Annotated in this window: 59 protein-coding genes, 4 tRNA genes and 2 pseudogenes (2 of these 65 running past the window's edge); 34 read left to right on the top strand and 31 right to left on the bottom strand. The window is 59.2% G+C overall.

The window, feature by feature from the left end; genetic code table 11:
- The 9 genes from ASE98_RS11995 to ASE98_RS11955 form a co-directional block, all read right to left on the bottom strand.
- Nucleotides 1-552: the 5' portion of an alpha-E domain-containing protein gene (locus ASE98_RS11995; RefSeq protein WP_060541570.1), read on the bottom strand. It extends 399 nt beyond the left edge of the window; 552 of the gene's 951 nt are visible here — the first part of the coding sequence; its start codon is at nt 550-552; its stop codon lies off the left edge, out of view.
- A 12-nt stretch (nt 553-564) separates the two neighbouring features.
- On the bottom strand, nt 565-1,974 hold the full coding sequence (locus tag ASE98_RS11990) for a circularly permuted type 2 ATP-grasp protein (RefSeq protein WP_060541569.1): 1,410 nt from the start codon (nt 1,972-1,974) through the stop codon (nt 565-567).
- 288 nt (nt 1,975-2,262) lie between these two features.
- Nucleotides 2,263-2,604, bottom strand: a complete 342-nt coding sequence (locus ASE98_RS11985) for a ribonuclease E inhibitor RraB (RefSeq protein WP_060541568.1) — start codon at nt 2,602-2,604, stop codon at nt 2,263-2,265.
- A 210-nt stretch (nt 2,605-2,814) separates the two neighbouring features.
- Nucleotides 2,815-3,048 (bottom strand): hypothetical protein, encoded by a 234-nt coding sequence (locus ASE98_RS11980; protein ID WP_060541567.1) that lies wholly within the window; start codon nt 3,046-3,048, stop codon nt 2,815-2,817.
- A gap of 208 nt (nt 3,049-3,256) precedes the next feature.
- Complete coding sequence (gene speE, locus ASE98_RS11975; RefSeq protein WP_060541566.1) at nt 3,257-4,132, bottom strand: polyamine aminopropyltransferase; 876 nt, start codon at nt 4,130-4,132, stop codon at nt 3,257-3,259.
- A 253-nt stretch (nt 4,133-4,385) separates the two neighbouring features.
- Nucleotides 4,386-4,577 (bottom strand): PLDc N-terminal domain-containing protein, encoded by a 192-nt coding sequence (locus ASE98_RS11970; protein WP_060541565.1) that lies wholly within the window; start codon nt 4,575-4,577, stop codon nt 4,386-4,388.
- Between the two features lie 81 nt (nt 4,578-4,658).
- Nucleotides 4,659-5,189 carry a hypothetical protein gene (locus tag ASE98_RS11965; protein WP_060541564.1) on the bottom strand — a complete coding sequence of 177 codons (531 nt, stop codon included), beginning with the start codon at nt 5,187-5,189 and terminating at the stop codon, nt 4,659-4,661.
- Nucleotides 5,190-5,321: 132 nt separating this feature from the next.
- A complete protein-coding gene (locus tag ASE98_RS11960; protein ID WP_060541563.1) occupies nt 5,322-5,840 on the bottom strand; it encodes an ankyrin repeat domain-containing protein in 519 nt (172 codons plus the stop codon).
- 96 nt (nt 5,841-5,936) lie between these two features.
- Nucleotides 5,937-7,775, bottom strand: a complete 1,839-nt coding sequence (locus ASE98_RS11955; RefSeq protein WP_060541562.1) for a long-chain-acyl-CoA synthetase — start codon at nt 7,773-7,775, stop codon at nt 5,937-5,939.
- 342 nt (nt 7,776-8,117) lie between these two features.
- Between ASE98_RS11955 and ASE98_RS11950 the strand changes: the two genes are divergently transcribed.
- On the top strand, nt 8,118-8,393 hold the full coding sequence (locus ASE98_RS11950) for a DUF3509 domain-containing protein (RefSeq protein ID WP_060541561.1): 276 nt from the start codon (nt 8,118-8,120) through the stop codon (nt 8,391-8,393).
- Nucleotides 8,394-8,566: 173 nt separating this feature from the next.
- Here ASE98_RS11950 and mtnC read toward each other — a convergent pair whose 3' ends face one another.
- Genes mtnC through aroC form a run of 5 tightly spaced genes read right to left on the bottom strand, consistent with a single transcriptional unit; the run spans nt 8,567 to nt 12,701 of the window.
- A complete protein-coding gene (gene mtnC, locus ASE98_RS11945) occupies nt 8,567-9,250 on the bottom strand; it encodes an acireductone synthase (protein WP_060541560.1) in 684 nt (227 codons plus the stop codon).
- Nucleotides 9,251-9,254: 4 nt separating this feature from the next.
- Nucleotides 9,255-9,800 carry a 1,2-dihydroxy-3-keto-5-methylthiopentene dioxygenase gene (locus ASE98_RS11940; RefSeq protein ID WP_060541559.1) on the bottom strand — a complete coding sequence of 182 codons (546 nt, stop codon included), beginning with the start codon at nt 9,798-9,800 and terminating at the stop codon, nt 9,255-9,257.
- A gap of 12 nt (nt 9,801-9,812) precedes the next feature.
- A complete protein-coding gene (locus ASE98_RS11935; protein WP_060541558.1) occupies nt 9,813-10,433 on the bottom strand; it encodes a methylthioribulose 1-phosphate dehydratase in 621 nt (206 codons plus the stop codon).
- A complete protein-coding gene (locus ASE98_RS11930; RefSeq protein WP_060541557.1) occupies nt 10,430-11,581 on the bottom strand; it encodes an MFS transporter in 1,152 nt (383 codons plus the stop codon). The genes ASE98_RS11935 and ASE98_RS11930 overlap by 4 nt, the downstream gene beginning before the upstream one ends.
- 28 nt (nt 11,582-11,609) lie before the next feature.
- On the bottom strand, nt 11,610-12,701 hold the full coding sequence (gene aroC, locus ASE98_RS11925; RefSeq protein ID WP_060541556.1) for a chorismate synthase: 1,092 nt from the start codon (nt 12,699-12,701) through the stop codon (nt 11,610-11,612).
- A gap of 83 nt (nt 12,702-12,784) precedes the next feature.
- Between aroC and ASE98_RS11920 the strand changes: the two are divergent.
- A pseudogene (locus ASE98_RS11920) lies at nt 12,785-13,784 on the top strand (alpha/beta hydrolase).
- 98 nt (nt 13,785-13,882) lie between these two features.
- Complete coding sequence (locus ASE98_RS11915) at nt 13,883-14,671, top strand: hypothetical protein (RefSeq protein ID WP_060541554.1); 789 nt, start codon at nt 13,883-13,885, stop codon at nt 14,669-14,671.
- A 112-nt stretch (nt 14,672-14,783) separates the two neighbouring features.
- Here ASE98_RS11915 and prmB read toward each other — a convergent pair whose 3' ends face one another.
- Nucleotides 14,784-15,692, bottom strand: a complete 909-nt coding sequence (gene prmB, locus ASE98_RS11910; RefSeq protein WP_060541553.1) for a 50S ribosomal protein L3 N(5)-glutamine methyltransferase — start codon at nt 15,690-15,692, stop codon at nt 14,784-14,786.
- A 239-nt stretch (nt 15,693-15,931) separates the two neighbouring features.
- Between prmB and ASE98_RS11905 the strand changes: the two genes are divergently transcribed.
- The 7 genes from ASE98_RS11905 (at nt 15,932) to ASE98_RS11875 (ending at nt 21,134) form a co-directional block, all read left to right on the top strand.
- On the top strand, nt 15,932-16,522 hold the full coding sequence (locus ASE98_RS11905; protein ID WP_060541552.1) for a cysteine hydrolase family protein: 591 nt from the start codon (nt 15,932-15,934) through the stop codon (nt 16,520-16,522).
- Between the two features lie 132 nt (nt 16,523-16,654).
- Nucleotides 16,655-16,975: a hypothetical protein gene (locus tag ASE98_RS11900; protein WP_060541551.1), complete on the top strand. Its 321-nt coding sequence runs from the start codon at nt 16,655-16,657 to the stop codon at nt 16,973-16,975.
- A gap of 98 nt (nt 16,976-17,073) precedes the next feature.
- Nucleotides 17,074-17,631, top strand: a complete 558-nt coding sequence (locus ASE98_RS11895; RefSeq protein WP_060541550.1) for a Smr/MutS family protein — start codon at nt 17,074-17,076, stop codon at nt 17,629-17,631.
- A 78-nt stretch (nt 17,632-17,709) separates the two neighbouring features.
- Nucleotides 17,710-18,255 carry a GTP cyclohydrolase I FolE gene (gene folE / locus ASE98_RS11890; protein WP_060541549.1) on the top strand — a complete coding sequence of 182 codons (546 nt, stop codon included), beginning with the start codon at nt 17,710-17,712 and terminating at the stop codon, nt 18,253-18,255.
- Between the two features lie 104 nt (nt 18,256-18,359).
- On the top strand, nt 18,360-18,731 hold the full coding sequence (locus tag ASE98_RS11885; protein WP_060541548.1) for a glutathione S-transferase N-terminal domain-containing protein: 372 nt from the start codon (nt 18,360-18,362) through the stop codon (nt 18,729-18,731).
- A gap of 361 nt (nt 18,732-19,092) precedes the next feature.
- A complete protein-coding gene (locus tag ASE98_RS11880) occupies nt 19,093-20,442 on the top strand; it encodes an NCS2 family permease (RefSeq protein ID WP_060541547.1) in 1,350 nt (449 codons plus the stop codon).
- 65 nt (nt 20,443-20,507) lie between these two features.
- Entirely contained in the window at nt 20,508-21,134 is a 627-nt protein-coding gene (locus ASE98_RS11875; RefSeq protein WP_060541546.1) for a LysE family translocator, read from the top strand.
- 229 nt (nt 21,135-21,363) lie between these two features.
- Here the strand turns inward: ASE98_RS11875 and uraH are convergent, their stop codons facing one another.
- Complete coding sequence (gene uraH, locus ASE98_RS11870) at nt 21,364-21,717, bottom strand: hydroxyisourate hydrolase (RefSeq protein ID WP_008031462.1); 354 nt, start codon at nt 21,715-21,717, stop codon at nt 21,364-21,366.
- Between the two features lie 431 nt (nt 21,718-22,148).
- On the opposite strand from uraH, the gene puuE reads away from it, so the two are divergent.
- From puuE to ASE98_RS11830, 9 genes are all read left to right on the top strand, one after another.
- Nucleotides 22,149-23,075: an allantoinase PuuE gene (gene puuE, locus ASE98_RS11865; RefSeq protein ID WP_060541545.1), complete on the top strand. Its 927-nt coding sequence runs from the start codon at nt 22,149-22,151 to the stop codon at nt 23,073-23,075.
- Nucleotides 23,072-23,587, top strand: coding sequence for a 2-oxo-4-hydroxy-4-carboxy-5-ureidoimidazoline decarboxylase (gene uraD / locus ASE98_RS11860; RefSeq protein WP_060541544.1), 516 nt, complete (start codon nt 23,072-23,074; stop codon nt 23,585-23,587). The genes puuE and uraD overlap by 4 nt, the downstream gene beginning before the upstream one ends.
- Before the next feature lie 89 nt (nt 23,588-23,676).
- Nucleotides 23,677-24,672 carry an allantoicase gene (gene alc, locus ASE98_RS11855; RefSeq protein WP_060541543.1) on the top strand — a complete coding sequence of 332 codons (996 nt, stop codon included), beginning with the start codon at nt 23,677-23,679 and terminating at the stop codon, nt 24,670-24,672.
- A 121-nt stretch (nt 24,673-24,793) separates the two neighbouring features.
- Nucleotides 24,794-25,297, top strand: coding sequence for an ureidoglycolate lyase (locus ASE98_RS11850; RefSeq protein WP_060541542.1), 504 nt, complete (start codon nt 24,794-24,796; stop codon nt 25,295-25,297).
- A 50-nt stretch (nt 25,298-25,347) separates the two neighbouring features.
- Entirely contained in the window at nt 25,348-26,652 is a 1,305-nt protein-coding gene (locus tag ASE98_RS11845) for a urate hydroxylase PuuD (RefSeq protein WP_060541541.1), read from the top strand.
- Nucleotides 26,653-26,866: 214 nt separating this feature from the next.
- Entirely contained in the window at nt 26,867-28,219 is a 1,353-nt protein-coding gene (locus ASE98_RS11840) for a nucleobase:cation symporter-2 family protein (RefSeq protein WP_060541540.1), read from the top strand.
- A 156-nt stretch (nt 28,220-28,375) separates the two neighbouring features.
- Nucleotides 28,376-29,161: an outer membrane protein OmpK gene (locus tag ASE98_RS11835; RefSeq protein ID WP_060541539.1), complete on the top strand. Its 786-nt coding sequence runs from the start codon at nt 28,376-28,378 to the stop codon at nt 29,159-29,161.
- On the top strand, nt 29,161-29,508 hold the full coding sequence (locus ASE98_RS26540) for a hypothetical protein (RefSeq protein ID WP_156465491.1): 348 nt from the start codon (nt 29,161-29,163) through the stop codon (nt 29,506-29,508). Before ASE98_RS11835 ends, ASE98_RS26540 begins: the two co-directional genes overlap by 1 nt.
- 32 nt (nt 29,509-29,540) lie before the next feature.
- On the top strand, nt 29,541-30,326 hold the full coding sequence (locus ASE98_RS11830; protein ID WP_060541538.1) for an outer membrane protein OmpK: 786 nt from the start codon (nt 29,541-29,543) through the stop codon (nt 30,324-30,326).
- Nucleotides 30,327-30,472: 146 nt separating this feature from the next.
- On the opposite strand, the gene ASE98_RS11825 is transcribed toward ASE98_RS11830, so the two are convergent.
- The 3 genes and pseudogenes from ASE98_RS11825 to ASE98_RS11820 form a co-directional block, all read right to left on the bottom strand.
- Nucleotides 30,473-31,645 (bottom strand): patatin-like phospholipase family protein, encoded by a 1,173-nt coding sequence (locus ASE98_RS11825; protein ID WP_060541537.1) that lies wholly within the window; start codon nt 31,643-31,645, stop codon nt 30,473-30,475.
- Between the two features lie 53 nt (nt 31,646-31,698).
- Nucleotides 31,699-31,785 (bottom strand): annotated as a pseudogene (locus ASE98_RS27550) (outer membrane lipoprotein carrier protein LolA); the annotation flags it as partial.
- A 25-nt stretch (nt 31,786-31,810) separates the two neighbouring features.
- A complete protein-coding gene (locus tag ASE98_RS11820; RefSeq protein ID WP_060541536.1) occupies nt 31,811-32,743 on the bottom strand; it encodes a lipid A biosynthesis lauroyl acyltransferase in 933 nt (310 codons plus the stop codon).
- 118 nt (nt 32,744-32,861) lie between these two features.
- On the opposite strand from ASE98_RS11820, the gene minC reads away from it, so the two are divergent.
- The 7 genes from minC (at nt 32,862) to ASE98_RS11790 (ending at nt 39,739) form a co-directional block, all read left to right on the top strand.
- Complete coding sequence (minC, locus tag ASE98_RS11815; protein ID WP_060541596.1) at nt 32,862-33,599, top strand: septum site-determining protein MinC; 738 nt, start codon at nt 32,862-32,864, stop codon at nt 33,597-33,599.
- Nucleotides 33,600-33,800: 201 nt separating this feature from the next.
- A complete protein-coding gene (minD, locus tag ASE98_RS11810; RefSeq protein ID WP_060541535.1) occupies nt 33,801-34,613 on the top strand; it encodes a septum site-determining protein MinD in 813 nt (270 codons plus the stop codon).
- 3 nt (nt 34,614-34,616) lie between these two features.
- The gene (gene minE / locus ASE98_RS11805) at nt 34,617-34,871 is read left to right on the top strand and encodes a cell division topological specificity factor MinE (RefSeq protein WP_007974947.1); all 255 of its coding nucleotides are present in this window, start codon (nt 34,617-34,619) and stop codon (nt 34,869-34,871) included.
- A 190-nt stretch (nt 34,872-35,061) separates the two neighbouring features.
- Nucleotides 35,062-35,697 carry an RluA family pseudouridine synthase gene (locus ASE98_RS11800; protein ID WP_060541534.1) on the top strand — a complete coding sequence of 212 codons (636 nt, stop codon included), beginning with the start codon at nt 35,062-35,064 and terminating at the stop codon, nt 35,695-35,697.
- 221 nt (nt 35,698-35,918) lie between these two features.
- A complete protein-coding gene (locus ASE98_RS11795; RefSeq protein WP_060541533.1) occupies nt 35,919-37,208 on the top strand; it encodes a M18 family aminopeptidase in 1,290 nt (429 codons plus the stop codon).
- A 123-nt stretch (nt 37,209-37,331) separates the two neighbouring features.
- A complete protein-coding gene (locus tag ASE98_RS26930; RefSeq protein WP_177336965.1) occupies nt 37,332-37,508 on the top strand; it encodes a hypothetical protein in 177 nt (58 codons plus the stop codon).
- A gap of 77 nt (nt 37,509-37,585) precedes the next feature.
- The gene (locus ASE98_RS11790; protein ID WP_060541532.1) at nt 37,586-39,739 is read left to right on the top strand and encodes a mechanosensitive ion channel family protein; all 2,154 of its coding nucleotides are present in this window, start codon (nt 37,586-37,588) and stop codon (nt 39,737-39,739) included.
- Between the two features lie 92 nt (nt 39,740-39,831).
- Here ASE98_RS11790 and ASE98_RS11785 read toward each other — a convergent pair whose 3' ends face one another.
- Entirely contained in the window at nt 39,832-40,371 is a 540-nt protein-coding gene (locus ASE98_RS11785) for a hypothetical protein (RefSeq protein WP_060541531.1), read from the bottom strand.
- 152 nt (nt 40,372-40,523) lie between these two features.
- Nucleotides 40,524-41,237, bottom strand: a complete 714-nt coding sequence (gene phnR, locus ASE98_RS11780) for a phosphonate utilization transcriptional regulator PhnR (protein WP_060541530.1) — start codon at nt 41,235-41,237, stop codon at nt 40,524-40,526.
- Between the two features lie 351 nt (nt 41,238-41,588).
- Between phnR and ASE98_RS11775 the strand changes: the two genes are divergently transcribed.
- From ASE98_RS11775 to ASE98_RS11750, 6 genes are all read left to right on the top strand, one after another.
- Nucleotides 41,589-42,653 (top strand): ABC transporter substrate-binding protein, encoded by a 1,065-nt coding sequence (locus tag ASE98_RS11775; RefSeq protein WP_060541529.1) that lies wholly within the window; start codon nt 41,589-41,591, stop codon nt 42,651-42,653.
- A 176-nt stretch (nt 42,654-42,829) separates the two neighbouring features.
- Nucleotides 42,830-43,636, top strand: coding sequence for an alkaline phosphatase family protein (locus ASE98_RS11770; RefSeq protein ID WP_060541528.1), 807 nt, complete (start codon nt 42,830-42,832; stop codon nt 43,634-43,636).
- A gap of 5 nt (nt 43,637-43,641) precedes the next feature.
- On the top strand, nt 43,642-44,478 hold the full coding sequence (locus tag ASE98_RS11765) for an ABC transporter permease (protein WP_162237395.1): 837 nt from the start codon (nt 43,642-43,644) through the stop codon (nt 44,476-44,478).
- The gene (locus ASE98_RS11760) at nt 44,465-45,265 is read left to right on the top strand and encodes an ABC transporter permease (protein ID WP_060541526.1); all 801 of its coding nucleotides are present in this window, start codon (nt 44,465-44,467) and stop codon (nt 45,263-45,265) included. Before ASE98_RS11765 ends, ASE98_RS11760 begins: the two co-directional genes overlap by 14 nt.
- Nucleotides 45,262-46,251, top strand: a complete 990-nt coding sequence (locus tag ASE98_RS11755) for an ABC transporter ATP-binding protein (protein WP_060541525.1) — start codon at nt 45,262-45,264, stop codon at nt 46,249-46,251. The genes ASE98_RS11760 and ASE98_RS11755 overlap by 4 nt, the downstream gene beginning before the upstream one ends.
- Nucleotides 46,252-46,285: 34 nt before the next feature.
- Complete coding sequence (locus ASE98_RS11750) at nt 46,286-46,939, top strand: HAD family hydrolase (RefSeq protein WP_060541524.1); 654 nt, start codon at nt 46,286-46,288, stop codon at nt 46,937-46,939.
- 574 nt (nt 46,940-47,513) lie between these two features.
- On the opposite strand, the gene ASE98_RS11745 is transcribed toward ASE98_RS11750, so the two are convergent.
- Nucleotides 47,514-48,476, bottom strand: a complete 963-nt coding sequence (locus tag ASE98_RS11745; protein WP_060541523.1) for a zinc-binding dehydrogenase — start codon at nt 48,474-48,476, stop codon at nt 47,514-47,516.
- Nucleotides 48,477-48,614: 138 nt separating this feature from the next.
- On the opposite strand from ASE98_RS11745, the gene ASE98_RS11740 reads away from it, so the two are divergent.
- Nucleotides 48,615-50,696 carry a carboxy terminal-processing peptidase gene (locus ASE98_RS11740; RefSeq protein ID WP_162237391.1) on the top strand — a complete coding sequence of 694 codons (2,082 nt, stop codon included), beginning with the start codon at nt 48,615-48,617 and terminating at the stop codon, nt 50,694-50,696.
- Between the two features lie 228 nt (nt 50,697-50,924).
- Here the strand turns inward: ASE98_RS11740 and ASE98_RS11735 are convergent, their stop codons facing one another.
- The 9 genes from ASE98_RS11735 to ASE98_RS11695 form a co-directional block, all read right to left on the bottom strand.
- Nucleotides 50,925-51,329: a sel1 repeat family protein gene (locus ASE98_RS11735; RefSeq protein ID WP_060541521.1), complete on the bottom strand. Its 405-nt coding sequence runs from the start codon at nt 51,327-51,329 to the stop codon at nt 50,925-50,927.
- A complete protein-coding gene (locus ASE98_RS11730; RefSeq protein ID WP_003223109.1) occupies nt 51,330-51,701 on the bottom strand; it encodes a hypothetical protein in 372 nt (123 codons plus the stop codon).
- Nucleotides 51,698-52,039: a helix-turn-helix domain-containing protein gene (locus ASE98_RS11725; RefSeq protein WP_060541595.1), complete on the bottom strand. Its 342-nt coding sequence runs from the start codon at nt 52,037-52,039 to the stop codon at nt 51,698-51,700. The genes ASE98_RS11730 and ASE98_RS11725 overlap by 4 nt, the downstream gene beginning before the upstream one ends.
- 115 nt (nt 52,040-52,154) lie before the next feature.
- Nucleotides 52,155-52,610 (bottom strand): YkvA family protein, encoded by a 456-nt coding sequence (locus tag ASE98_RS11720; RefSeq protein WP_060541520.1) that lies wholly within the window; start codon nt 52,608-52,610, stop codon nt 52,155-52,157.
- Between the two features lie 294 nt (nt 52,611-52,904).
- Nucleotides 52,905-53,621, bottom strand: a complete 717-nt coding sequence (locus ASE98_RS11715; RefSeq protein WP_060541519.1) for an FKBP-type peptidyl-prolyl cis-trans isomerase — start codon at nt 53,619-53,621, stop codon at nt 52,905-52,907.
- Between the two features lie 361 nt (nt 53,622-53,982).
- Nucleotides 53,983-54,059, bottom strand: a tRNA-Asp gene (locus tag ASE98_RS11710).
- A gap of 19 nt (nt 54,060-54,078) precedes the next feature.
- Nucleotides 54,079-54,154: transfer RNA gene (locus ASE98_RS11705), tRNA-Val, on the bottom strand.
- A gap of 197 nt (nt 54,155-54,351) precedes the next feature.
- Nucleotides 54,352-54,428: transfer RNA gene (locus ASE98_RS11700), tRNA-Asp, on the bottom strand.
- Between the two features lie 19 nt (nt 54,429-54,447).
- Nucleotides 54,448-54,523 (bottom strand) — tRNA-Val (locus ASE98_RS11695).
- A gap of 159 nt (nt 54,524-54,682) precedes the next feature.
- On the opposite strand from ASE98_RS11695, the gene rdgC reads away from it, so the two are divergent.
- Nucleotides 54,683-55,299, top strand: the 5' portion of a protein-coding gene (gene rdgC, locus ASE98_RS11690) for a recombination-associated protein RdgC (protein ID WP_007969735.1). The gene runs 304 nt beyond the window's last position; 617 of the gene's 921 nt are visible here — the first part of the coding sequence; it begins with the start codon at nt 54,683-54,685; its stop codon lies off the right edge, out of view.

The following is a 55,299-nucleotide window of genomic DNA, read 5'->3' as shown; positions in this document are numbered from 1 at the left end:
TTCGTAGCGGGCATCGAGCAGGCGCAAGGTGTTGTCGGCCCGTTCGATAAACGTACCCAGACGAATGAAGCGGAATGCGTCATTACGCATGATGGTGCCGTAGGACGCGCCCCGAAACAGGTGGGAACGTTCCTTGATCCACTCGCAGAAACGGCTCATGCCGTAGCGACTCAAGCCTTGCTCGGCAATCCCGCGAATCTCCAGCCAGGTGGCGTTGATGTTCTCCCACATGTCGGCGGTGATGCGCCCGCGCACCGCATGGGCACTGGCCCGCGCTGCGCCGAGGCAGCTGTAAATGCTCGCCGGGTTGGCCGCATCAAGGGCGAAGAAATGCAGCAGCCGCTCGGCGTGCAAATCACCGTGCCGCTCGATGTAATCGTCCAGGGTGCCGGTAATCAACAGCGGCATGGCCAGCTCGTGCAGCCCGTCGCCACGGCCATCCTGTGGCATCAGCGACAGCGAATAACTGATGTCGAGCATCCGTGCGAGGTTTTCCGCCCGCTCCAGGTAACGTGACATCCAATACAGATCCGAGGCAGTTCTACTTAACATGACAGGCTTCCTTCAATCCTCGACCACCCAGGTGTCCTTGGTTCCGCCACCCTGGGAGGAGTTCACCACCAGGGAACCTTCGCGCAGGGCGACACGGGTCAGGCCGCCGGGTACGACCCGGGTTTCGCGGCCGGACAAAACGAACGGACGCAGGTCGATGTGGCGCGGCGCAATGCCGCTTTCGACAAAGGTCGGACAGGTCGACAGCGACAGCGTCGGTTGCGCGATATAGGCATGGGGCTTGGCGATGATGCGCGCGCGGAAGGCTTCGATTTCCGCCGCCGTCGCCGCCGGCCCCACCAGCATTCCGTAACCACCGGAGCCCTGGGTTTCCTTGACCACCAGTTCCGGCAGATTGGCCAGCACATGGGACAGTTCAGAAGGATTGCGACACTGCCAGGTCGGCACGTTCTTCAGGATCGGTTCTTCATCCAGGTAAAAACGGATCATGTCGGTAACGAACGGATACACCGACTTGTCGTCCGCCACACCGGTGCCGATGGCATTCGCCAATACGACATTGCCGGATCGGTAAGACGACAGCAGCCCCGGCACACCGAGCATCGAGTCCGGATTGAACGCCAGCGGATCAAGGAACGCATCGTCGAGGCGGCGGTAAATCACGTCGACGGCTTTCGGCCCGTCGGTGGTGCGCATGAACACTTTGTCGTCACGCACGAACAGATCCGCGCCCTCCACCAGCTCCACGCCCATTTCCCGGGCCAGGAACGCATGCTCGAAGAACGCACTGTTAAAGCGCCCGGGAGTCAGCACCACCACGCTCGGGTTGTCGATCGGGCTGGAACTTTTCAGGGTGTCGAGCAACAGGTTCGGATAGTGGTCGATGGGCGCGATGCGTTGCGCGGCGAACAACTCGGGGAACAGGCGCATCATCATCTTGCGGTCTTCGAGCATGTAGCTGACGCCACTCGGTGTACGCAGATTGTCTTCGAGCACGTAATACGTGCCGTCGCCATCGCGCACCAGATCGACGCCGGAGATGTGCGAATAGATATCGCGGTGCAGATCCAGGCCTTGCATTGCCAACTGGTATTGCTCGTTGGCCAGCACCTGCTCGGCCGGAATGATGCCGGCCTTGATGATGCGCTGCTCGTGGTAGAGGTCGGCGAGGAACATGTTCAGCGCCTTGACCCGCTGGATGCAGCCGCGCTCGACGATACGCCATTCGCTGGCAGGGATGCTGCGGGGGATGGTATCGAAGGGTATGAGGCGCTCTGTGCCCTGCTCATCCCCGTAGAGCGTGAAGGTTATCCCGGCGCGATGAAACAGCAGATCGGCCTCGCGTCGCCGTTGGGCCAGTAGCTCGTCAGGCGTCTCGGCAAGCCAACGGGCAAACTCCCGATAGTGCGGGCGGACCTGGCCGCCGGCATCGTACATTTCATCAAAATAAGTGCGGTTCATGCCGTACTCCTTGTCACCCGGACATCCAGACCTTCGCAAGGCCCGTGCCATCGGCAGAATCGCTTTGATTTCAATCGGTTGGATAATCAACGCGAAAGCACCGCACCATTGCTGTGCGGCAAACGCCCCAACCCCATTGGCTGCGCTCCAATGCAAGGCACTGTAGTCGCCTGTTTCCAGCATAGTCAGAGTTGATCGCCCTGCCCAAGGCTGCGATCTTTTGCTCATAAACGAAAACGGCCAACCCAAAAGGTCAGCCGTTACTGATGCCTGCTACTGTTCATAAGCTTATGCGAGTCGCCCTCGTACCTCCTGTTTCACTCCCCAGCCTTCGATGATGCCGCCCAGTGGCTCGACCACAGCTTCGAACCCCTGCTCGAAATCGCCGATGTCGTCGTAGGTGGCATACATGACTTTGCTCAACTCCAGCGCCCAGGCGCCGTCATCACGCACACTGATCTGTGCATTCAGCGATTCACCACGGTAATGCCCTGCCGCCCTGCGTGCCCGCTCCTCGTCCGGGAAAATGGCGTAGAACTCGATGGGATGGAACCGGGAAAAGTCAAAACCGCCTTCTTTCATGCGGCGCAGCACGCTGCTGCTGATGTCTTCTTGATAGGCTGTGCTCATGAAACGTCCTCCTCAAATGATGGATAGACTTTCCGTACTCCCTGCGCCCGCAACCGAACGGTGCGAGCGACGGCAACCGATGTGCCGGCGGGAAACAAGCATGGAGCTACAAGACCAGACCTTAGCGATTCATTCGCTGATCTCGCTTGCAGAGTAGCCTCAAGTTAGAGCGTCTGCCAAGGTCTGGGCGTGAATGTCGCAAGAGTTGAATCAGACGGGAGTGATTCCGAGGATTTGAATGCTGTTCTGGGACTTGAGACTTTTGACGCTGGCGTCAGCGGTTCGCCCTTCCAGATCGTTCAGATCCAGTTCGGCGGCAACAGGAAGGAGCCGGGCCTTGATGAGTTTGGCAGCGAGCTCATTATCCGGGCACTCGTCGCACTCAAAGACTTCGTCGACAGTTTCACCGTGATCATCCACGAAAGTGATTTTCCACTTTTGCATCGCAGCCTCCTAGATAAAACCCATGGGTGGGCTTACATGAATCTCGACCTTGATAGGTGGCTAAACGTTCCGCTGGATCAATTGAACTGAGGATAAAATCAATGTGGGAGCGGGCTTGCTCGCGAAGGCGGTGTGTCAATCGACCTATCTATCGACTGACACACCGCCTTCGCGAGCAAGCCCGCTCCCACAAGGGTCACGCATGACTTCAGTCGTTACTTGGCTTGTTCACGGCCTGCAATACGTATTGCGGCAAGGCGAAGGCGCCGATGTGGATCTCCGGATTGTAGTAGCGGGTGACGATACCGCTGCCGATGAAGCGCTGCTGCAGGGTTTCACGGGACAGCTTGCGATAAGCGGTATCGGTCGCACCCCAGGCAAAGGTCATCGAGCCGCCAATGTAGGTCGGCACGGCAGCCTGGTAGAAGTGCCAGTCCGGGAACAGGCTGTGCAGGCGACCGGCGGTGGTTTTTACTTCCTCGATCTGCATGAACGGCGTGCCGTTCTGGGTCACCAGGATGCCGCCTTCGTTCAGGCAGCGATGGCAGGCCTGGTAAAAGTTTTCCGAGAACAGTACTTCGCCCGGGCCGATCGGGTCGGTGGAGTCGGAAATGATTACGTCGAATTTTTCAGTGGTGGTGGCGACGAAGCGCATGCCGTCGTCGATCACCAGGTTCAGGCGTGGATCATCGAACGCGCCATTGGAGTGGTTCGGCAAGAACTCCTTGCACATATCGACCACGGTGCCGTCGATCTCGACCATGGTGATGTGCTCGACGCCGCCGTGCTTGGCCACTTCACGCAACATGCCGCCGTCACCGCCACCGATGATCAGCACGCGCCTGGCTGCGCCATGGGCGAGGATTGGAACGTGGGTCAGCATCTCGTGGTAGATGAACTCATCGGCCTCGGTGGTCTGGATAACGCCGTCCAGCGCCATCACCCGGCCCATGCGCGGGTTTTCGAAAATCACCAGGTGCTGGTGTTCGGTGCGCACTTCGTGCAGCAGTTTTTCCATGCGAAAACGCTGGCCGTAGCCTTCGTAGAGGGTTTCCAGGTAGTCGCTGGCAGGGATGTTGCTCATGGGAAGTGCTCCGATGAATGCGGGAGGCAACGGACGGTTACCCGCCCATGATGGCCAGTCGATCGGATCGATTGGCCGGGAAAGGCGCGCATTCTACGTCGCCGGACATGACAGGTCGAACCTCAGTTGTCCGGCTTGCCACAATCCCCTGTAGGAGCGTGGCTTGCCCGCGATACAGGCGCCATGGTCTGTCAGGTACACCTGTGATCCCATCGCGGGCTTGCCACGCTCCCACAGGTTCAGTGTCGCTTGTCTAGACCCGCACATTCCCGCGCGGCCCGGCAATGGCCCAGATGATCAGCCCCAGCACCGGCAGCAGCGCGATCAACAGTACCCAGAGGACTTTGGCCCCGGTCCCGGCACTACTTTTGAACACGTTGATGATCGCCCAGATATCCAGGACGAAAATGATCAATGCAACCAGACTGTTGAACGTGGAACCCATGGTGTCGCCCCTAAGAGTGGAAATCCCTCTTAGGATAGACGGTCATCGCCAGGGTTCCGTTTTATTGCCAGCATTTTGCTTTCAGACGTGGATCGCCACTTTCAGGGCTTCCAGGGAGGGTGCTGCCGCGATACCGACCTGGGCACAGAGTTCCAGCACCCGTGGCACGTCGTTGCCGAAGACCAGCACCACCTGCAACTCGTCATCGAGCAGATGACTGAAGTTCATCAGCGTGTAACCGCCGTTTTCCTTGTTCAGGCTGCTCATCTGCACCTGAATGCGATTGAGAGCAGTCAGGGCTTCAGTCTTGGCCAGTTGCTTGGGCTTGAGATTGAAATCGACGCCCGGGCCGAACGAGGCAACGATCTGTGCGAACAGGTCCGTGTAGGTATCGGCCTGAAACAGCACGGTCTCCGGCAGGCTGCCGACCACGACCCATTCACCCAGCGGGATCGGGAAGCTGTCGTCGTAGTTGATGTCCGGGTTGGCGGCCAGAAATGCGTCGGCGTCGGCGTACGCCTGGGCGGCTTCGTCGGCGACCTTGAGAATTTCGTCATCGCCCATGCACCCGGAGCTGATTTTGCTGATGAGTTCGACGAGTGCGGCTTTCATGGGGCGAATCCTGTGGAGAGGTCATTTTGAGGGCGCGAAGGATAGCGCATTCGTGGGCTGTGTGCTGAGGCTGGCATGACCTGTGGCAAGCCCCCTCACCACAGGCACACCCTCTCCCGACAGGACTCTGCTTCAGCCAGCCAACTTCTCAAGCTGCGCCACGGTATCGACAGCGCCCATGGTCCTGGCCGCATCCAGGGCGGTAATGCCATTGGCATCCTTGGCCTGGGCATCGGCACCTTTGCTGATCAGGTAGTCGACCACTTCGACGCGGTTGAACATCGCCGCCATCATCAGCGCCGTGCGGCCGTCGAAAGACGAACCTTCTACCTGCGCCCCACCTTCGACCAAGGCCTTGATCACTGCCAGGTCGCCCTTGAAAGCGGCGCCGGCGATCGGGCTCTGGCCATTGTCGTTACGGATTTCCGGGTCGGCCTTGTGCTCGAGCAGGACTTTCACCGTTTCCACATGACCGTGATACGCGGCCAGCATCAGCAAAGTGTCGCCCTTGTGGTTGCGCAGGTTCGGCGGCAGCCCCTTGGTCAGCAGCGCTGCCATCATGGCCGCATCGCCCTCGCGCGCCTTGTTGAATACCTGTTCGGCAAATTCGGCAGCTTCCTCGGGGGTCATCTGGCGGCTTTTATCTGACATTGGACACTCCACGTTCTGTCATTCGCAAAGCCGACAGTTTCCCGAGTGGCCCGGGCACTGTCACTTGTTTTTTCTCATGGGCGGTCATAGCCATGTTCAATATCGGTATTTGCCGCTGTGAATGTCCGCCAGCAACTGCCCGGTCACCTGAACGTAAGTATGAGTGCCCGGCAACCAGGCGTAGATCGGGTCATCGCCGGTCCTGTCCGGATCGAACGCCTCGTCCTTGAGCCGGGTTTTCTGGTACTTGAAGGTCCCGGTGGTGTCCATCTTCACTTTCACCCGCAGGAACAACGGCACGGCATAGGCCGGCATCTGTTGCCGGGCGAAGGCCAGCAGCTCGCTGAAATCCAGGGTCGCCAGGGACTCGGCGGGCGTGATGGCGGCCATCCCGGCGCGGCCATTGGTGTTGCGAATTTCCACGCCATAGGCCACGGCCTCGCAAATATGCGGGTGCTGCAAGAGGATGTTCTCAACCTCCGTGGTCGAAACGTTCTCCCCCTTCCAGCGATAAGTGTCACCCAGGCGATCGACGAATTGCGCATGACCGAAGCCGATGTTGCGTAGCAGGTCGCCGGTATTGAAATAGCGGTCGCCCTTTTCGAACACATCGTGAAGCACGACCCTGGCGGTTTTCTCAGGGTCGGTGTAACCGTCCAGGGGGGCCTTTTCGTAGATTTTCGCCAGCAACAAGCCTTGCTCGCCCTTGGCAACCTTGCGCAGCAAACCCTTGGCGTCGCGAAGCGGCTCACCACTGTCATGGTCATACGCGACCAGTTCCCATGACATCAGGGAAAAGCCGATGGTGTTGTCGAAATTCAGAATGTTGGTAAAACCGATGTTGCCGTCACTGGCGGCGTACAACTCGCAGATATGGTTCACCGCAAAACGGGTCTTGAACTCGTTCCAGGCGCCGGGACGCAGACCGTTGCCGACCATTTTCTTCACACCATGACGGCTGTCTTCGGCGCTGGGCGGTTGATCCACCAAATAACGACATAACTCGCCAACGTAACCGATGGTAGTTGCCCGATATTTGCGCACGTCGCCCCAGAACCGGCTGGCGCTGAACTTGCGACGGATGGCGAACCCGGCCGCACCGCTGACGGCCGCCCCCCAGCAGACGCACAGGCCGGTGGCGTGATACAGCGGCAAGGGGCAATAGACGACATCGTCGGCGCGCATATCCAGGGCGATCATGCCAAAGCTTGCCGAGCTGCGCATCCAGCGGCCGTGCTTGAACACGCCGGCCTTGGGCAATCCGGTGGTACCGGAGGTGTAGATATAGAAGCAGGGGTCGTCGAAGAAGATCTGCTGGCTGCTGAGCGGATTGTCGCTGGATTGGTCAATGCTGGCGGACATCAGATTGACGAAGCCGTCCGGAGCAATGCCTGGCTGGCGGGAGGTGTCCTGATCGGCGACAAACCAGGTGCGCGACGACTCGATCGATACGCGCTCGCGCACCGCGAGAAACGCCGGGGCCAACTCCTCTCCGACGACGATCGCCACCGGCGCCACCAGGTTGAGGCTGTGTACCAGGGTGTCACGGGTTTGCGAGGTATTGAGCAACGCACTGATCGCGCCGACCTTGGCCACAGCCAGGATAGTCACCAACAGCTCCGGGCGGTTTTCGATGAATACCGCCACCACGTCGCCCTTGGCGATGCCTTGGCTGATCAAGTGATGGGCGATGCGATTGGCCCATTGATTGACCTCGCCATAGCTGAGTATCACATCGTCCTGCAACAGCGCCGGCCCCTCGGGGTTACGCAAAACGGCCTGCTCGAAACTCCAGCCCAACCCACAGGGTTGGGCGGGATCCTTGACGTTGGCGACCTTCATGCCCCTCACCACTCGGGGAATGGCTTTGGCGATGGCTGGCAGCTTGCGCAGCATCATGCCCCAGGTGATGGTGTCGTGCGACGTGCGACTCATGTTGCTCCCGTTGGTCTTCTTATTGTCGGGCGGCGATGACTTGCCTCGAAAATACGTCAACGGTTCTTGAGCTGTACACGCGGTTTTTGAAATGTTTTGTATCCGCAGCAGCTACCTGTCGATTGGTAAACCCTGCCTGGCGAAAGGTTCCATCAAAACGCCGAACGACCCCGCAAAATGCAGGATGCACGATGGCCATTCATGCAGATTGCACGAAATCAAAAAACGTATCTATTTGTAAGTATCTGATTTTATTAGCATTTTTATAGGAGTCGATACTGGCACAATCACTGCAACCCTCTGTGCATGCTTGCCATTCAAGTACTCACGGAGCTGATAGACATGAGCCTGATTCAAGAAAAATTTTCGTCCTTGTTCTCCAACTTCAAAGTCACCACCCAGGCTCGACCTGACGGCGGGATTCTGCTGACGCTCAGTGCCGAAGGCAGGACCTTCAAACGCTCGATTTCCTACCAGCAATTGCACAATGGTGACCAACTGACGTGGGTTATCAGCGCAATTCGCCGCGACCTTGCCGAACAGGCCAGCGAGTTGCCGCAAATCTCCATGCTGCAAAGCCAGCAACGGTTTGCCCTGCCGACTTATCACTCGCTGTAAACCCGGAATCTGTCGCATGCCCTCTGTGGGAGCGAACCTTTGTGGCGAGGGGGCCTTTGTGGCGAGGGGGCTTGCCCCCGTTGGACTGCGCAGCAGTCCCATTTTCTGGGGCCGCTTCGCGACCCAACGGGGGCAAGCCCCCTCGCCACAAAGGTTCGCTCCTACGGGGGGGATTAGATCGCCGCAGGATCGATCCGGGCAAAGCTGTCCACGGTTACATGCCCCGCCAGCTCACCGCCCTCGCGGGCCAGGCCGCAGGTGGCCATGCCTGCCAAACGCGCCGCATCCAGCTCCTCGACGATATCCGACAGGAACAGAATCTGCCCCGCTTCGACCTTGATCGCCTGGATAATGTTGGCGTAGGACTGTGCCTCGCGCTTGGGCCCGGAAGTGGTGTCGAAATAACCGCTGAACAGCGGCGTCAGATCGCCCGCCTCCGAGCAACCGAAAATCAGGCGCTGGGCCTGGATCGAGCCCGAGGAATACACGAACAGTTGATAGCCGTCCTGGTGCCAGCGCTTGAGCGCATCCACTGCATCCGGGTACACATGCCCTTTCAACTGCCCGGCCTGATAACCCTGCTCCCAGACCATACCTTGCAACGCCTTGAGTGGCGTGGCCTTACGGTCTTGGGCAATCCAGCCCAGCAGGATCGCGATCACCCGCTCGACGTCGGCGTCCGGTTCATTGCTATCGCGGCGCACGGCCGCCAATTGCTCGGCCACGTCCGCACGCTCGGCGTTCTGGCGGATGAAATCCGGCAGGTGGCTGGCGGCATAGGGGAACAACACGTCGAAGACAAAACTCACCGCGCTGGTGGTGCCCTCAATGTCGGTGAGAATCGCTTTGATCGGCATCGGTTCAGTCCTCAAGACGCGGGAAACGCCCGGCGATGTCTTCGCCGGTGAAGTTGGCGACCCAGCCGTCCGGGTTGTTGAACAGCCGGATCGCGATGAAATGCGGGTGCTCGCCCATGTCGAACCAGTGTTTGGTCCCGGCCGGGACCGAGATCAGATCATTCTTCTCGCAGAGAACCGCGTAAACGTAATCTTCGATGTGCAGGGTGAACAAGCCACGGCCGGCGACGAAAAACCGGACTTCATCTTCACCGTGGCGGTGCTCTTCAAGGAACTTCGCGCGCAATTCGGCTTTTTGCGGGTGATCGCTGTTAAGGCTGATCACATCGACCGTGATGTAGCCGCGCTCGGTCATCAGCTTGTCGATCTGCTCTTGATAAGCTGCGATCACTTCTTCCTGAGTGGCCCCCGGCTGAAGTTTCGTCGCCGCTTGCCAGCGGTCGAAGCGCACGCCCTGCTCGGCCAGGGTCGAGGCGATGTCTTCGTAATGGGTCAGCACCTTGTTGGGTATTTCAGGGCTCGAAACGTGATAAACGGACAGGCTGCTCATCAGGGCAACTCCTTAACGGTTTGAGAGCGAGCGGGTTTTCAGCTCGCACTCGAACAAAAATTCAAAGGCCTCGATCTGCCGCAGCGCATCACTCATGCGCGCGCCCCAGGTGTACAGGCCGTGGCCGCGGATCAGATAGCCGACGCAATCGGGATGGGCTTCAAGCCAAGGCTGCACCTTGGCGGCGAGGCGCGCAATGTCCTGATCGTTGTCAAAAATCGGTACCCGCACCGTCGATTCGTGGGTCGACACGCCGCTAAACGCTTTTTGCAACTCGTAGTCTTCGAACTCGATGAAATCTTGCGGCGTCAGGCGCGACAGCACCGTGGCGTTGACCGAGTGGGTGTGCAGCACTGCGCCGATCTCCGGGCGCCAGCTGTACAACTGGGTGTGCAACAGGGTTTCGGCGGACGGTTTTTTGCCCGGCTCCAGGCTGTTGCCCGAAAGGTCGGTGGCCAGCACATCGTCCTTGCCGAGCTGGCCCTTGTGCTTGCCGGACACGGTCAGCAAGGCTTCGGTCGGCGACAAACGGGTGGAATAGTTGCTACTGGTGGCCGGCGACCAGCCGCGACCATACAGAAAACGCCCGGCGTCGATGATTTCCTGGGCGAGGTGTTCACGGGTAAGGCTCATGGCCTGTCCTCTTGCATACATGTGGCAATGATAACGGCAGCCGCGACAGCTGCGAGACTGGCAATACTAAAGGTCAATGCGGCCCCGAGGGCGTTCCAGCTGTAGCCGGAATATAACGCGCCCAACGCACCGCCTGTGCCGGCCAAGGCGGCATACAACGCCTGACCCTGGCCTTGCTGGCGCGCACCGAAGCTACGTTGCACGAAGGCAATGGCAGCGGCGTGAAAGCTGCCAAATGTCGCCGCGTGCAGGATCTGGGCACACAACAGCACCCAAAGAAATTCTGCGAGCGAACCCAGCAATAGCCAACGTACCGCCGCCAGCACAAAGCTGGCCATCAGCACCCGGCGCAGCGAGAAGCGCGCGAAGATCCGGCTCATGGCCAGGAACATCAGGACTTCGGCGACCACGCCGACCGCCCAGAGCATGCCGATCACGCCCCTGCTGTAACCCAGGCGCTCGAGGTGCAAGGTCAAAAACGTGTAATACGGCCCGTGACTCATCTGCATCAATGCCACGCAGCCGTAGAACGCCAGCACGCCGGGGTTGCGCAGCTGCTTGAGAAATCCTTCGCCGGCCACCCGGTTGCCCGGTGCGGGCTGGGCGTTCGGCACCCACAGGCTGCTCAGCACAATGCCGGCCATGATCAACACCAGCGCCGCCGGGTAAATGTCCAGGCTCAGCCATTCGAACAGGCGGCCCAGGGCAACCACGGTGATGATGAAGCCGATCGAACCCCACAGGCGAATCTGGCTGTAGCGCGAGGTCTGGCCTTGCAGATGTGCCAGGGTGATGACTTCGAATTGCGGCAACACGGCGTGCCAGAAGAACGCATGCAAAGCCATGACCATCGCCAGCCAGGCATAGCTCTTGCTGACGAAAATCAGCGAGAAGGTCAGCAAGGTGCACACTGCGCCAAAGCGCACGATGGCCAACCGCCGACCGGTGTAGTCGCCCAGCCAGCCCCAGATGTTCGGCGCCACGCAGCGCATCAGCATCGGGATCGCCACCAACTCGCCGATGCGCGCGGCGGAAAATCCCAGGTGATCGAAATACAACGCCAGAAACGGCGCCGTAGAACCGAGCAAGGCGAAATAGAACAAATAGAAACTGGAGAGCCGCCAGTACGGCAGCGCCGCCGCAGCCATCAGGCTGCAGCAGCTGAGAGGTCAGCCATTAAAGCTGACCCAGCACCGGCGTGCTCACGCGCACATCGGCGTTCTGCCCGCGGTGGCGCAGCAGGTGGTCCATCAGCACAATCGCCATCATCGCTTCGGCGATCGGCGTGGCGCGGATGCCGACGCATGGGTCGTGACGGCCCTTGGTGATCACTTCCACCGGGTTGCCGTGAATGTCGATGGAACGGCCCGGTGTGGTGATGCTCGACGTTGGTTTCAACGCCAGATGCGCCATGATCGGCTGACCGGAAGAAATGCCACCGAGGATGCCGCCGGCGTTGTTGCTGAGGAAACCTTCGGGCGTCATTTCATCGCGATGCTCGGTGCCGCGCTGGGCGACGCTGGCGAAACCGGCGCCGATTTCCACACCCTTGACTGCGTTGATGCTCATCAGGGCATGGGCCAGCTCGGCATCCAGACGATCGAAAATCGGCTCGCCAAGGCCAGGCATCACGCCTTCGGCGACCACAGTGATCTTCGCACCGACCGAATCCTGGTCACGGCGCAGCTGGTCCATATAGGCTTCCAGCTCTGGCACCTTGTCCGGATCGGGGCTGAAGAAGGCGTTCTCTTCGACCGAATCCCAGGTCTTGAACGGGATTTCAATCGGGCCGAGCTGGCTCATGTAGCCACGGATGACAATGCCCTGGCTGGCCAGATACTTCTTCGCAATTGCGCCAGCAGCCACACGCATGGCGGTTTCACGGGCCGAGCTGCGGCCACCGCCGCGATAATCGCGCTCGCCGTATTTATGGTGATAGGTGTAGTCGGCATGGGCCGGACGGAACAGATCCTTGATCGCCGAATAGTCCTTGGACTTCTGGTCGGTATTGCGGATCAACAGGCCGATGGCGCAGCCGGTGGTGCGACCTTCGAACACGCCGGAAAGGATTTCAACTTCGTCGGCTTCCTGGCGCTGGGTGGTGTGGCGGCTGGTGCCGGGCTTGCGCCGGTCGAGGTCGCGCTGCAGATCCTCCAGGGATATCTCCAGCCCCGGCGGGCAGCCATCGACAATGGCGACCAACGCCGGACCATGGCTTTCGCCAGCGGTGGTGACAGTGAATAGCTTGCCGTAGGTATTGCCGGACATGCAGGACGCTCCGTGAAATGAACCTGAATACGTAATGCGCGCCAGTATACGCAGGCTACCCAAGTAGTTCATCCTCGAACCTTATGGGTGCCCGTGAGTCCAACGGGCATCTTTGTGAATGATGGCCTGATGATGCTGCGAGTTTTAGCCTTGAGCCTTACCCTTATCAGCGGCTTCGCCCAGGCAACTGTCCTGCAGCGACCGATCACCCTCAACACCGGCACCGGCGAGCTTTTCGGCTCGTTGCTGCTGCCCAAATCCGACCAGCCTGTGCCCGTTGTCCTGATCATTTCCGGCTCCGGCCCGACCGATCGCGACGGCAACAACCCCGACGGCGGGCGCAACGACAGCCTCAAGCGCCTGGCCTGGGTGCTGGCCAAACACAACATCGCCAGCGTGCGCTATGACAAACGCGGCGTCGCGGCGAGCCTGGCAGCGACGCCGGACGAACGCAACCTGAGCGTGGAAGCCTATGTGGCCGACGCCCAGGCATGGGGCCACAAGCTCAAGGCTGATCCGCGATTCGACAAACTGATTGTGCTCGGCCACAGCGAGGGCGCCTTGATCGCCAGTCTCGCGGCACCCGATATCGATGCTGGTGCAGTGATTTCCATGTCTGGCAGTGCCCGGCCGGTCGCTGAGGTATTGCGCCAGCAACTGAGCAATCGCCTGCCACCGCCGCTGATGCTGCGCAGCAACGAATTGCTCGACAGCCTCAAGGCCGGCAAAACCGACGACAACGTGCCGCCGCAATTGCAGGTGATTTTCCGCCCGAGCGTACAGCCGTACCTGATTTCACTGTTTCGTCAGGATCCGGCCGCTGCGTTCGCCAACCTGAAAATGCCCGCCCTGATCATTCAGGGCAGCAATGACATTCAAGTCGGGGTCAATGACGCCCGCCTGCTCAAGGCCGCGAAACCGGACGCCGAACTGGCGCTGATCGAAGGCATGAACCATGTATTGCGAATTGTGCCCAATGACGTAAAGCGCCAGTTGGCCTCTTATAAAGATCCACAATTGCCCCTCGCAGCGGAACTGGGCGCGCGAATCATCGGGTTTATTGACGGACTTCGCACCAGTTAAGCCCGGCAACCCTCCAGTACTGAAAAAAACGGCCGATAAGCCTTTGTCGCCAGCGCACTGGCTGGCGACAAGCAGAGCTTGGACAGGATCTCGCCGTTATGACCGATACCCAGACTTCACCCGACACCAGCGCTGTACAAGACGCACCGACAGCGGTCGAGCTGCCCTGGGCGGACGTCCACGTCGAGCACCACAAGATGCTCCGCCTGGCACCGTTGCAGACCGACCGCAACACCGGTGGACGCCCCTTGCGTTTTGTCGAATTTGGCTATGCCGAACGCAATGACAAGCAGCACAGCCTGATGCGCATGAACATCACGCTGCCCGGCCAGCGCGTGCGCAAGGAACAGAATCATCTCGATGTGTGGGTCGATCACAGCGAAAAAACCGTGCATTTCGGTCCTGACAGCGGGCTGCAGGTCGAGCCACTGAACCGGGGTATCGGACGTTTTCTGACCGCCCAGGGCATCAACTGGGCGAAGAAGCGCTGGCCCGGCTATACCTTCGACGGTGCCGACCTGAACAACAAGGACGCACTGAACGAAGACACGCGCTTGCGCCGCGATCACTTTTTGCAAGCCCATGGTTTCGAAGTGGCCTACGCCGATGCCCAGCATTTGAAGGGCAGCGTCAAAGCCGTGCAGGTCGGTGACCTGACAGGTGACTGGAACACGGAGAAACTGCAGGTCGTGGAAATTCTCGAAGCGGCGCAGATGCTCCAGCAGGCCGAGCAGAATCTGGCCGAGCAGGAAGTCAAACTCAAGAAACACGAAGAGAAAGTCAGCAAGTACAAGCGTGAAGACGCCGGGCTGCGCTTTACCATCACTTGCCTGGTGGCGTTTGCGGTGTTTCAGGCGGGCTTGCTGATCTGGATTGCCACGCACTGATGATCTTTTGTAGGAGCGAGCCTGCTCGCGATGGACGTTAACGATTACGCGTGTTATCTGGATAAACGCGGTGGTCTTGCGTCCATCGCGAGCAGGCTCGCTCCTACAGGGGTCAGACGCGCGAAGCGAACAGCGCCTGATGATTTCGACACTGCTCGGCGGTCAGCATGAACACCCCATGCCCGCCTCGCTCGAAGTCCAGCCAGGCGAAGTCGACTTGCGGGTACAACGCCTCGACATGAACCTGGCTATTGCCCACTTCAACGATCAGCAAGCCCTTCTCGGTCAGGTGATCGGCAGCTTCGGCGAGCATGCGCCGCACCAGGTTCAAGCCGTCATCACCGCAGGCCAGGCCCAGCTCCGGTTCGTGCTGGTATTCGTCCGGCATGTCGGCGAAATCTTCCGCATCGACATAAGGCGGGTTCGACACGATCAGATCGAAACGCTGGCCGGGCAAGCCATCGAAACCATCGCCTTGTACCGTATACACCCGTTCATCGACGCCATGACGCTCGATGTTCTGGTTGGCGACCTCCAGCGCTTCGAAAGACAGGTCCGCCAATACCACCTCTGCGTTCTGGAACTCGTAGGCGCAGGCGATGCCGATGCAACCGGAGCCGGTGCAAAGGTCGAGAATCCGCGCCGGCTCGGCACCCAGCCAGGGTTCGAAACGTTTTTCGATCAGTTCGCCAATCGGCGATCGCGGGATCAGCACACGCTCGTCGACAATGAACGACATGCCACAGAACCAGGCTTCGCCCAGCAGGTAAGCTGTAGGTACCCGCTCTTCGATGCGGCGCTTGAGAAGAAGCTGCAGGTGTACCAGTTCATCTTCTTCAAGGGTACAGTCGAGATAACTGTCGGCGATTTCCCACGGCAAGTGCAACGCACCCAACACCAGTTGACGGGCTTCGTCCCAGGCATTGTCGGTGCCATGGCCAAAAAACAGATCCTCCCCATGAAAGCGGCTGACGGCCCAACGGATATGGTCGCGCAGGGTACGAAGGCGGGAAGTGATCACAACGGCAAGCTCCAGAAAAATCGACTGGCAATTCTACCAGTCAAACGCCGTCACGACGACGCAGGAAAAGCTTTGGGATGAATGTAGGAACTATCCGATTATTCTGCCGGCTATTGAACAATGCGTAACAATTGACAAGGCTACCTGGCAGAAACCGCATCATCTACGTTCGTAGCGATTCACAGAATCGTTCAGCCAGAGGACAATGCCTCAAAAGCCCCACTCCAAGGAGCCCCAGAATGTCCGTTCCAAAAACGATGTTTCAACTCAGCGGCCGCGGTTATGCAGCAGCCAACCTGAGCCAAGCGACGCTGGTCATCATCGATGCCCAGAAGGAATACCTCAGCGGGCCACTGGCCCTGACCGGCATGGACGCTGCCGTCGCGAACATCAAACAGTTACTCGCTGCTGCCCGCGCCGCCGGCCGGCCGATCGTGCACATCCGCCACCTTGGCACGCTGGGCGGGATGTTCAACCCACAGGGCGTAGGCGGTGAGTTCATTGCGGGTGTGGAGCCGCAGGGTGACGAAACCGTCATCGGCAAATTGCTGCCCAGCGCATTCCACGGCACCGAACTGGCAAAACTCCTGGAGGACCTGGGCGCACTGGACTTGATCGTCTGCGGCTTCATGAGCCACTCCAGCGTCAGCACCACAGTACGCGCGGCCAAGAACCTGGGCTTCCGTTGCACCCTGGTGGAGGACGCCTGCGCCACGCGCGATCTGCCTTACAAGGGCGGCGTCCTGAGTGCCGAACACGTTCACCAGACCGAAATGGCGATCATGGCAGACAACTTCGCCACCCTCGCCACGACCGGTGAATTGGTCTGATTTGCATCTTGATGAGCGGCCAATATCGCCGCTCATCCGCTAAAGCCTCTCGTTTGCTGTAATTGTCTTAGCCTCAGGAACATCCCGGTCAACTTCCGGTCGAAGGGCCGATACCCATTGAGGAAGGTCGGAATGAAGTTATCCGATGGTTTTGACGCTCGCCGCTTGCGGCCCAAAGGCCAAAGCAACTGGCGTTTTCGAATCGGCGCGGCATTCGCGGCGCTGCTGGCGACCTGTGGTGTGCTGCTCGCCATGGCCGGCGCCGCCAGCCTGTTCGGTCACGTCCCGGCGCTAGGTGAACTGAATACCAGCCGCGCAGGCGCTGGGGTCATTCTGGCGCTGGGCCTGTTCGTGCTGTACATCGGCGTATGGCTGTGGCGCCGCTGCCGCCGCCGCTCGCGCCAGTCGCGGGCACTGGCCATGTCTCCGCACCTGATGAAAAAACACGACTGAAGCAAACGACACAACCAATGGCGTGCAAACGCCACGCAGTTTGTTGCGCCCCAATTGTCTCGACTTGGGTAAACTGGCCGCCCTTCGCGGAGGCTGACATGCAAGACGACGATTTTTCCTTATTCAAAAGCGCGATCCAGGGCGTCAAGCCCATCAAGCACGATCGCGCCGAAACCGGCAAACCCAAGGCTGACCGCGCGCAGATCGCCAAGCTGCGCCAGGCCGCCACTGTGCGCACAGATGCCACCACCGTTGACGGCTTGTCCGATCAGTTCGTCATCGACGTCGGCCCCGAAGACGAATTGATGTGGGCACGCGATGGCGTTCAGGAAAGCCAGATGCGCAAGCTCAAGATCGGTCAGATTCCGTTCGAAGGCAGCCTCGACCTGCACGGTATGACGGTGGAGAAGGCCCGGGAAACCCTCTGGGCGTTCCTGGCTGAAGCAACCAAATTCGAAATCCGTTGCGTGCGCGTCACCCACGGCAAGGCGGTGCGCCTGGACGGTAAACGGCCGATGATCAAGAGCCACGTCAATACCTGGTTGCGCCAGCATCCGCAGGTACTTGGCTTCACTTCGTGCCAGGCCAGACATGGCGGCGCCGGAGCGGTTTATGTGATGCTCAAACGCACCATGATGGAAGGACGCGACGAGTAAAGCTGATGCGCCGCGCTTGCAGCGCCGTGTCCACCACCGTACCCTTGCCCTTTGCGAAAAAATCCCACAGGTAGTTTCATGTCCCTGGAACAGAATTACACCGCGATTCTCGGCCAACTGGGCGAGGACGTCTCCCGCGAGGGCCTGCTCGACACGCCAAAGCGTGCAGCCAAAGCCATGCAGTACCTCTGCCGCGGCTATGAACAGACATTGGAAGAAGTCACCAACGGTGCCTTGTTCAGCTCCGACAACAGCGAAATGGTGCTGGTCAAGGACATCGAGTTGTACTCGCTGTGCGAACACCACCTGCTGCCGTTCATCGGCAAGGCCCACGTCGCGTACATTCCAAGCGGCAAGGTGCTGGGCCTGTCCAAGGTTGCGCGCATCGTCGACATGTACGCCCGCCGCCTGCAGATCCAGGAAAACCTCAGCCGCCAGATCGCCGAAGCAGTCCAGCAGGTGACCGGTGCCCTGGGTGTTGCCGTGGTGATCGAGGCCAAGCACATGTGCATGATGATGCGCGGTGTGGAGAAGCAGAATTCGTCGATGATCACCTCGGTGATGCTCGGTGAGTTCCGTGAGAACGCCGCGACCCGCAGCGAATTCCTCAGCCTGATCAAGTAATTCGCGTCACGAAGAAAACCGGCATTCATCGCCGGTTTTTTTTCGCCCGCGAAAAATCAGGTAAGCTGCGCGCCCTTCTCAATCTGCACCGTGAGGCTTTCAACGTGTTCGTAAAAGCGCTTCGAGTCGGCCTTGGCCAACTGATCATCTTTATCGACTTCCTGACCCGTCCAGGCAAGAAGCAGCGCCCTGCGGCTGCCCAGGCCCAGGTCGAATCCGCCGCCAAGGATCTGACCCTGTATCAATTCCACGCCTGCCCGTTCTGCGTGAAGACCCGCCGCACCCTGCGCCGCCTGAATGTGCCGGTGGCACTGCGTGACGCGAAAAACAACGAACAGGATCGCCAGACCCTGCTGGAACAAGGCGGCAAAATCAAAGTGCCGTGCCTGCGTATCGAAGAAAATGGCCAGACGACCTGGATGTATGAGTCCAAGGTGATCATTGATTATCTGGATAAGCGGTTCGCGGCAGCCTGAGATTTTTCGGTGTAGCTGATGGCCTCTTCGCGGGCAAGCCCGCTCCCACAGTGATGTGCGGCGTTCGCAAAACCTGTGGGAGCGGGCTTGCCCGCGATGAGGCCGGTGCAGGCACCGCAAACTTCAGACAAAAAAAACCGGCCTTCGCGCCGGTTTTTTTGTCCCATATATCCCTATTTCCAAACTTTTCGTAAGCAGAATAGAAAACATTATTTGCTTTCTTTGTATACAAAAGCATAATCCACTTCGTGCGAGTTCCTGACCAACCGGTCAACAAATTCGCAAGTGCCTCAATGGGCCGCTGCCACCCTCATGGGTCCGGTCCTGGAAATAACAATAAAACTCTTGAGGAGTACTCGCTGTGGAAAGCCGCAAATCCGATGCATCGACGCTGGAACTCTCGCCGCCATTGCGCAATGGCTTGCTGGAACGCCTGTTCAAACTCACTTTGCATGGCACCACGGTGAAGACTGAGCTGATTGCCGGTCTGACAACCTTCATCACCATGGCCTACATCATTTTCGTCAACCCCAACATCATGGCCGACGCCGGCATCGATCACGGTGCGGCCTTCGTCGCCACCTGCATCGCCGCCGCGCTGGGTTGCCTGTTGATGGGCCTGTATGCGAACTGGCCAGTCGGCCTGGCTCCAGGCATGGGGCTCAATGCGTTCTTCACTTACACCGTGGTAGGCACCATGGGCTACAACTGGGAAACCGCTCTGGGTGCGGTGTTCGTTTCCGGTGTGCTGTTCATGATCCTGACGTTCTCGCGGATTCGTGAATGGCTGCTCAACAGCATTCCGGTCAGCCTGCGTTACGCCATGGGCGCCGGCGTTGGCCTGTTTCTCGGGCTGATCGGCCTGAAAACCGCAGGCATCGTCGTCGATAGCCCGGCGACCCTGATCAAGCTCGGTTCCCTGCGCGAACCCGGCCCGCTGCTGGCTGCCGTGTGCTTCCTGATGATCGCCATCCTCAGTTATCACCGGGTGTTCGGCGCAATCCTGATCAGCATTATCACCGTGACTCTCGCCGGCTGGGGCCTGGGCCTGGTGCACTATGAGGGCATCATGTCGGCACCGCCGAGCCTGGCTCCGACCTGGATGGCCATGAATGTCGCCGGCGTGTTCAATGTCAGCATGATCAGCGTGGTCCTGGCATTTCTCTTTGTACACATGTTCGACACCGCCGGCACCTTGATGGGCGTTGCCCAGCGTGCCAATCTGGTAGGCGCTGACGGCCGCATCGAAAACCTTTCGCGTGCCATGAAAGCCGACAGTGCATCCAGCGTATTCGGCGCCGTGGTCGGTGTTCCGCCGGTCACCAGCTATGTGGAAAGTGCTGCTGGTGTTGCTGCGGGTGGTCGCACCGGTCTTACCGCCGTCACTGTTGGCGTGCTGTTTATCGCAGCCATGTTTTTTGCTCCACTGGCAGGAATGATTCCGGCCTATGCAACCGCTGGCGCGCTGATCTACGTGGCGATGCTGATGATGGGCGGCATGGCCCACATCGAATGGGATGAAGCGACCGACAGCATTCCGGCAATCGTCACAGCGATCATGATGCCGCTGACCTTTTCGGTCGCCGACGGCATCGCACTGGGCTTCATCACCTACGTGGCGTTGAAGGCCGGCACTGGCAAATACAAGGAAATTTCCGTCAGTCTGTGGGTGCTCTGCGCGATCTTCATCGCCAAGTTCATCTTCTTGTAAGCCATCAAGGCTTGAAAACAGCCTCACCCCGTCGGGTGAGGCTTTTGTGCAAATGGAGGAAAGTGATGAGTCTGGAAACCTGGCTGCTGTTCAGCGGCGCTGCGCTGATAGTGATATTGATCCCGGGCCCCCTGTCTTTGCTGATGATCAGCAACAGCCTGAATTACGGCCTGCGCCGTTCCTACCCGGCCTTTCTGGGCGGAGTGTCGGCCTCGATCTGCCTGCTCAGCGCTTCGGCACTGGGCCTGGGTGCGTTGTTGCTGGCCTCGGAGCAGCTGTTCAGTGCCTTGAAAATCCTCGGCGCGCTGTACCTGTTCTATCTCGCGTGGCAAAGCTGGCAGCAGTCACGCCTGCCCGCCCATGGCGCGCAAGTACCACAGGCTGCGCCGGTGCCACGCTTTCGTGCGCTGTTCGGGCGCGCGTTCATGCTGGGCGCGAGCAATCCCAAAGACATTCTGTTCTTCGCCGCTTTCCTGCCGCAGTTCCTGAGTGCCGAGCAGCCGTTCCTGCCGCAGTTGCTGGTGATGATTGTGACCTGGACCGTGCTCGACCTGCTGTGCAAGCTGGCCTACGGCCTCGGCGCCAATGGTGCGGCGCGATATCTGCGCAGCGGCAAGGGACAGAGCTGGTTCAACCGGATCAGTGCCGGATTGTTCGGTGGCGCGGGGGCGGCGTCTCTACTTAGCCGCTAAAAGCCTGAAGCTAAGCGCTTCGCGAGCAAGCCCGCTCCCACAGTTGATTGTCAGCGAACATGGTATTTGCGTTCGAGGGTGATCCAGTGTGGGAGCGGGCTTGCTCGCGAAGACGGCTTCACAAACACCAGTTTTCTCCAGACGAAAAAAAGCCCGCAGTGTGAGCGGGCGAAAGACCAAAGAAGCTATATGCGCAGTCGCTTCCAGGCTGAGGCAGCTGCTTGGGGGATCAGCTGCCGCGATAGGTGGAATAGCTGTAAGGCGAAATCAGCAATGGCACGTGGTAGTGATCCTGCTCGGCGGATATGCCAAAGCGCAGCACCACCACATCCAGAAATGCCGGTTCCGGCAGTTGAACGCCCCGGGCGCGGTAATAATCGCCAGCGTGAAACTGAACCTGATAGACCCCGGTACGGTAGTCATCACCTTGCAGCAACGGCGCATCGACCCGACCATCGCTGTTGGTGATCGCGCTGGCGACCAATTCCAGCTGCGAGCCTTCAACGCGGTACAACTCGACCTTGATCGAGCTGCCCGGGCAACCGTGTGCTGCGTCCAAAACGTGTGTAGTCAAACGTCCCATTGATTCTGCGCGCCTGCCTGCATGGAGCAGTCAGACCTCGCGCCTCCCGAAGTCAGTTGAAAAGGAGACCGCACCGATTCGGAGCACGAAAAGCTGCGGCGAGCGACTGATTAAGACATTTTCCATAAAAATTGTACACAATAAAAACGACATTTTTCCCACCTCTCCGGCCATCGGTCCATTTATCACCCATCTGAAGCCAAATCTGACCGCTGTTACACCTCTTATTCAGTCGCTGACCGTTCAGGCAGATTTATTGCAGACCTATGCGCATAACAGCAAAAGATGACAGCTGGTTAAAAATGCGAAAATTCAGGCTTACAAAGTGAATATAAAGTTGTATACAATCACTCCATCGCTGTGACGCCAGCCTTTCAATTACTTCAGGCGCGCCACACAACCTGTCAACACGAACAAGAAGGAAGACTGCAGTGAGCGCTGACTACCCACGCGACCTGGTCGGTTACGGCAGTAACCCTCCGCACCCACACTGGCCTGGCAATGCCCGCATCGCACTGTCCTTCGTGCTCAATTACGAAGAAGGTGGCGAGCGCAATATCCTGCACGGCGACAAAGAGTCCGAGGCCTTCCTCTCGGAAATGGTTTCCGCCCAGCCGCTGCAAGGCGCACGTAACATGAGCATGGAATCGCTCTACGAGTATGGCAGCCGCACCGGCGTCTGGCGGATTCTGAAACTGTTCAAGGAATTCGACATTCCACTGACCGTCTTCGCCGTGGCCATGGCCGCCCAGCGCCACCCGGATGTGATCCGCGCCATGGTCGATGCCGGCCACGAGATCTGCAGCCACGGCTACCGCTGGATCGACTACCAGTACATGGACGAAGCCGAAGAGCGCGAGCACATGCTCGAAGCGATCCGCATCCTCACCGAAATCACCGGCGAGCGCCCGTTGGGCTGGTACACCGGCCGCACTGGCCCCAATACCCGACGCCTGGTGATGGAGGAAGGTGGCTTCCTCTACGACAGCGACACCTATGACGACGACCTGCCCTACTGGGAACCGAACAACCCGACCGGCAAGCCGCACCTGGTGATCCCGTACACCCTGGACACCAACGACATGCGCTTCACCCAGGTCCAGGGCTTCAACAAGGGCGACGATTTCTTCGAATACCTCAAGGATGCGTTCGATGTGCTCTACGCCGAGGGCGCCGAAGCACCGAAGATGCTGTCGATCGGCCTGCACTGCCGATTGATCGGCCGTCCGGCGCGACTGGCTTCGCTCAAGCGCTTTATCGAATACGCTAAAAGTCATGAACAGGTGTGGTTCAGCCGTCGCGTCGACATCGCACGCCACTGGCAACAAACCCACCCGTGCCAAGGGGCCGCCAAATGAGCACCTTTCAAAGCCTGAAACCCTCGACCCTGAGCCGCGACGCCTTCGTCGCAGCCTTCGCCGACATCTACGAACATTCGCCATGGGTGGCCGAAAAGGCTTTCGACCTGGGCCAGGATGCTTCGATCGACCAGATCGAAACCCTGCACCAGCGCATGAGCGACATCCTGTTGAGCGCTGATCACGAAAGCCAGCTGGCCCTGATCAACGCTCACCCGGACCTGGCCGGCAAAGCTGCCGTCCAGGGCGAGTTGACCGAAGCCAGCACCAATGAACAGGCTGGCGCCGGTATTCACCAATGCACGGCCGAAGAGTTCCAGCGCTTCACCGAGCTGAACGACGCCTACAAGGCCAAGTTCAAGTTTCCCTTCATCATGGCGGTAAAAGGCAGCAACCGGCATCAGATCCTCGCGGCGTTCGAAACGCGCATCCACAACCCGGTCGACACCGAGTTCAAATGCGCGCTGGCGGAGATCAACAAGATCGCCCTGTTCCGTTTACTGACCCTATAGCGAGCCTGGCCCTGCGAATTCATGAACGTCGAAATCGACCAGGGCCCTGCAAGCATCCCAAGCCAACTTATTAAAGGCAGACAAGAAGAATGAAAGCTTACGCCGTACCTTTCGAGAAGTTCGTCAACCTGGCCGACGCCCGCCTGGGCACCAAAATCATCTCGGTCACCGATGACTGGTTCGCAGACGCCAACCGTCTGTTCCAACCGACCCCGGCCGTGTGGAAGGAGGGCGTGTTCGATGACAACGGCAAGTGGATGGACGGCTGGGAGTCGCGCCGCAAGCGCTTCGAAGGCTACGACAGCGCGGTAATCCGCCTGGGCGTGCCTGGTTCGATCAAGGGCGTGGACATCGACACTTCATTCTTCACCGGTAACTTCCCGCCATCGGCGTCCCTGGAAGCCTGCTTCCTGGCGTCGGGCGAACCCGACGACAATACCCAGTGGACTGAAGTGCTGTCTGCCGTCGAGTTGCAGGGCAACAGCCACCACTATCACGAAATCAACAACGACCAGGCGTTCAGCCACCTGCGCTTCAACATCTACCCGGATGGTGGTGTAGCCCGCCTGCGCGTGTACGGCGTGCCACACCGCGACTGGTCCGCTGTGGGCGACAACGAGCAAGTCGACCTGGCCGCAGCCCTCAACGGTGGCCGCGCCCTCGCCTGCTCCGATGAACACTTCGGCCGCATGAGCAACATCCTCAACCCGGGCCGTGGTATCAACATGGGCGACGGTTGGGAAACCGCACGTCGTCGTACCCCGGGCAATGACTGGGTAATCGTCGCGCTGGGTCATGCTGGCGAAGTCGAGAAAGTCGTGGTCGACACCCTGCACTTCAAGGGTAACTACCCGGACAGCTGCTCGATCCAGGGCGCGTTCGTGAAGGGCGGTACCGACAGCCAGATCGAAACCCAGTCGCTGTTCTGGCGCGAACTGCTGCCAAGCCAGAAACTGGAAATGCACGCCGAACACACCTTCGCCGAGCAGATCAAGGCACTGGGCCCGATCACCCACATCCGCCTGAACGTGTTCCCGGATGGTGGTGTTAGCCGCCTGCGCGTCTTGGGCAAGGTCGCTAAATAAGCGGCGCGCCCTTCGCGAGCAAGCCCGCTCCCACAGGGGAATGCATTCCAAATGTGGGAGCGGGCTTGCTCGCGAAGGCGTCAGAACCAACAACACAGAACTCAACGAAAAGAAGAACAGCATGCGCACACTGACGATTGAACCGCTGACCAAAGAAGCCTTCGCCCCTTTCGGTGACGTGATCGAAACCGACGGCAGCGATCACTTCATGATCAACAACGGTTCGACCATGCGCTTCCATAAACTGGCGACGGTTGAAACCGCCACGCCAGAAGACAACGCGATCATCAGCATCTTCCGCGCCGACGCGCAGGACATGCCGCTGACCGTGAGCATGCTGGAGCGTCATCCGCTGGGCAGCCAGGCTTTCATTCCGCTGCTCGGCAACCCCTTTCTGATCGTGGTCGCGCCAGTTGGCGATGAACCTGTATCAGGCTTGGTCCGCGCCTTCGTCACCAACGGCAGGCAGGGCATCAATTACCATCGCGGCGTCTGGCACCACCCGGTGCTGACGATCGAAAAGCGGGATGACTTCCTGGTGGTTGATCGCAGTGGCACAGGCAATAACTGCGATGAGCATTTTTTCAAAGAGGAAGAGCGTTTGGTCCTCGCCCCCCACCAATAAGAGAAGGTCTGATCACTCGACAACAGAGTGACAGGCGAGAGGTAAAGACTGTGGAAGCACATTTGTTGGAATGGCTGAACCTGAGCGTACGCTGGGTTCATATGATTACTGGTGTGGCCTGGATCGGCGCATCGTTCTATTTCGTCTGGCTGGAAAACAACCTCAATCGGGTCAACCCGAAAAGTGGTCTGGCCGGTGATTTGTGGGCGATCCACGGCGGCGGTATCTACCACCTGGAAAAATACAAACTGGCTCCACCGACCATGCCGGACAACCTGCACTGGTTCAAATGGGAAGCCTACTTCACCTGGATGTCGGGTATCGCGCTGCTGTGCGTGGTGTTCTATTCCAACCCGACGCTCTACCTGCTGGCCCCAGGCAGCAGCCTGACCGGCCCTGAAGGCGTTCTGCTGGGCATCGGCTCACTGTTCGTCGGCTGGTTCGTCTACTCCTTCCTCTGCGACTCGGCCCTGGGCAAACGCCCTGCCCTGCTGGGTTTCATCCTGTTCGTATTGATCATCGGCGCGGCCTACGGCTTCAGCAAGGTGTTCAGCGGTCGTGGTGCGTACCTGCACGTCGGCGCGATCATCGGCACCATCATGGTCGGCAACGTGTTCCGCATCATCATGCCGGCGCAGCGCGCACTGGTGGCGGCGATTGCCGAAAACCGCACGCCCGATCCGGCGCTGCCGGCCAAAGGCCTGCTGCGTTCGCGTCACAACAACTACTTCACCCTGCCGGTGCTGTTCATCATGATCAGCAACCACTTCCCGAGCACCTATGGCAGCCAATACAACTGGCTGATCCTGGCCGGGATCGCGGTGTTTGCGGTGCTGGTGCGTCACTACTTCAACACCCGTCACGACAGCCACAAGTTTGCCTGGACCCTGCCAGTGGCAGCCGTCGGCATGATTTGCCTGGCTTATGTAACCGGTCCGAAGCCGATGTCCAACGCCCCTGAAGTGGCCAAGGCACCCGCTGCGATCGAGTACCAGCCGCTGCCGGAAACAGCAGTGGGCGGTGGCTTGAAACCGGCTGAAGCGAAACCTGCAGAGGCACCCGCAGCCGCACCGGCCCAAGCGTCCAACGCCGGCCCTGGTTTCGACAAGGTGCACAGTGTGATTCAGGAACGTTGCGCAGTGTGTCACTCGGCCAAACCTACCAGCCCGCTGTTCAGCGCAGCGCCTGCCGGCGTGATGCTCGACACCCCCGAGCAGATCCGCCAGAACGCTGCGCGCATCCAGGCTCAAGCCGTCACCAGCCAGATCATGCCACTGGGCAACATCACCCAGATGACCCAGCAGGAACGTGATCTGATCGGTGCCTGGATTGTGCAGGGAGCTCCGACCAACTAAGCAAAACAAAAGCCCGTGAAAACGGGCTTTTGTGGCGAGGGGGCTCGCCCCCGTTCGACTGCGAAGCAGTCGTAAAACCTGCGGATGCGATCTCTCAGACGCAACGCAATTGTCGGTTTTGGGGCTGCTTCGCAACCCAACGGGGGCAAACCCCCTCGCCACAGATCTCCCTGATGCACGAAATCACAAGAATAAAAAAGATCCGAGGTGTTGCATGTCCGAGCTAACCCAAGCACGCATCCCCGACGCACCCGCCATTCAGCGTTTGCCCCTTTTGCAACTGATCCTGGTCGGTCTGCAACATGTTCTGCTGATGTACGGTGGCGCCATTGCGGTGCCGCTGATCATCGGACAGGCTGCTGGCCTGAGTCGTGAAGAGATTGCCTTTCTGATCAACGCCGACCTGCTGGTCGCCGGCATCGCCACCATCGTCCAGTCGCTGGGCATCGGCCCCATGGGCATTCGCATGCCGGTGATGATGGGTGCCAGTTTCGCCGCGGTCGGCAGCATGGTCGCCATGGCCGGCATGCCGGGTATCGGTATGCAAGGGATCTTTGGCGCGACCATCGCCGCCGGTTTCTTCGGCATGCTCATCGCGCCGTTCATGTCCAAAGTCGTACGCTTCTTCCCGCCTCTGGTGACCGGCACGGTCATCACCTCGATCGGTTTGTCGCTGTTCCCCGTGGCCGTAAACTGGGCTGGCGGTGGAGCGGCCGCGACTCAATTCGGTTCACCGATTTACCTGACCATCGCCGCGCTGGTGCTGGGCACCATCCTGTTGGTGCATCGCTTCATGCGCGGTTTCTGGGTCAACATCTCCGTGCTGATCGGTATGTGCCTGGGCTATGTGCTGTGCGGTGTGTTGGGCATGGTCGACCTCAGTGGCATGGCCCAGGCGCCATGGCTGCAGTTCGTCACACCGCTGCATTTCGGTATGCCGAAATTCGAACTCGCACCAATCCTTTCGATGTGCCTGGTGGTGGTGATCATTTTCGTCGAATCCACCGGGATGTTCCTGGCACTGGGCAAGATCACCGGCCAGGAAGTCTGCCCGCGGATGCTGCGTCGCGGCTTGCTCTGCGACGCCGGTGCCTCGTTTTTCGCCGGGTTCTTCAATACCTTCACCCACTCCTCCTTCGCCCAGAACATTGGCCTGGTGCAGATGACTGGTGTGCGCTGCCGTTCGGTGACTATTGTTGCCGGCGGTTTGCTGATCGTTCTGAGCCTGCTGCCCAAAGCCGCGTTCCTGGTGGCTTCGATTCCGCCAGCGGTACTCGGCGGCGCAGCCATTGCGATGTTCGGCATGGTCGCGGCCACCGGGATCAAGATCCTGCAGGAGGCCGACATCGGTGACCGGCGCAACCAGTTGCTGGTGGCGGTGAGCATCGGCATGGGCCTGATCCCGGTGGTGCGTCCGGAGTTTTTCGCCCACCTGCCCGTGTGGATGAGCCCGATCACCCACAGCGGTATCGCCATGGCCACCCTCAGCGCCCTGACGCTGAACCTGCTGTTCAATATCCTTGGCGGTGCCGAACGCGCGGCCATCAACGACTGTCAGGCCCACTAACAACTAACGACACAGAACCCTGTGGGAGCGGGCTTGCTCGCGAAGAGGTCGGCACATCCAACATCAATGTTGACTGGCAAACCGCTTTCGCGAGCAAGCCCGCTCCCACAAGGGGGGTTCCTGCGCCTTGAAAACAAGAAAAATAGGGAGCAACAGATGATTCGGACACAAACCAGCATGCTGTTGGGCGGTGGGCTTCTGGCGGCCAGCCAGGCCATGGCCGGCGATCTACTGCTGTGGCAAACCAACAGCCTGAGCTATCTGTACGGCAAGGACTTCGCGGTCAACCCGTCGATCCAGCAGACGGTGACCTTCGAACATGCCGATCGCTGGAAGTACGGCGACAACTTCCTGTTCGTCGACAGCACCTATTACAACGGCGAGAAAGACCGCAACAAAGGCGTTCACGCCTATTACGGCGAGTTCAGTCCGCGCCTGTCCTTGGGCAAGATCCTCGACCGCCGTTTCGAATTCGGCCCGATCAAGGATGTGCTGCTGGCCATGACCTACGAGAACGGCGAAGACGACACCGAGGCCTACCTGATCGGCCCGGGTTTCGACCTGGCAGTACCGGGCTTCAACTTTTTTACCTTGAACTTCTATTATCGCCAGACCGAAGGGGCACGTCCCGGCGACGACGTCTGGCAAATCACCCCGGCCTGGTCCTACACCCTTCCATTGGGCAACTCGAACCTGTTGCTCGACGGTTACATCGACTGGGTGGTGGACAACGACCAGAACGCCCACGGCACCTATCACGCCAACCTGCACTTCAACCCACAGATCAAATACGACCTGGGCAAAGCCCTGGGCTGGCGTGAGAAGCAGGTCTACGTCGGCGCCGAATACAGCTACTGGAAAGATAAATACGGCATCGAGAACACGTCCCGATTCGATACCAACGAAAACACCACCAGCCTGCTGCTGAAGGTGCATTTCTGATGCTCACCCGCAACCGTGCCCCAAACATGTCGTCGGTGCGCCGTTGCGGGGCACTTGAGACCTGGCCGAGGAGTCAGTATTCTCCGCGGCCGCCTGAATCCGCTTTAAAAAAAAGCCCGGATTTAATTCCTGACCAAAAAGCCAACTTACCCCGGCTCTGGACGGTACCAAGGCACCCGGTAATCACTCTCAATCGGCTGTTTTTGCGCAGCCGAGCGGGAGTTTTTTTGTTTTCTGAAAGCCTTGGCGCAGCTCTTGCTAACAGCACTAAAGCTGACCGAACGGATGATTTTTTTGTAGCTGCAGATATAAGGCGCCACACCAGAGCGCCGACCTTAAAAAAATAACGTGGAACCACCTACATTTTGGGAGCAACCGAATGAAACGTACGTGCACTAGCCTGATGCTGGCAGGATCGATGTTGGCGGGGGGCCAGGCCATGGCCGGCGACTTGCTGCAATGGCAGACCAACAGCCTGACCTACCTCTACGGCAAGGACTTCCAGGTCAACCCGCGCATTCAGCAGACCGTGACCTTCGAGCACGCCGATGGCTGGAAATACGGCGACAACTTCTTCTTCATCGACAAGATTTTCTACAACGGCAAGGAAGACGCCTTCGCGGGTGAGAACACCCACTACGGCGAGCTCAGCCCGCGTTTGTCGTTCAACAAGATCTTCGATCAGAAGTTTGAGTTTGGCCCGATCAAAGACGTGCTGCTGGCCATGACGTACGAATTTGGCGAAGACGATACCGAGTCGTACCTGATCGGCCCTGGTTTCGACCTGGCAATCCCTGGTTTCGACTACTTCCAGTTGAACTTCTACAACCGCCATACCGAAGGCGACCGTCCGGGTGACGATGTCTGGCAGATCACTCCGGCCTGGTCCTACACCATTCCGGTGGGTGGCTCGGACGTGCTGATCGACGGTTTCATGGACTGGGTCGTCGACAACGACGTCAACAGTAAAGGCGAATACCACGCCAACCTGCACTTCAACCCACAGGTCAAATACGACCTGGGCAAGGCGCTGCATTTCGGCGAAAAGCAGCTGTACGTGGGTGTTGAGTATGACTACTGGAAGAACAAGTACGGTATCGAAGACAGTCAGGGCTTCAAGACTGATCAGAGCGTGACCAGCTTCCTGGTCAAGGTTCACTTCTGATTTTGTGGGAGCTTGCCTGCTAGCGATGGACCAGAGAGCGCCACGGGGGTGTCAGGCCCCCAGCGTCATCGTTAACGACCATCGCGAGCAGGCTCGCTCCTGCAATTGACCGCGTGTCCATGTGAGAGCACGCCGCACTAGCGATCTCAGGCCGAAACCACCGGCTGCGCCAACCCCAGAAACCGGCACAACTCAGCCTTCTTGGCCAACGCGTCACGCCGTCCCAGTTCGATCAACTCGCTGCAATACCCCGCCTCGAACAACAAATAACTCAGCACCCCTGCCCCGCTGGTCTTGGTCGCACCCGGCCCGCGCAAAAACAGGCGCAACGCCGCCGGCAATTCCTGACGATGGCGCGCAGCAATCTCGTCGATCGGCTGACTGGGCGAAATCACCAGCACCTCCACCGGCGCCACCCCCAGTGCTCGAGCCGGTGTGCCGCTAGGCAGCAGGTGACTGAACTGGTTCAGGCGTTGCAACAATTCAATGTCGCTTTCCAGGCTGTCGATGAATGTACTGTTGAGCATGTGCCCACCGATCTGCGCCAACGTTGGCTGCTGGCCGCTGTAGGCCCCTTGCCGGGGCTGTAGCGGGTCGACGCCGCGTGGATTGCCGCTGACGCCCACCACCAGCACCCGGTTGGCGCCCAGGTGGAGGGCCGGGCTGATCGGTGCCGATTGGCGCACCGCACCGTCGCCGAAATATTCTTCACCGATTTTCACCGGAGCGAACAGCAATGGAATGGCTGAACTGGCCAGCAAGTGTTCAACGGACAAGCGGACAGGCACGCCAATGCGCCGATGACGCAACCACGGGTTGATGGTGCCACCGCCCTGATAGAAGGTGACGGCCTGACCCGACTCATAGCCAAACGCCGTGACCGCCACGGCCTGCAACTGTTGTTGCGCGATGGCGTCGGCAATGCCGTTCAGGTGCAATTTGTCGTTGAGCAAATCCCGCAGCGGTGAGCTGTTGAGCAAGGCCACCGGGACTTTTGCACCCAGACCGAGCAGGCTGTGGCTGATAAAACGGCTGGCCTGGCCGATCACCCCTGGCCAGTCGCTGCGCAACACCTGATTGCTGCGAAAGCCCTGCCAGAAGGCGGTGAGGCGCTCGATGGCACCACGAAAATCCATCGCCCCACTGGCGAGGCTGACCGCGTTGATCGCCCCGGCCGAGGTGCCGACGATCACCGGAAACGGATTATTCGCGCCCTGCGGCAACAACTCGGCTATCGCCGCCAGAACTCCGACCTGGTAAGCCGCCCGAGCCCCGCCACCGGAAAGAATCAAACCTGTAACCGGTTCGCCTGGACTCATGCACAACGCTCCTTGGTGCTTGATGGGATTTCGTTGTTTCGACCTATTCCCCCTGTAGGAGCGAGCTTGCTCGCGATGAACCTGAGAGCGCCACGGGGTGTCAGGTTTGCCGCGTCATCGTTGACGACCATCGCGAGCATGCTCGCTCCTACAGGGGATCGTGATTCAACGGCGCTTTGCGTACAGCTTGGGCTCGCCCGGCGGACGACTCTTGAAACGGCGATGGGCCCACAGGTATTGCTCGGGACGCTCACGCAAAACGCCTTCGATCCATTGATTGATGCGGATGCAGTCGGCCTCTTCGGTTTCGCCCGGGAAGCCTTCGAGTGGCGCATGAATCACCAGACGGTAGCCACTGCCATCCGCCAGGCGTTCCTGGGTGAACGGCACCACCAGCGCCTTGCCCAACCGGGCAAACTTGCTGGTGGCGGTGACCGTCGCGGCCTGAATGCCGAAAAACGGCACGAAGAGACTTTGCTTGGCGCCGTAGTCCTGATCCGGTGCGTACCAGATCGCCCTGCCCGAACGCAGCAGCTTGAGCATGCCGCGCACGTCCTCACGCTCCACGGCCAGCGAGTCGAGGTTGTGCCGCTCGCGGCCCTGACGCTGGATGTAGTCGAACAGCGGGTTCTTGTGCTCACGGTACATGCCGTCAATGGTGTGCTGTTGGCCGAGCAATGCAGCACCGATCTCCAGTGTGGTGAAATGCAGCGCCATCAGAATTACACCCTTGCCCTCGCGCTGTGCCTGCTGCAGATGCTCCAGCCCTTCGATGTGGGCCAGGCTCGCCAGGCGCTTGCGCGACCACCACCAGCTCATCGCCATCTCGAAAAAGGCGATACCGGTGGAGGCGAAGTTCTCCTTGAGCAGGCGCTTGCGCTCGGCCGTACTCTTTTCAGGGAAACACAGCTCCAGATTGCGCTTGGCGATGCGCCGTCTGTCGCCGGCCACCCGATACATCAATGCGCCCAGCACGCGACCGATCCACAGCAATGCCGGATACGGCAACTGGACGATCAGCCACAACAGCCCCAGGCCACACCACAGCGGCCAGAAACGTGGAGAAAGAAAAGATTTTTGAAAACTCGGGCGATCCATTAAAGCTTCCGCAATGACAGTGGCCGCGCATTCTACATCGTTCGACCCGGCTTGCGGCCTGCGGGCGTTCTCGTTATAAGTCTCGGCACTTTTAGTGACAAGTCGTTGTATGCCGACCATGAGCCAAACCGAACCGCTAGACCAAGATCCCGTGTTCCAGTTGAAGGGCAGCATGCTGGCCATTACGGTGCTGGAACTGGCCCGTAACGACCTCGAAAGCCTTGATCGGCAACTGGCTGCCAAGGTTGCCCAGGCGCCCAACTTCTTCAGCAACGCGCCGCTGGTACTGGCCCTGGACAAGCTCCCGGCCAGCGAAGGGGCTGTCGACCTGCCCGCGATGATGCGCGTGTGCCGCCAACACGGCCTGCGCACCCTGGCGATCCGTGCCAGCCGCATTGAAGACATCGCGGCCGCCATCGCGGTCGACCTGCCGGTGCTGCCACCATCAGGTGCCAGGGAGCGCACGCTGGACCTGAGCGAAGGCCAACCGAAGAAAAAACCGGAAAAACCGCCCGAGCCGACCATCAAGCCGACCAAAATCATCACCTCGCCCGTGCGCGGTGGCCAGCAGATCTACGCCCAGGGCAGCGATCTGGTAGTGATTTCCTCGGTCAGCCCCGGGGCGGAACTTCTCGCCGATGGCAACATCCATGTATACGGTCCTATGCGTGGTCGTGTGCTGGCTGGCGTCAAGGGAGACACCAAGGCCAGAATTTTCTGTCAGCAAATGAGCGCTGAGCTGATTTCCATTGCCGGTCATTACAAGGTTTCCGAAGATCTGCGACGTGATCCCCTGTGGGGTTCGGGCGTGCAGGTCAGCCTGTCGGGCGATGTGTTGAACATCATTCGTCTTTAACGGATACTGCCGCATTTTCCAATCATCTCTAAAACGTAGCGAAAACGGCTCAAACGAAGTAGGAAAAAGGCTACAAGCAGTGTTTACCGGGGGTAAACGCCGTCTGCGGCCAAATTCCAGCCAAGGCTGTCCAACTGCAGTAGTTTTCAAGAGATGTTTTTCAGGGGCTAAAAAAGTCCTTTTCCTTAGGGGTGAAACACCTTGGCCAAGATTCTCGTGGTTACATCCGGCAAGGGTGGTGTGGGTAAGACCACCACCAGCGCCGCTATCGGTACCGGTCTCGCTCTGCGTGGCCACAAAACAGTCATCGTCGACTTCGACGTCGGTTTGCGTAACCTTGACCTGATCATGGGGTGCGAGCGCCGCGTGGTTTACGACTTCGTCAACGTGGTCAACGGCGAAGCGAACCTGCAACAGGCCCTGATCAAAGACAAGCGCCTGGAAAACCTCTACGTCCTGGCTGCCAGCCAGACCCGCGACAAAGACGCGCTGACCGTCGAAGGCGTGGAAAAGGTCCTGATGCAACTCAAGGAAGACTTCGAGTTCGTGGTCTGCGACTCGCCGGCGGGCATCGAGAAAGGCGCCCACCTGGCCATGTACTTCGCTGACGAAGCGATCGTCGTGACCAACCCTGAAGTGTCCTCGGTACGTGACTCCGATCGCATGCTCGGCCTGCTGGCCAGCAAGTCCCGTCGCGCTGAACGCGGCGAAGACCCGATCAAGGAACACCTGCTGATTACCCGTTACCACCCGGAACGTGTGAGCAAAGGCGAAATGCTCGGCGTAGAAGACGTCAAGGAAATCCTCTCGGTGGCCCTGCTCGGCGTGATCCCTGAATCCCAGGCGGTGCTCAAGGCATCCAACCAGGGTGTTCCGGTGATTCTCGACGACCAGAGCGATGCCGGCCAGGCCTACAGCGATACCGTTGACCGCCTGCTGGGCAAGACCGTGGATCATCGATTCCTCGATGTACAGAAGAAGGGATTCTTCGAGCGCCTGTTTGGAGGCAACTAAGCAATGAACCTTTTTGACTTCTTTCGTGCCAACAAAAAGCAAAGCACCGCGTCGGTAGCGAAAGAGCGTCTACAGATCATCGTGGCGCACGAACGCGGCCAACGCAGCACCCCGGACTACCTGCCGGCCTTGCAGAAGGAACTGGTGGAGGTGATCCGCAAGTACGTCAATATCGGGTCCGATGACGTGCACGTCGCACTGGAAAGCCAGGGCAGTTGCTCGATTCTGGAACTCAATATCACCCTGCCTGATCGCTAGTCGATCCGGCTGGAGCCACGGCGGCTCGATGACTTGAGCGCACCTTTTTCGTAGGAGCCGGCTTGCTGGCGATGCAGACAGCGCGTTGTATCTGATACAACGCGTCGATGCCATCGCTGGCAAGCCAGCTCCTACAATCAAGGAGTCAAGTCATCGAGCCGCCGTTGGCGTTTGTTACGAGGCTGTTTTAATGCCGTTGTCCAACGTCCACATCATCCATCAGGACGCCGCCGTCCTGGTGGTGAACAAACCAACCTTGCTGCTCTCCGTCCCTGGCCGGGCCGATGACAACAAGGATTGCCTGATTACCCGCCTGCAGGAAAACGGCTACCCCGAAGCGCGAATCGTCCATCGCCTGGACTGGGAAACTTCCGGCATCATCCTGCTCGCCCGCGATCCGGACACACATCGTGAGTTGTCTCGGCAATTTCATGACCGCGAAACCGAAAAGGCCTACACCGCCTTGTGTTGGGGTCAACCTGAGCTCGACAGCGGTAGCATCGATCTGCCATTGCGCTACGATCCGCCAACCAAGCCGCGCCATGTGGTCGACCACGAATTCGGCAAAAACGCCCTGACCTTCTGGCGTGTGCTGGAACGTTGCGGCGACTGGTGTCGCGTTGAACTGACGCCGATAACCGGCCGCTCCCATCAGTTGCGCGTGCACATGCTGTCCATCGGCCATCCGCTGTTGGGTGACGGCCTCTATGCCCATGAGCAGGCACTGGCGGCCTGGCCGCGCCTGTGCCTGCACGCGAGCATGCTCAGTTTTACTCATCCGCAAAGCGGCGAGCGCTTGCGCTTCGAGTGCCCGGCACCCTTCTAAAGCAAATGCAAAACCCCCTGTAGGAGCGAGCATGCTCGCGATGGACATCTGAACACCGCGGGGAATCAGACAGCCCGCGTTATCGTTCACGTCCATCGCGAGCGTGCTCGCTCCTACAGGATGTTCTCAAGATTCAATCCTGGCGCCACGCCACCCCGCACTCCAGCGCCAATTCAATGGCCAATACGTTAAACTGGCGCCATTGCTGTCTGGAGCTACTTATGCGCGAAGAGTTGAACCAAGGCCTGATCGACTTCCTCAAGGCCTCCCCTACCCCATTCCATGCCACCGCCAGCCTGGTCCAGCGTCTGGAAGCGGCGGGCTATCAACGCCTCGACGAACGCGAACCGTGGAATACCGAAGCCAACGGCCGCTACTACGTCACCCGTAACGACTCCTCGATTGTCGCAATCAAAATGGGCCGGCACTCGCCGCTGCACGGCGGTATCCGACTGGTGGGCGCCCACACCGACAGCCCGTGCCTGCGGGTCAAACCGCAGCCGGAACTGCAACGCCAGGGTTTCTGGCAGTTGGGCGTCGAAGTGTATGGCGGCGCACTGCTGGCCCCCTGGTTCGACCGTGACCTCTCCCTGGCCGGCCGCGTGACGTTCCGCCGCGATGGCAAGGTCGAGAGCCAGCTCATCGACTTCAAGGCCCCGATTGCGATCATTCCGAACCTGGCCATTCACCTCAATCGCGAAGCCAACATGGGCTGGGCGATCAACGCCCAGACCGAGCTGCCGCCGATCCTGGCGCAATTCGCCGGCGACGAGCGCGTAGACTTCCGCGCGGTGCTCACCAACCAACTCGCTCTGGAACATGGCCTGAACGCCGACGTAGTCCTCGATTACGAGTTGAGCTTCTACGACACTCAGAGCGCCGCGGTCATCGGCCTGCATGGCGACTTCATTGCTGGCGCGCGCCTGGACAACCTGCTGTCGTGCTACGCCGGCCTGCAAGCGCTGCTGAGCGCCGATACCGACGAGACCTGCGTGCTGGTGTGCAACGACCACGAAGAGGTCGGCTCGTGCTCGGCCTGCGGTGCCGATGGCCCCATGCTCGAACAAACCTTGCGCCGCCTGTTGCCCGAAGGTGATGAATTCGTACGTACCATTCAGAAATCCCTGCTGGTCTCGGCGGACAACGCCCACGGCGTACATCCCAACTACGCCGACAAGCACGACGCCAACCACGGCCCGAAACTCAACGCCGGGCCGGTGATCAAGGTCAACAGCAACCAGCGTTACGCAACCAACAGCGAAACCGCCGGGTTCTTCCGTCATCTGTGCATGGCTGAAGAAGTGCCAGTACAAAGCTTCGTGGTGCGCAGCGACATGGGTTGTGGCTCGACCATCGGCCCGATCACCGCCAGCCATCTGGGCGTGCGCACCGTGGATATCGGCCTGCCGACCTTCGCCATGCACTCGATCCGCGAACTGTGCGGCAGTCATGACCTGGCGCACCTGGTCAAAGTGCTGAGCGCGTTCTACGCCTGCCACGAACTGCCGTAACCCCTGTAGGAACTGCCGCAGGTTGCGATCTTTTGATCCTGATCACGGAAAAAAAGATCAAAAGATCGCAGCCTGCGATAGCTCCTACAATTAAAACATCCCTTTGCGACAAGGCTGTCATCCATGATTTCGATGCAAAACTTTCAGGCCATGCTGTACCCCATTCTTGCCGGGATGCTCATGCTGGCCGTCGGCTTCAATTTTCGTGACAAGAACGCCGGTGTGTTCGCCATGTGGATCGGCATGCTGACGATTCTTGCCACCGTGGTGATCAAGATCCTCGCCAAACTCAACGAATAAAACCTCGCCCTGGCTCGCATTGATTTTGGCGGGCTCGTACACTCGGTCGATCCGCTTCCTGCGAGGTTGACCGCCTAGTGTTCGTTCGTCTGTTCGCCCTACCGTACTTATTCCTTGTCTGCCTCATGACGCTGGTGCCGCTGGCATCTGCACAGGCGGTCGGCCTGCCGGGCCTGCTCGGCAGCCAGACCAAGGCCCAGCCCGAAGCGCAAGAACCCCTGGGACAATCCCTGGATGAAGTAATCAAGTCGCTGGAGAACGACCAGCAACGCAGCAAACTGCTGGCGGACCTGAAGCAGCTGCGCGACGTCACCAACAAAGCCCAACCGCCTGCCGAAGAGGGCGTGCTGAGCCTGATTGGCGGAACCCTGACCAATCTGGAACAGAAGTTTTCCGGCGCTGACAGCCCACTCACCCGCTGGTCCAACGAGTTTGACCTGGCCGCACAAGAGTTGGCCGCGCTGGCACTGCCAGCCAATGAATGGCTGCCGATGATCTTTGCCTTCGCCATGATCCTGATGGTCTGGAGCCTGCTGGCCGCCGCGCTGATCTGGATCAGCCATCGAGTGCGCATGCGCTTCGGCCTGACCGAAGAACTGCCGCAGCACCCCAGGGCAGTGGACATGCTGCGCTTCGCCTTGCGTAAACTCGGGCCATGGCTGGTTGCCCTGGTCATCACGGTCTACATGAGCTACGCCTTGCCCTCATCCCTGGGCAAGAGCCTGGCGATGGTGTTGGCCTATGCGCTGGTCGTCGGCACCTGCTTCTCGGCCATCTGTGTGATCGCCTTCTCCCTGCTCGACGGCCCGCACCGCCATCGCGCGCTGTACATCCTGCGCCATCAGGCCTTTCGCCCGTTGTGGCTGATCGGTAGCTTCGCCGCATTCGGCGAGGCCCTGAACGATCCGCGACTGGTCAACAGCCTCGGCGTTCATCTGGCCCACACCGCTGCAACCGCCACCAACGTCCTGGCAGCCTTGTCCACGGGGCTGTTCATCTTGCGTTTCCGCCGCCCGATTGCCCACCTGATTCGCAATCAGCCACTGTCCCGGCGCCTGACCCGCCGGGCATTGAGCGACACCATCGAGATCCTCGGCACCTACTGGTACGTGCCTGCCCTTGTGCTGGTAGCCGTTTCGCTGTTCGCCACCTTCATCTCGGCCGGCGATACCAGCACCGCACTGCGCCAGTCATTGATCTGCACGGTGCTGCTAGTGCTGTGCATGGTCATCAATGGACTGGTCCGCCGCCACGCCCTCAAGCCACAACGCGGGGTCAAGCGCCATGCCTTGTATTCGGAGCGCTTGAAAAACTTCTTCTACACCATCGCCCATCTGCTGGTATGGCTGGCCTTCATCGAACTTGGCCTGCGGGTCTGGGGGCTGTCGCTGATCCGCTTCACTGAAGGCGATGGCCATGAGGTCAGCGTCAAGCTGCTCAGCCTTGCCGGCACGCTGCTGTTTGCCTGGCTGATCTGGATCCTCAGCGACACAGCGGTGCACATTGCCCTCACCCGCTCGCGCAAAGGCTTGGCCAACGCCCGCGCACAGACCATGATGCCGCTGATCCGCAACGTACTGTTCGTGGCGATTTTCATCATTGCGCTGATCGTCGCCCTGGCGAACATGGGCATGAACGTCACACCGCTGCTGGCCGGTGCCGGCGTCATCGGCCTGGCCATCGGTTTTGGCGCGCAGTCGCTGGTGGCCGACCTGATCACCGGGCTGTTCATCATCATCGAAGATTCCCTGGCCATCGACGATTATGTCGACGTCGGCGGCCACCTTGGCACAGTCGAAGGCCTGACCATCCGCACCGTGCGCCTGCGGGACATCGACGGCATCGTCCACACCATCCCGTTCAGCGAGATCAAAAGCATCAAAAACTACTCCCGTGAATTCGGCTACGCGATCTTCCGGGTGGCGGTGCCGGCCAATATGGACATCGACAACGCGATCAAACTGATGCGCGACGTCGGCCAGAAAATGCGCACCGATCCCCTGCAGCGCCGCAATATCTGGTCGCCACTGGAAATTCAGGGGGTGGAAAGTTTCGAGGCCGGCAACGCGATCCTGCGCGCCCGGTTCAAGACCGCGCCGATCAAGCAGTGGGAAGTGTCTCGTGCGTTCAACCTGTCGCTCAAACGCCATCTGGATGAGGCCGGACTGGATCTGGCGACGCCGAGGATGAGCATTCAAATGGTGGCAACAGATAACCAGATGAATAAGTAACTTCAAACGAAAAGCAGCGCGAATATTCGCGCTGCTTTCTTCACTAACCGCTGGCTCCCGATCAACCGCACTACGATCAGGAAAACACCAAATTAGAGGATAGATAACACAAGGGGAGTTGGCTTGGCTGTATATGGCTCGTCAGCCGGGTGATCCTCCCACGTTCCCTCTCCCGTTGGAACAATATAAAACACGCCTTTCTCTTCTGATTGTTCTCTGAGCTTTCGCCCGGCGATCAGGAAGTTATAAATATTATCAAGATCATCAAATCCGTCAGCGCCATCATACAATATGACCGGCGAATTACCGGCAGCGACTAAGTGCACAACTTTTTCACCTGCAGATTGATCTTTCGATAGCGGCCGCCCATCGAGATCAACGAGAGTGAACAGCGTCACTTCAGTACTAATGCAAAGATACCCTTCGCGATTTATTCCGACAAACTCTTCACTATCATTATTACCCACCGTAATCACAAATTGATTTATAAAGTTTCGGAAATGAAAAACAGTCGGCTCAGCACTTCGACGCAGAGCGCCAACCCTGCTCTTGTTAATCACTGCAACCGAATGGCCGAACGATTTAAAAACGCCTTTGAAATCCGGCTGAGATTGTTCTGCATAATCAGACATAAAAATACCTGCGAATAAAGTTATTAAAAGCCAACCATTGACTCGCAGTCAGCCTAAACAAACTTAACCCAACAAAATACCTGAAAGCACTTACTGATTATTTCAAAAAAACAAATATATAAACAGCCACTCGGATACTGGTAAAACCTAACTTACATCACATCAACCCCAACATGAATCGCATCATGTCGCCAAAACTCCAGATCACAATCAATCAACCGCTCATGCTGATCATAATTGAGCCGTGCAATCCGCAACCCCGGACTTCCTGTCGACACCCGCAACGCCGCCGCCGCATCCATCGACAATGCCGTCGGCACTATCTCGAAACGCACCCGGCCATAGTGCAAATCGTAATGCCGCGCATATAACTCGGTGATCGACTGATTCAAATCGAACTCGAGAATCCCCGGAAAGTATTGCGGATTCAGATAGTGCTCCACGTACAGCACAAGCCGCCCGTCGATCCGCCGCGCACGGCAAATCTGGATCACCCTCGACAGTGCCGGCAATTGCAGCCAGGCACAGACCGCCGCCGAGGCCGGCTGCAAGCGCGCCGAAATCATTTCGGTGGACGGCTCCCGCCCTTGGGCGCTGACCATCGCGTGAAAATGGCTGCGCTGCATCAGGTTGTAAGCCAGGCGCGGTGGCGATACGAACCAGCCCCGGCGTTCCTCGCGATAAATCTGGCCTTGAGACTCCAACTGCAACAACGCCTCACGCACAGTGATGCGCGTAGTGCCGAACAACTCACTGAGCTTGCGCTCGGCCGGCAACTTGCTGCCCGGGGCCAGCAGTCCGTGGTCGAGCTGTTCCTGGAGAACCTGGCCAATGGCTGTCACCGCCTTGGTTGCCTCATCGCGCATCAAGGTTACCTATCTGGACTAGACCAGCTCTGTTTCGGGGCAGAAGCGCACGGTAAACGGGCTCCTTTTCAGTGGTGTGTCAGCGTAGGCACTCCAGATGACCGATAGATGACAAAGCCGCCCAGCGGTCGCATTCGACCGTGCAATACGTCGGCCAAGTCAGCTGCCGGCGGGGCTTTGGCCATGGTCTACGCTTAGCAGGCCCCCAGTAATATCGAGCAGCGAAAAGCCTTGCAGGGCGACGAGCGACATCAAAGTGTCATCCAGCATCCTTAAATTGGCTCGGGTATTGCTGACCTAGACCAACATAACCGCAATCGCAGCGTTGATCACGAACCAAGGAGCTTTGGAATGAAACAGTTTCTCCTGGCATCACTGTTAGGCTCGACCATTGCAATGTGCACCGCCGCCATGGCGGCCGATGATCTGAAAACCCTGGAAGCCGCTGCGAAAGCGGAAGGCGCCGTCAACAGCGTCGGCATGCCCAATGACTGGGCCAACTGGGCCGGTACCTGGAAAGACCTGAGCGACAAATACGGCCTCAAGCACATCGACACCGACATGAGCTCGGCCCAGGAGATCGCCAAGTTCGCCGCGGAAAAAGACAACGCCAGCGCCGACATCGGCGACGTCGGTGCAGCGTTCGGCCCGATCGCGGTCAAGCAAGGGGTGGTCCAGCCTTACAAACCTTCGACCTGGGATCAGGTACCGGAGTGGGCCAAGGACAAGGACGGCAACTGGGCACTGGCCTACACCGGTTCCATCGCGTTCATCATCAACAAGAAGCTGCTGCATGGCTCCGAAGCACCGACCAAATGGGCCGACCTCAAGACCGGCAAATACAAGGTCTCCATCGGCGACGTGAGCACTGCCGCCCAAGCTGCCAATGGTGTACTGGCAGCGGCACTGGCCAACGGTGGCGACGAGAAAAACCTGCAGCCTGCCCTGCTGTTGTTCGCCGACATTGCCAAGCAAGGCCGCCTGTCGATGGCCAACCCGACGATTGCCACCATGGAAAAAGGTGAAATCGAAGTCGGCGTGGTCTGGGACTTCAACGGTTTGAGCTACAAGGCCAAGATGGCCAACCCGGATGACTACGTGGTGCTGATCCCGTCTGACGGCTCGGTGATTTCCGGTTACACCACCATCATCAACAAGTACGCGAAAAACCCGAACGCCGCCAAGCTGACCCGCGAATACATCTTCAGCGACGCCGGCCAGATCAACCTGGCCAAAGGCAACGCCCGTCCAATCCGTGCCGAGCACATCAAACTGCCGGACGAGGTGAAGTCAAAGCTGCTGCCAAACGAGCAGTACAAAAACGTGACGCCGATCAAGGACGCGGACGCGTGGGAAAAGACCTCCAAGGCACTGCCTCAGAAGTGGCAGGAAGAAGTCATTATCAATATGCAATAACCCGGTAGACCCCCACCTTGGTGATCCTATGGAGAACCAATGTGGGAGCGGGCTTGCTCGCGAAGGCGGACTGAGATTCAACACTTGTGTTGACTGACACACACCTTCGCGAGCAAGCCCGCTCCCACAGGGGAGTGGCTGCGTATTTGAAATATCTGCTCGCGGAGGTCCGCCCTATGAAACACAACGTCATCCTGGTCGTGCTCGACGGCCTCAACTACGAGGTCGCCCGCCACGCCATGGGGCACCTGCAGGCTTACGTCGGCGCAGGACGCGCGGCACTCTACAAGCTGGAGTGTGCGTTGCCGGCCCTGTCCCGCCCTCTTTACGAATGCATCCTCACCGGTGTCCCACCGATCGACAGCGGCATCGTCCACAACAACGTCTCGCGCCTGTCCAACCAGCGCAGCATTTACCATTACGCCACGGATGCCGGGTTGAAGACTGCGGCGGCGGCCTACCACTGGGTCAGCGAGCTGTACAACCAATCGCCATTCGTACCCGCCCGGGATCGTCACACCGACAACCCGCAACTGCCGATCCAGCACGGCCATTTCTACTGGAGCGATCATTACCCGGATTCGCACCTGTTCGCCGACGCCGAAAACCTGCGCCTGCGCCACGCACCGGACTTTCTGCTGATCCACCCGATGAACATCGACGATGCCGGGCACAAGCATGGCCTCGACACCCCGCAATACCGCAACAGCGCGCGCACGGCCGACATCATCCTGGCCGACTACCTGCAAGGCTGGCTCGACGCCGGTTATCAGGTGCTGGTGACCGCCGACCACGGCATGAACAACGACCGCTCCCACAACGGGCTGCTCAAGGAGGAACGCGAAGTGCCGCTGTTCGTCCTCGGCGACGCATTCAGCTTCGATTCGGGCGCCGCGCCCGCACAAACTGACATCTGCGGCACGGTCTGCGAACTGCTGGGCGTGCCTCACGACAAACCGGTGTGCCGGGAGCTTCTGAAGTGAATTCCATGACTCGCGGCAAATGGCTCGCGGCCTTGTGCCTGGTGCCATTTGCGCTGTTCTTCATTGTCTTCGAAATCGCCCCGCTGACCTGGGTCATGATCAACAGCCTGCAATCGGAAGAGTTCGGCTGGGGCCTGGCCAACTTCAAAAAAATCTTCAGTTCGAAGTTCTACCTGCAGGCGATCCAGTACAGCCTTGAGATCAGTTTCTGGTCCAGCGTATTCGGCATCCTGATCGCGGTGCTCGGTGCCTATTCTCTGCGCCAGGTCGACTCGAAGCTGCGCAATTTCGTCAACGCCTTCGCCAACATGACCAGCAACTTCGCTGGCGTGCCCCTGGCCTTCGCGTTCATCATCCTGCTCGGCTTCAACGGCAGCTTCACCATCATGCTCAAACAGGCCGGGATCATTCAGGACTTCAACCTGTACTCGAAGACCGGGCTGATCATTCTCTACACCTACTTCCAGATCCCCCTCGGCGTGCTGCTGCTCTACCCCGCCTTCGATGCCTTGCGCGAAGACTGGCGCGAGTCCGCCGCGCTGCTCGGCGCGAGCGGCTGGCAATACTGGCGGCACATCGGTTTGCCAGTGCTGACTCCGGCGCTGCTCGGGACCTTCGTGATCCTGCTGGCTAACGCACTCGGCGCCTACGCCACGGTGTATGCCCTGACCACCGGCAATTTCAACGTACTGCCGATCCGAATCGCAGCGATGGTGTCGGGGGACATTTCCCTGGACCCTAACCTGGCCAGTGCCTTGGCCGTGGTGCTGGTGGCATTGATGACCCTGGTGACCATCGTGCATCAGTTGCTGTTGAAGAGGAGTTACCATGTCTCGCGCTGAACTGGGGCCCGCCGGTGTCTATCACCGGGTTGTGGTGTACCTGCTGTTTGCCATATTGCTGCTGCCGTTGCTCGGCACGCTGGTGTACTCGATCGCCAGCAGTTGGTCGGCAACCATTCTGCCCAGCGGATTCACCCTCAAGTGGTACATCCAGCTGTGGAGCGACCCGCGTTTTCTGCATGCTTTCGGGCAATCGCTGCTGGTTTGCGTCGGTTCGCTGATCCTGTCGGTGGTGCTGATCCTGCCGCTGTTGTTCGTCGTGCACTACCACTTCCCCAAGCTCGATGCGCTGATGAACATCCTGATCCTGCTGCCCTTCGCCGTGCCGCCGGTGGTGTCGTCGGTGGGGCTGTTGCAGCTCTACGGTTCGGGGCCGTTCGCCATGGTCGGCACGCCGTGGATCCTGATCGGTTGCTACTTCACCGTGGCGTTGCCATTCATGTACCGGGCGATCACCAATAACCTGCAAGCGATCAACCTGCGCGACCTGATGGACGCCGCTCAATTACTCGGCGCCAGTACCTGGCAAGCCGCGTTCCTGGTGGTGTTGCCGAACCTGCGCAAGGGCCTGCTGGTGGCCCTGCTGCTGTCGTTCTCGTTCCTGTTCGGTGAATTCGTCTTCGCCAACATCCTCGTCGGCACCCGCTACGAAACCCTGCAGGTCTACCTCAACAACATGCGTAACAGCAGCGGCCACTTCACCAGTGCGCTGGTGATTTCCTACTTTTTCTTCGTGCTGGTTCTGACCTGGGCGGCCAATATCTTGAACAAGGACAAAAGCGAATGAGCTATGTCAGCGTCCAACATCTGCAAAAGAATTACGCCGGCACCACGGTGTTCAGCGACATCAACTGCGAAATAAACAAGGGTGAATTCGTCACCCTGCTCGGCCCGTCCGGTTGCGGCAAATCGACCCTGCTGCGCTGCATTGCCGGCCTGACCTCGGTGGATGGCGGAAAGATCCTGCTCGATGGTGTGGATATCGTGCCATTGAGTCCGCAGAAGCGTGGAATCGGCATGGTGTTCCAGAGTTATGCGCTGTTCCCCAACATGACGGTGGAACAGAACGTCGCCTTCGGCTTGCGCATGCAAAAGGTCAACGCCGACGATAGCCACAAGCGCGTCGCCGAAGTGCTGAAGCTGGTGGAGCTGCAGGATTTCGCCGCGCGTTACCCGCATCAACTGTCCGGCGGCCAATGCCAGCGTGTGGCACTTGCCCGCTCCCTCGTCACCCGGCCACGCCTGTTGTTGCTGGATGAACCCCTGTCGGCCCTGGACGCACGGATTCGCAAGCACCTGCGCGAACAGATCAGGCAGATCCAACGCGAGTTGGGCTTGACCACGATCTTCGTCACACACGATCAGGAAGAAGCCCTGACCATGTCTGACCGGATTTTCCTGATGAATCAGGGAAAGATCGTACAAAGCGGCGACGCCGAAACCCTCTACACCGCACCGGTCGATGTTTTTGCCGCCGGTTTCATCGGCAATTACAACCTGCTGGAAGCCGAGAGCGCTTCGAAGCTGTTGCAGCGCCCGATCAGCCATCGCATTGCCATTCGCCCGGAGGCCATCGAACTCAGTCTGAACGGCGAACTTGATGCGCAAGTGCGTAGCCATACGCTGCTGGGCAACGTGATCCGCTACCGGATCGAGGCCCGGGGTGTTGAGCTGGTGGTGGACGTGCTGAACCGCTCGGCGTCCGACCTGCACCCCGATGGTCAGCGCCTGGCGCTTTCGATCGATCCGACGGCCCTGTGTGAGGTAGCCTGATGACTTTGCTGATGTTGAAGAGAGAACCGCACTGATGGCACTGGCAATTTTTGATCTGGATGAAACCCTGATCCACGGCGACTGCGCCACCCTCTGGAGCGAGCAGATGGGCCGGCTGGGATGGGTCGATCCCGAGTCGTTCATGCGCAAGAACAACGAGCTGATGGACGCTTACAGCCACGGCAAGTTGCGCATGGAAGAGTACATGGACTTCAGCCTGGAGCCGATGATCGGTCGCACGCCACAGGAGGTCGAACATCTGGTCGGGCCCTGGGTGGAGGACTACATCGAGCCGATCATTTTCAGTGATGCGACCAAGACCATCGCCGCCCACCGCAAGGCCGGCGACCGGATCCTGGTGATCTCGGCGTCGGGCACGCACCTGGTCGGGCCGATCGCCGAGCGCCTGGGCATCGACGAGATACTGGCCATCGAGCTGGGAGTCGAGCACGGGGTTTACAACGGCCACACCGTCGGCACCCTGACCTACCGCGAAGGCAAGATCACCCGCTTGCTGGAGTGGCTGGATGCGCAAGAGGAAAACCTCGAAGGTGCGAGTTTCTATTCTGATTCGCGCAATGACTTGCCGTTGCTGATGAAGGTGGATTTCCCGCACGTGGTCAATCCGGACCCGGTGTTGCTGGAACACGCCGAAAAAGCCGGCTGGCCGATCCACCTCTGGAAGTAACCCGAATCCTTTGTGGGGGCTTGCCTGTGGTGAGGGGGTTTCCTGTGATTATGGGGCTTCCCTGTGGTTAAGGGTCCTCCTGTGATTAGGGGCTTCCTGTGATTATGGGCTTCCTGTGATTAGGGGCTTTCTGTGGTTAAAGGGCTTCCTGTGAATAGGGGCTTCCTGTGGTTAAAGGGCCTCCTGTGATTAGGGGCTTCCTGTGGTTAAAGGGCCTCCTGTGATTAGGGGCTTCCTGTGGTTAAAGGGCCTCCTGTGATTAGGGGCTTCCTGTGGCGAGGGGGCTTGCCCCCGTTCGGCTGCGAAGCAGTCGCAAAACCTGCTTATGCGGTTTTTCTGAAAGAATGCCGGGGAGCGCTTCGCGCTCCAACGGGGGCAAGCCCCCTCGCCACAGGCAAGCCCCCTCGCTCCAACCCCCCCTCACTCCAGCCCCCCTCACTCCAGCCCCCCTCACTCCAGCCCCCCTCGCTCCAGCCCCCCTCACTCCAGCCCCCCTCGCTCCAGCCCCCCTCACTCCAGCCCCCCTTGCAGCAGCCCCCTCACCACAGAGCTCGCACCCACAGACCCCGGGTTTTCAGCTCAGGCTTTCATCAATCACCAGTACCACCTTCCCCGCCACGGTATTGCTGGCCAGCTCGGCAAACGCTGCCTCGGCATCCTTGATCGCGAAAGTTCTGGCCAGTTGCGGGCGCAACCGTCCTTCGGCGAATAATGGCCAGACGTGCTGGCCAAGCTCACTGAACAAATCGGCCTTGAACTGATCGTCGCGACTGCGCAGGGTCGAACCCAGCAACTGCACGCGCTTGGCCAGCACCTGGGCCAGGTCCAGTTTAGCCTCGCGGCCACCCATCAGGCCGATCAGCACCCAGCGACCATCCTGGGCCAGCAGCTTGAGGTTCAGTTGCGCGTAATTGCCGCCCACCGGGTCGAGAACCACGTCGAACGGCCCCAGGTCGCTCAGGCTATCCAGGTCGCCATTGCGCACCACGCCACCCTGGGCTCCCAGCGCCTCGCAATAGGCCAGACGCTCGGCGGAACCCACACTGACCCAGCACGGATTGCCAAATGCCTTGCACAGCTGAATGGCGGCTGAACCGATTCCACTTGCACCGGCGTGCAGCAGAACTTTCTCACCCGGCTTGAGCGCAGCCAGTTGAAACAAATTCAGCCAGACGGTGGCGTACACTTCCGGCAATGCAGCTGCTTCCACAAGCGACATCCCGTCGGGAACCGGCAGCACGTGCCGCCCGTCGACGACCACCTCCTGGGCCATCCCGCCCCCGGCCAGCAAGGCGCAAACCCTGTCGCCCACTTGCCAGGACGAGCCCGCCCCGACTTCGCTGATCACCCCTGAGCACTCTAGACCGAGCACCTGGCTAACGCCGGGCGGGGGTGGGTAAAGGCCAGCTTTCTGCAGCAAATCGGCGCGATTGAGGCCCGATGCCGCCACTCGAATACGAACTTGCCCTACATCGCATGTAGGACTCGGCTCATCTACCCACGCCACTTGACCGTCAACGCCTTGCAATGCTTTCACAGTGCCTCCATAGTGAGTCTGGACTGAGCCCGAAGCTGTAGCGCCGGGCTTTTTGCATTATGCGACCGGCCCTCGTGGTACCGGCGACTTCAAAGACGGCCTAATATGCGTTATCAATTGTCCCCGCGTCGAATCAGCATGAAGCATTTGTTCCCCAGCACCGCCCTCGCCTTATTCATCGGTATCGGCCTGCTGCCGATGTCGAGCAATACATTCGCAGCCAATAGCTGGGACAAGCTTCAACCTGATCGTGACGAAGTGATCGCCAGTCTGAACGTCGTGGAGTTGCTCAAGCGCCACCACTACAGCAAGCCACCGCTCGACGATGCGCGCTCGGTGATCATCTACGACAGCTACCTCAAGCTGCTGGATCCGTCGCGCAGCTACTTCATGGCCAGCGACATCGCCGAATTCGACAAGTGGAAGACCCAGTTCGACGACTTCCTCAAAAGCGGCGACCTCAACGCCGGGTTCACCATCTACAAGCGCTACCTGGACCGCGTCAAGGCGCGCCTGGACTTTGCCCTTGCCGAGCTCAACAAGGGTGTCGACAAGATCGACTTCTCCGCCAAGGAAACCTTGCTGATCGATCGCAAGGACGCCCCTTGGCTCAAATCCACTGCAGAACTCGACGACCTGTGGCGCAAGCGCGTCAAGGATGAAGTGCTACGCCAGAAAATTGCCGGCAAGGATTCCAAGCAGATCCAGGAAACCCTGACCAAGCGCTACAAGAACCAGTTGGCGCGCCTGGACCAGACCCGTGCCGAAGACATCTTCCAGGCGTACATCAACACCTTCGCCATGTCCTACGACCCGCACACCAACTATCTGTCGCCGGATAACGCGGAGAACTTCGACATCAACATGAGCCTGTCCCTGGAGGGCATCGGCGCCGTGTTGCAGAGCGATAACGACCAGGTGAAAGTCGTGCGCCTGGTGCCCGCAGGCCCGGCGGACAAGACCAAGCAGGTCGCTCCGGCCGACAAGATCATCGGCGTTGCCCAAGGCAACAAAGAGATGGTCGACGTGGTGGGCTGGCGCCTGGACGAAGTGGTCAAGCTGATCCGTGGTCCGAAAGGCACGGTGGTGCGCCTGGAAGTGATTCCGGCGAGCAATGCGCCTAACGACCAGACCAGCAAGATCGTACCGATCACGCGCGAAGCGGTGAAGCTCGAAGACCAGGCCGTGAAGAAGTCGGTGCTGAACCTGAAACAGGACGGCAAGGACTACAAGCTCGGTGTGATCGAGATCCCGGCGTTCTATCTGGACTTCAAGGCCTTCCGTGCCGGCGATCCGGACTACAAGAGCACCACTCGCGACGTCAAGAAACTGCTGACCGAGTTGCAGAAAGACAAGGTCGACGGCGTGGTCATCGACCTGCGCAACAACGGTGGCGGCTCCTTGCAGGAGGCTACCGAACTGACCAGCCTGTTCATCGACAAAGGTCCGACCGTGCTTGTGCGTAACGCCGATGGCCGGGTCGATGTGCTGGAAGATGAAAACCCGGGCGCGTTCTACAAGGGCCCGATGGCGTTGCTGGTCAACCGCCTGTCCGCCTCGGCTTCGGAGATTTTTGCCGGCGCCATGCAGGACTACCACCGCGCATTGATCATCGGCGGCCAGACCTTCGGCAAAGGCACCGTGCAGACCATTCAGCCGCTCAACCATGGCGAACTGAAACTGACCCTGGCCAAGTTCTACCGGGTTTCCGGGCAGAGCACCCAGCATCAGGGCGTGTTGCCGGACATCGATTACCCGTCGATTATCGACACCAAGGAAATCGGTGAAAGTGCCCTGCCGGAAGCCATGCCGTGGGACACCATCCGCGCGGCCATCAAGCCTGCGGTCGATCCGTTCAAACCGTTCCTCGCCCAGCTCAAGTCCGAGCATGACGTGCGTACGGCCACGGATGCCGAGTTCGTGTTCATCCGCGACAAGCTGGCCCTGGCGCAGAAGCTGATGAACGAAAAAACCGTCAGCCTCAATGAAGTCGAGCGTCGTGCGCAACACACCGACATCGAAGCCAAGCAGCTTGCCATGGAGAATATCCGTCGCAAGGCCAAGGGCGAAGAACCGCTCAAAGAGCTGAAGAAAGAAGACGAAGACGCCATCGCGGCCGAGCCGGACAAAACCAAGCCGGAGGATGATGCCTACCTGAGCGAGACCGGGCGGATTCTGCTGGACTACCTGAAACTCAACACGGCGGTGGCCAAGCACTAAGGTACAACTTAAGGCTGACGCTTCGCAGAGCGTCAGCAAACAGTGATGGTTCTGTCGTGAGACTGGGAGCACCTCTTCAACCAAGAGCGCTCCCGGTCTTTTTTTTGGCTTCCCCAAGCAATTGCGCAATACCTGTAGGAGCGAGCATGCTCGCGATGGACCCAAGGGCGCCACGTGTAGCCAGTAAACACGCGTTATCGTCGACGACCATCGCGAGCAGGCGCGCTCCTACAGAGGGTCGCGAGCGGCCAGTTGTTTCAATTTGAGCGGAGCCAGTGGATGCCCGGCCCGGGCAGCAATCTCCCAGTACCGCGCCGCTTCAACCAGATCCGGCTGCTTGCTTGCCGTCCCCGCCAGACTGATCACGCCCATCTGATACGCCGCCTTGCCATCGCCCGCCAGCGCAGCCAGGCGCAACAAACGCACACCTTCTTCACGAGCCCCCAGGCCGACGCCGCGAAAGGCCAGGATGTGCCCATAGAAGCTCTGGGCACCGACATTGCCCAGGTTAGCCATGCGGGCGAACTGGCCTTCCAGCCAGCGCCACCCCCGTGGCTGGCGGACAAACCACGACCAGTGGAACAGCCTGCGCGCGAGCCAGTAGCCGGCTCGAGCCTTGAGTTGAAGAAACACTCAGGCCTCTGCCGATTCCGGGTATTCGTATTCAAACACCCGCACCACCTCCGAGGCGTGCCAGGAGGCCGCGGCGACACCGTCCGACGGCCCGGAAAAACGCCCGAGGCGCTCGACACATTCAAAGAAACCGGTGCGTGGCAGGCGGCTGGCGCCTTGGCTTATCACCAGCGAGCTGCGTAATGGTTGTTCGGCCTTGGCGTCCAGCGCAGCCAGATGCTCCAGGGCGGCGGTCAGGGTTTGCATGGCCGGTGTCGGCAGCTGCAAACGCTCAAGCAATGCCCGATAAGTCAGAAGATGGCGCTGGCGGCGGGCCTGATCCAGCTCGCCCAACAATCCGTCCCAGTGTTGACGACTGATGCGTACGCTCACGATTGCTCCCTCCACCCCGGCACCGTCAATTCCCAGGCCAGGCTGCGGCGAATGGCAGCGTCGGGCAGGCGTTCACCGCTTTCGATCATGGCCAGGTAAGACGGGCTGATACCTACCGTGCGGGCCAGCGCCTCAATGGCGATGCCCTTCCCTTCACGCAAACTGCGCAGTTGATCCAGACCTGGAAGATCCTGGTCGGATGCCTGGGCTTGAACCTTTGCCGCTTCTTTTGGCGGCTGCTCCTTGATCCCCGCTGCGTTCAGCAAAGCCTGATACTGAGCCCATGGCACAACCGCATATTCGGGCTCGCCTTCGCGTGTAATTATCTGAATATCCATGACTACCCCGTAGGACAACAACACTTAGCGAGTCGGCACTTTTCCTTAGAAGTGTAATCCTAACAGCGGCCAAGGTCGCGGGGGTGTTTCAATCTGTGAACAACAGGTTATCGGCTCAGTTTTTTTTCCGGCCTTCAAGGTGCAATTGCTTTGGATTTTTCGGCAGGCGCTCGACTACCGCAAGCTTCTCCGGTACTTGCCGATTGCGCCACGCCCGGAAGGCAGCCAGTTCGTCGTCGAAAACCTTCATCAGCCAGGCCAGCACTGCAATGTCATCGAGCATGCCCAAGCCTGGTATGAAGTCCGGGATCGCATCCACCGGACTGAGGAAGTACATCAGGCCTGCAACGATCGAGACCAGCGCCTTGGGACTGATAGCTCGATACTCACCGCGCCACCAGGCCAGGCAGAGCGCCTGAAACAGGCGCAAGTCATCCTTGAGCTTACCCAGGCGATTGCCCTGGCTCGCACCTTTGCTGGCGACTGCGAACAACAGGGTGGGCAAGCGCCCGCGCGCGAGAAGGCGGCCAGCCAATGGCAGAAAACGAGCGAAACTCCAGGGTGTTTTCATCATTCCTCCCGTTGAAAGGTTATCCACACAAATTGTGGATAACCTTGTGAACAGAGCTGGTTTTCACCGCTGAAAGCCACGTCCTACAAGGGCTCGCCTCAGATCGGGCGTTTTTTGCCCATCGAAAAAAACCCCATAATTTCATTGACTTGGCGGGCCCAGATGGCTAGTGCAGCTGTCCATAGTGGGTATGACTCCAGTCAGCAGCATCTGTTCGCTTTGTTTACCGTTACCGCGGGCCAGATGCAACAACGCCCCGCTTGAGCGAGGCGTTGTCATTGAAGCGGACGCTGATTACTTGGCAGCGGCGTCTTCTTTTGCCGGATCCTTGATCGCCAGCAGTTCCAGGTCGAATACCAGCACCGAGTTGGCCGGAATCGCCGGGCTCGGGCTTTGCGCGCCGTAAGCCAGCTCAGCAGGGATGTACAGCTTGTACTTCTCGCCAACGTGCATCAGTTGCAGGCCTTCGACCCAACCCGGGATCACACCGCTGACCGGCAGATCGATCGGGCTGCCGCGCTCGACGGAACTGTCGAATACGGTGCCATTGGTCAGCTTGCCGGTGTAGTGAACAGTCACTACGTCGGTAGGCTTAGGCTGAACGCCGTCGGCTTTTGTCACGACTTCATACTGCAGGCCCGAAGCGGTAGTGGTCACACCGGCTTTCTTGGCGTTTTCCTCGAGGAACTTCTTGCCAGCAGCGGCCGACTCTTCGCTCATCTTGGCCATGCGCTCTTCGGCGCGCTTTTGCAGTGCGGCGAACGCTTCTACCAACTCTTCGTCTTTGAGCTTCTGTTCTTTCTTGCCGACGGCATCTTCGATGCCCTGGGCTACAGCTTTGGAATCCAGGTCATCCATCCCTTCCTGAGCCAGGCTCTTGCCCATGTTCAGGCCGATTCCGTAGGAAGCTTTTTGCGCCGGAGTTTTCAGCTCTACACTGGTCTGCGAGTCACAACCCGCGAGTACCAGGCTAACCAGGGCTACCGCCGCCGCCAACCGATGCTGTTTCATGCTATTTCCTTGTTCATGCGCCTAAAGGGCAATCGAGTAAAGCCGCGAGCTTATCAGGCCGCCACGACCAATGGCTACCGGCATGAGAGCAGGAAATTTCCGATAAGTTCAGGTGTTTAAACGCATTTCAGGTTCGCGGGGATGAAGCTTCCTTCATCTTGCTCCGACACAAGCAAATTTCGGCGCACAAAACAAATGGGGTAATAGCCAATTGCCGCACTTTGCCGCTCAACATGACGCAGAATATACCGGCCGAAAGTCCGCTGGATTCGGGCTTTGCCAAATCCCGGACGGCAAAAAGCCCGCATAAGCGGGCTTTCTGTTTGGTGACCTGGCGTTCAGTGCTCCAGGTTACCGAATATGGCGCAGCGGACGGGACTCGAACCCGCGACCCCCGGCGTGACAGGCCGGTATTCTAACCGACTGAACTACCGCTGCGCGAAACGCTTGAAACGAATGGTGGGTGATGACGGGATCGAACCGCCGACATTCTGCTTGTAAGGCAGACGCTCTCCCAGCTGAGCTAATCACCCTTCGCTTCGTTACGGGACGCATTATGCCACAAGTTTTCGTAATGTGTTGATTTATTTGAAGTTTTTTCAAATAAATCTGAAAACCGGTGAAACGACACAACCCGCTGGAACAAGGTACAAACTTGAGGCAGAAAAAAACCCGCCTAAGCGGGCTTTTCCGTGGTGACCTGGCGTTCAGTGTTCCAGGTTACCGAATATGGCGCAGCGGACGGGACTCGAACCCGCGACCCCCGGCGTGACAGGCCGGTATTCTAACCGACTGAACTACCGCTGCGCGTAACACTGAAAACGAATGGTGGGTGATGACGGGATCGAACCGCCGACATTCTGCTTGTAAGGCAGACGCTCTCCCAGCTGAGCTAATCACCCTTCGCTTCGGTGTGGCGCGCATTCTACGGAGCGACCCCACCTCTGGCAAGCACTTTTTAAAATAATTTTCTGAGGCCTTCCAAAGGCTTAGAGAAAGGTTGGCCTATGGCACACGGAGGACAATAATGCCCCCCTTTGTATAAAGGAGAGACTTGTCCCATGTGGTTCAAAAACCTGCTTATCTATCGCCTGACCCAAGATCTGCCTGTTGATGCCGAGGCGTTGGAAACTGCACTGGCCACCAAACTGGCGCGTCCATGTGCAAGCCAGGAGTTGACCACCTACGGTTTCGTCGCGCCATTCGGCAAAGGCGAAGATGCGCCACTGGTGCACGTCAGCGGTGATTTCCTGCTGGTGTCCGCGCGTAAAGAAGAACGCATTCTGCCGGGCAGCGTCGTGCGCGACGCGGTCAAGGAAAAGGTCGAAGAGATCGAGGCCGAGCAAATGCGCAAGGTCTATAAGAAGGAACGCGACCAGATCAAGGATGAAATCATCCAGGCCTTCCTGCCCCGCGCCTTTATCCGTCGCTCGTCGACCTTTGCCGCCATCGCTCCCAAGCAAGGCCTGATTCTGGTCAACTCGGCCAGCCCGAAACGCGCCGAAGACCTGCTTTCTACCCTGCGCGAAGTGATCGGCACCCTGCCGGTACGTCCGCTGACCGTGAAAATGTCCCCGACCGCCACCATGACCGAATGGGTCACCACCCAGAAAGCCGCGGACGATTTCTTTGTGCTGGACGAGTGCGAACTGCGCGATACCCACGAAGACGGCGGCAT

It is taken from the genome of Pseudomonas sp. Leaf48, from assembly GCF_001421885.1.
Lineage (GTDB): Bacteria > Pseudomonadota > Gammaproteobacteria > Pseudomonadales > Pseudomonadaceae > Aquipseudomonas.
Note: the sequence above shows the minus strand (reverse complement) of the source record. Positions and strands in the feature narration are given on the sequence as shown.

Excerpts from the sequence above, each read along its gene's own strand:
- ASE98_RS11990 (WP_060541569.1), bottom strand. The coding sequence starts at position 1,974 with ATGAACCGCACTTATTTTGATGAAATGTACGATGCCGGCGGCCAGGTC.
- ASE98_RS11985 (WP_060541568.1), bottom strand. The coding sequence starts at position 2,604 with ATGAGCACAGCCTATCAAGAAGACATCAGCAGCAGCGTGCTGCGCCGC.
- ASE98_RS11980 (WP_060541567.1), bottom strand. The coding sequence starts at position 3,048 with ATGCAAAAGTGGAAAATCACTTTCGTGGATGATCACGGTGAAACTGTC.
- speE (WP_060541566.1), bottom strand. The coding sequence starts at position 4,132 with ATGAGCAACATCCCTGCCAGCGACTACCTGGAAACCCTCTACGAAGGC.
- ASE98_RS11970 (WP_060541565.1), bottom strand. The coding sequence starts at position 4,577 with ATGGGTTCCACGTTCAACAGTCTGGTTGCATTGATCATTTTCGTCCTG.
- ASE98_RS11965 (WP_060541564.1), bottom strand. The coding sequence starts at position 5,189 with ATGAAAGCCGCACTCGTCGAACTCATCAGCAAAATCAGCTCCGGGTGC.
- ASE98_RS11960 (WP_060541563.1), bottom strand. The coding sequence starts at position 5,840 with ATGTCAGATAAAAGCCGCCAGATGACCCCCGAGGAAGCTGCCGAATTT.
- ASE98_RS11955 (WP_060541562.1), bottom strand. The coding sequence starts at position 7,775 with ATGAGTCGCACGTCGCACGACACCATCACCTGGGGCATGATGCTGCGC.
- ASE98_RS11950 (WP_060541561.1), top strand. The coding sequence starts at position 8,118 with ATGAGCCTGATTCAAGAAAAATTTTCGTCCTTGTTCTCCAACTTCAAA.
- mtnC (WP_060541560.1), bottom strand. The coding sequence starts at position 9,250 with ATGCCGATCAAAGCGATTCTCACCGACATTGAGGGCACCACCAGCGCG.
- ASE98_RS11940 (WP_060541559.1), bottom strand. The coding sequence starts at position 9,800 with ATGAGCAGCCTGTCCGTTTATCACGTTTCGAGCCCTGAAATACCCAAC.
- ASE98_RS11935 (WP_060541558.1), bottom strand. The coding sequence starts at position 10,433 with ATGAGCCTTACCCGTGAACACCTCGCCCAGGAAATCATCGACGCCGGG.
- ASE98_RS11930 (WP_060541557.1), bottom strand. The coding sequence starts at position 11,581 with ATGGCTGCGGCGGCGCTGCCGTACTGGCGGCTCTCCAGTTTCTATTTG.
- aroC (WP_060541556.1), bottom strand. The coding sequence starts at position 12,701 with ATGTCCGGCAATACCTACGGCAAGCTATTCACTGTCACCACCGCTGGC.
- ASE98_RS11915 (WP_060541554.1), top strand. The coding sequence starts at position 13,883 with ATGACCGATACCCAGACTTCACCCGACACCAGCGCTGTACAAGACGCA.
- ASE98_RS11905 (WP_060541552.1), top strand. The coding sequence starts at position 15,932 with ATGTCCGTTCCAAAAACGATGTTTCAACTCAGCGGCCGCGGTTATGCA.
- ASE98_RS11900 (WP_060541551.1), top strand. The coding sequence starts at position 16,655 with ATGAAGTTATCCGATGGTTTTGACGCTCGCCGCTTGCGGCCCAAAGGC.
- ASE98_RS11895 (WP_060541550.1), top strand. The coding sequence starts at position 17,074 with ATGCAAGACGACGATTTTTCCTTATTCAAAAGCGCGATCCAGGGCGTC.
- folE (WP_060541549.1), top strand. The coding sequence starts at position 17,710 with ATGTCCCTGGAACAGAATTACACCGCGATTCTCGGCCAACTGGGCGAG.
- ASE98_RS11875 (WP_060541546.1), top strand. The coding sequence starts at position 20,508 with ATGAGTCTGGAAACCTGGCTGCTGTTCAGCGGCGCTGCGCTGATAGTG.
- uraH (WP_008031462.1), bottom strand. The coding sequence starts at position 21,717 with ATGGGACGTTTGACTACACACGTTTTGGACGCAGCACACGGTTGCCCG.
- uraD (WP_060541544.1), top strand. The coding sequence starts at position 23,072 with ATGAGCACCTTTCAAAGCCTGAAACCCTCGACCCTGAGCCGCGACGCC.
- alc (WP_060541543.1), top strand. The coding sequence starts at position 23,677 with ATGAAAGCTTACGCCGTACCTTTCGAGAAGTTCGTCAACCTGGCCGAC.
- ASE98_RS11850 (WP_060541542.1), top strand. The coding sequence starts at position 24,794 with ATGCGCACACTGACGATTGAACCGCTGACCAAAGAAGCCTTCGCCCCT.
- ASE98_RS11840 (WP_060541540.1), top strand. The coding sequence starts at position 26,867 with ATGTCCGAGCTAACCCAAGCACGCATCCCCGACGCACCCGCCATTCAG.
- ASE98_RS11835 (WP_060541539.1), top strand. The coding sequence starts at position 28,376 with ATGATTCGGACACAAACCAGCATGCTGTTGGGCGGTGGGCTTCTGGCG.
- ASE98_RS26540 (WP_156465491.1), top strand. The coding sequence starts at position 29,161 with ATGCTCACCCGCAACCGTGCCCCAAACATGTCGTCGGTGCGCCGTTGC.
- ASE98_RS11830 (WP_060541538.1), top strand. The coding sequence starts at position 29,541 with ATGAAACGTACGTGCACTAGCCTGATGCTGGCAGGATCGATGTTGGCG.
- ASE98_RS11825 (WP_060541537.1), bottom strand. The coding sequence starts at position 31,645 with ATGAGTCCAGGCGAACCGGTTACAGGTTTGATTCTTTCCGGTGGCGGG.
- ASE98_RS11820 (WP_060541536.1), bottom strand. The coding sequence starts at position 32,743 with ATGGATCGCCCGAGTTTTCAAAAATCTTTTCTTTCTCCACGTTTCTGG.
- minC (WP_060541596.1), top strand. The coding sequence starts at position 32,862 with ATGAGCCAAACCGAACCGCTAGACCAAGATCCCGTGTTCCAGTTGAAG.
- minE (WP_007974947.1), top strand. The coding sequence starts at position 34,617 with ATGAACCTTTTTGACTTCTTTCGTGCCAACAAAAAGCAAAGCACCGCG.
- ASE98_RS11800 (WP_060541534.1), top strand. The coding sequence starts at position 35,062 with ATGCCGTTGTCCAACGTCCACATCATCCATCAGGACGCCGCCGTCCTG.
- ASE98_RS11795 (WP_060541533.1), top strand. The coding sequence starts at position 35,919 with ATGCGCGAAGAGTTGAACCAAGGCCTGATCGACTTCCTCAAGGCCTCC.
- ASE98_RS26930 (WP_177336965.1), top strand. The coding sequence starts at position 37,332 with ATGATTTCGATGCAAAACTTTCAGGCCATGCTGTACCCCATTCTTGCC.
- ASE98_RS11785 (WP_060541531.1), bottom strand. The coding sequence starts at position 40,371 with ATGTCTGATTATGCAGAACAATCTCAGCCGGATTTCAAAGGCGTTTTT.
- phnR (WP_060541530.1), bottom strand. The coding sequence starts at position 41,237 with ATGCGCGATGAGGCAACCAAGGCGGTGACAGCCATTGGCCAGGTTCTC.
- ASE98_RS11775 (WP_060541529.1), top strand. The coding sequence starts at position 41,589 with ATGAAACAGTTTCTCCTGGCATCACTGTTAGGCTCGACCATTGCAATG.
- ASE98_RS11770 (WP_060541528.1), top strand. The coding sequence starts at position 42,830 with ATGAAACACAACGTCATCCTGGTCGTGCTCGACGGCCTCAACTACGAG.
- ASE98_RS11765 (WP_162237395.1), top strand. The coding sequence starts at position 43,642 with ATGACTCGCGGCAAATGGCTCGCGGCCTTGTGCCTGGTGCCATTTGCG.
- ASE98_RS11760 (WP_060541526.1), top strand. The coding sequence starts at position 44,465 with ATGTCTCGCGCTGAACTGGGGCCCGCCGGTGTCTATCACCGGGTTGTG.
- ASE98_RS11755 (WP_060541525.1), top strand. The coding sequence starts at position 45,262 with ATGAGCTATGTCAGCGTCCAACATCTGCAAAAGAATTACGCCGGCACC.
- ASE98_RS11750 (WP_060541524.1), top strand. The coding sequence starts at position 46,286 with ATGGCACTGGCAATTTTTGATCTGGATGAAACCCTGATCCACGGCGAC.
- ASE98_RS11740 (WP_162237391.1), top strand. The coding sequence starts at position 48,615 with ATGAAGCATTTGTTCCCCAGCACCGCCCTCGCCTTATTCATCGGTATC.
- ASE98_RS11725 (WP_060541595.1), bottom strand. The coding sequence starts at position 52,039 with ATGGATATTCAGATAATTACACGCGAAGGCGAGCCCGAATATGCGGTT.
- ASE98_RS11720 (WP_060541520.1), bottom strand. The coding sequence starts at position 52,610 with ATGAAAACACCCTGGAGTTTCGCTCGTTTTCTGCCATTGGCTGGCCGC.
- ASE98_RS11715 (WP_060541519.1), bottom strand. The coding sequence starts at position 53,621 with ATGAAACAGCATCGGTTGGCGGCGGCGGTAGCCCTGGTTAGCCTGGTA.